The following is a 57,671-nucleotide window of genomic DNA, read 5'->3' on the forward strand; positions in this document are numbered from 1 at the left end:
ATGATCGCCCCGATGGAAACAATGCTCCATACCGAACCACTCACGCCACGAATTTCTTTAAAATTTAAGGTCAAACTGCCTTCAAATAAAATCACTGCCACCGCTAAAGAAACCAACGGAAAGAGCAAATTACCTAATATCTCATCAGGATTTAACCACTGCATAAATGGCCCGACGATCAGCCCTGCCAACAACAAAAATAAAATCGCTGGCAAACGCAATCGCCAAGCTAACCATTGGCAACCTAAACCAATAACCCCAACCGCTGACAGCACCAGCGCTTCATTACCCACTTGCATCAATAATTACCTGTTTTTGTCTTTTTTCGCGTGAATGCGCTATACCCGAATACATTCAGCCTTACGGTCAAATAGAAACAACCGAACGTGCAAATCAAACGACTGACCTTCGATGACATCGCTACGAAACGCACATGTTTGAAGTCATTTGGCGATCGCATCAGAACTATGAATATAGTTGACCCCCAATGACTTAACGACTCATTTTTGTTCATCAGGTCTTAAAGTGGCACACAAGTGTGCGACTTTGTCGAATTCATCATTACGCATTGAGTTTCATTATGTAGAATGATTTCTAAAGAAAGCGCGGAACCTAGCACTATATGAGGCTAAGGCATAGAGCATGAACTAAGCTTTAGCGTAAGTGCTCAAAGTTAAGAATCGTGTGTCACGCGACGTACGCAAGGAGAAATGGATTGTACGTAATACTAGCACTGTTCATGGCGTGTCTCGCCATCCTCATCGGAGTGAAAGCCGCCAACCGAGCTGCACTTTTAGAAAAAGAACTAGCCAAACTTCGTGAGGAAGTCACATCACTACGAGCCAGTGTCCATGGGGGCTCAAACCAACAAGCGCACCAACAATTCAGCATCGAAAAAGACACACCATCTGTAGCGACGTCACCTCACATAGAATCACCACAGAAAGATGTCTCATCCTCTGGGGAACATGATCCAGCTACCAACCTAGACTTGGACCAGAGCGCTGCGAATCAAGGGTACGCCCAGATAAGAGAAGTGCAACTGGATGTTTTTAGTCAAGAAAATGAGTCATTCCTTCAGAGTAAAGTTCAGAGCCTGCTTAGCAACATTCAAGAAAATTGGTTGGTTTGGGTAGGCGCATTGGCCATGCTGATCGGTGGAGGTTATCTCGTACAGGTAATTGGTAGTCACATCCAGTTTTCGCCATTTATGCGAGTGTCCTTTGCCTTTGTGCTCTCATTACTTATGGTGCTTGTTGGCGAGTGGTTTCACCGTAAAGAACAACAGAATCCGCAACGGGCAGCACGAGCCCAAGGTTTTACGTATGTTCCTGCTGCTGTTACCGGTACGGGATTAACGGGCATTTACTGCACCGTCATTTTTGCCTTTGTGGTTTATCAAATGCTAACGCCGAGTATCTCGTTGATCATCTTGGCTTCAGCGGCATTTTTCAGTTTAGCATTATCATTGCGACAAGGGCCGTTAATGGCCGTGCTTGGCTTAATTGGTGGCTACACAGCACCACTGTGGATTGGGGGTAATGAACCCAACTACTTCTTGTTAGCCGGATACATCTGCGCAATTTCGTTCGCGGCGACCTTATTGATGCAAAAAGTGCGTAGGGCATGGATTACGCCAAGTATCGCGATTCCACATGTCATTTGGATGTTGCTGTTGATTGAGAGTGTACCAACAGAACTGTTGTTCTCGTGGCTCGCGATTTATCTCTCCATCACTTTGTATCTCATTTTCGCGGTTCCGAGAATGGGTTGGATGCTCAATCCTCGCTTTCGTCACTATCAAAGCAAGTGGACAAACTCGCCGACCGCTACCGCTCTCGCAACTGCTTTATTGACCTTTTCTGCCGTCACCAGAATGCCGGAGCTGAACACTCTACAAATGGCGTACTGTTATACGCTGCTTGTTGCGAGCATCTGGCTACCAGCACTTCGTACAGGCTGGTCATTACGTGTATTTTTGCCATCCATACTCGTCTCGGCAACCGCGCTGATAGTTCTTACCATCGCTTTTGATGCGCTGTATATGGTAGAGCGAGAAGCTAGCATCCTATTCGCATTGGCGGTGAGTATTGCGCTGATCTGCTATCGAACATATTGCCAATCACTTAGTGACCGTTCGCAACTCAGTGGGCTGCTTCTGCTGGTACTGGCTCCCGCGATGAGCTTAATTACGTTGTTTTATATTGACGAATTTATGCAGGGCTACCTGTGGTATTGGACTGCATTCTGCGCATTGATGGCCACTTACTACGTTGTGCTTGGTCAGCGTGCACGTTCGTTGGCATTAGAATGCTCTGCCGTTATGCATGCTTTAATCATAGGTATTGCTTTTGTTTGGTTGAGCGATACTTGGTTAACAACAGCAATCTCAATACAAGTTGCGATAATGGCCTTACAGGCTCAAGTCGGGTTATTTCGACCTGCGAGTTGGGCGATTAAAGTGGCAATGGGAATACTGGTTATCCGACTCACGCTGCTACCTTTCATCCCCGAATGGCAACCGGTAGAAGCTGGGCATTGGGCTTGGGTTCTTGTGAGTTATATGCCTTCTCTCTTCATCTTGTCTTATGCTCGTTCAACACTAAAACAAGTGGACCGAGAACTGACCAACTGGTTTGAAGGGGCGTTTTTACATGTATTCTTAATGGCATTGTTCACCCAAACTAACTACTGGTTAACGGGGCAATATGGTTACTTGGGGCACATCGACTTCACAAGTGCGGCAGTCTTTGCCAATCAAGCATTAGTTATGGGTTTGGTATACAGCTACCGCAGCCAATTTGCGCAACGCTTAAGCCGTATCTACGAAATCTATAGTTACTTGCTTTGGTGCGCGTTCGCTATATTGATTATTTTGCTTAATACGGCAGAATCGCCGTTGGTGACTGATAACGTCTCGGCACAAGCACTTCCCATCTTTAACATGCTGAGTATCGGCTGGCTGTTACCAGCTTGCATCCTGCTTATCGCAACGTTTAAGCGCTGGAATACGTTGCAAGTTCATCGATTTGCGATTGCTAGTCTAGGCTTTTTACTTGCAGCCATTTGGTTGGGGATGTCTATCCGTCAATTCTGGCAAACCACATCGATGATGCTGTATCAGCCAACCAGCATGGCAGAGTTGTTCAGTTATTCAGTGGCTGGCTTGCTCGTAGGTGGATTGCTGACTTGGCGCGGCGTGACCCAACAGGGGCTGATGATGCAGCGTGTCGGTCTAGTGGTCCTTGCCTGTGTCGCACTGAAAGTATTCTTATGGGATGTGAGCTCTCTGGATGGGTTCTGGCGAGCAATAAGCTTCTTAGGCTTAGGTGCGTCTTTGATAGCACTTGGATGGCTATTCCAGAAATTGAATCGTTCGGTGGCAAAAGCACTCGAGCCCTAGACGAGTCAAAGAGAGATTCCCGACAGTGCGCTGTTTTCGTTATTGGGGGACGATAACAGTGTAAAGCCGGGAATCATTGGAGTGTTCGTTACTTCAGTAAAGCGACCACAGTATGACGACGCACGTTTGCTTGCGCATTCAATGCCTGAAAAGTCGAAGTAAACTCGCCAGACTTTTGCATGAATCCATCCAGTTTTGCATTCACCTCATTGACTGAAAGCTGTGCGGTTTTGGTTTGGATAGAACGCATTTGAGTATTCAGTTCACCATGAAAAGCTTTCGCTTCCTGCAAGCTCGTTTGAACTTGTTTCAGATGCTGATTTACTTTGGCAATCGTCTGCTTGATGCCGTCGCGTGAGCCTAGATCAAACCCGAGCTCCGCAATACCATCTGGCTCAGACTTTAAGTTCAAAACGTTAGGCTGTCCCGCAGGGAAGCGGTGCCCTTCCCCCGTTACCATCACCTTTTGCTGCATTTGTTGATAAGCGTTGTCTCTGGCTTCAAATAAAATGCTGCCATCATCGGCTAATGAGGCTCGCATTCCTAACGCAATCAAGCTGCGATCCAGCATTTTGACCGTTCGCTCACCGTCTGATTGTCCATCAAACTGAATCATCACCGCTTGACCTTGAGGAAAATCCAAACGGATTTGCTCGGCCTTGTCGCTTAAGCGATGAACATTCAAACCTGGAATAGAAAAGCGACGAATATCCGCTTTATCCAGTTTTAAGTGCAGTTCGTTATTTAGGACTTTCTGGCCATCGAAACGTGCTTGCTCAACGACTTTTTGGATGGTGGCTTTAGAACGAACCAATGTATCCTGCAAACCAGGAACATTTTGTACGCCTTGATTAATAGCTTGCGTCAAACCACGTTTAATTTGCGTGAGCTCTTTGCCAATCACCTGCAGTGATTTGGACGCGATCTGAACCGCCGTGGCTTGCTGCTGACCCTGCGTAAGCTGAATACCAGATACAGAGTAGGCTGACGCAGTGTCAGCCTGAATTTGCGCCGGGCGCGGTTTAATTGCCGTACTTGAGTCTGCAGAACGGGTCGGCATGATAGAGGCTTGTTCTTGTCCACCTAAGCGTATGCTATGGGGTCTAACCTCTACTGTACTCATTACCATAAAAAGAACTTCCTAACCTTATAAACGGTCAAACAGCGACAAACCATCGATCTTCACATAGCTTGCTTGCGTTGCTTGCAAAGCGGCCATGTAATTACTCAATCGTACCGACGCTTCACCATAGTCCAGAGCAGAGAGGTCTCCAGATACTTTGTCAACGAACAGCTTGTTTTCACTGTGCGCGCCACCAACAAGATCTAAGTTGTTGTGTCGACCACCAATCTCAGTCATGGTCCCTAGTACGTTTGAAAAAGTATCGTCGATAGCGCTGATACTCGCCTCAACTTCAGCTCTGAAGTTGGCGGTAGGGCTCTCAAACTCTTTGATCAGCGCATCAATTTGGTTAAGCACGTTATGGCCTCCCCCAAGGTCCAATATTTCTTTTGCAGTCATATTGGAATCCATCGTGACACCTTTAGCAATTGTTACTACGCGCTTGTCACTATTACCTTCAATTACGTAGCTGCCGCTCGCTTTACTTACAGCCGCAGTATCCGTTTTAGTACCAGAGAAAAGGTAGTGCCCTTCTTCATCCTGCGCGTTAAAAGACGACTCAATAGAGTCACGGTAACTCTTAAGCTCTGTAATCATACCGCCACGACTTTCGTCAGTAAGAGAGCCGTTCGCCCCCCAAAGCGCGATGTCTCGCATGCTTTTTAAGCTTTCTTTGATCGAATCTAAATGGGTTTCTTGACTCGATAGCGTCGTTTTTACGTTTTCAATGTTGTTTTTGTACTGAGCAATCGCACTGGTTTCTCGGTCTAAGTTAAGCAACTTGATCGAAGCCATTGGATCATCAGACAGCTTGGTCAAGCGCTTGCCAGTAGACATCTGTTGCAGAGCTTCGCCTAATCCCGCGCTATTGCTCTGCAAGCTGTGCAACATCATTTGACTAAATTGATTGTCACTAATTCGCATCTAAACTTTCCTCTTAGAATAACTGCAGAATAGAATCGAGCAGTTGATTTGCTGTGCTGATCACTTTCATGTTGGCATTGTGCGCATTAGCAAACATCATTAGGTTAGCCGCTTCTTCATCGCTGTTTACGGAACTAACATTATCGCGAGCTGCGTGCGCTTGCTTGTTCATGGCTAACTTCGCTTGATAATCAGCGTTAGCTTGGCGTGCTTTAATTGCGGTTTGACCCACCATTGAACTAAAGGCATCGTTCAAGCTTACTGAGCCGTAACCTGATACCGCCACTGGCTTGTTGCTTAACTCGATCAATGATTGCAACGCATCTGCGTTACCAGGTGTTCCATCACTTGAGAACGCAAGCTCATCTGGAGTTAGCTTGGTAATATCCAAACTAGCTGCAGGGTTTGCTGGGTCATAGCTGAACAAAGGTTTACCTGGGTTGCCATTTAAGTCTTTGCCAGTCGCAAGCACGGCGTTGTATTCATCCGCGAGAGCTTTCGCCATGTCATTCAGAGCCAATTGGTTTGGTTTCAACACTTCGGTTTGATAGTCATTAATCGCACCTAATTTGCCACCAAGCGAGTCACCAATCGCAAAACTTTGATTCGAGAACGTGACGTGTAAGTCCGCCAAGTAAGGATCACTCGGGTCAGGAATGGCTTCCAGTTTGCCATGGTCCGTACCCATCACAAGCGGTTGACCAGAGGTTAGTGTGACCTGAACACTGCCGTCATGCTGCTGTGTTGTTTTGATTTCAATGGTTTGAGATAACTCACCGATTAACCTATCTCGTTCATCCATTAACTGTGATGGGTTACCACCTGTACCTTGCATCTCTACCAGTTGCTTGTTCACCTTCGCGATATTTTCCATAAGGCTATTCGCGTGGTTAAGCGCTGCATTACGTTGGTCGCTCATGTCTTTATGTTGATTGTATAAAGATTCGGTAAGCGTATTAAAACGGCGGGCCAAAGCTTCAGATTCGTTAATGATCTGCTGGCGGTAAGGTATGGATTCCGGCTTAACGGTCGCATCGTTAAGCGCAGCGTTTAGCGAGTCCAAGCCAGCCGATATACTGAAACCATCGGCACCAAGCGTATTCTCCAGCTGACTCATGTTACTGGTGTATCCAGATGCGTATGCCGCCATACTGTTAGTCGACCACGTTTGCTTAATCAGAAATTGATCAGTAACGCGGCGAATGCTAGTGACTTCTACCCCTAAACCTGGACTTAAGCGATTGGCTTTACCATCATCGACAGACGCCATCAACGCTTGTTGACGACTGTAACCCACGGTATTCACGTTTGCCACGTTTTGCGCGGTTACGTCTAGGGCCACACGGTTCGCGCCTAAACCTGAAAGGGCAATATTAACTAGATTCATTTACAGCTCCATTTTTCTGATCAACGGCTGAGAAAACGCGGTAGTCATACCGGCCTCACCGAATACCTGTTTAACAGAGGCGACGGCTTGAGAAGCGGTATTAAATAGGCTTGAATTCTTCTCCACCTCTTTAGAATCTACTTGTGAGATAGATTCAGAATTCGAACCTTTACCATCGTTAGCGGATGAGATGTTGCGCGCAGCATCGAAAGCAACCTCACGCATAGACGGGCTCAGCTGCTGGATGAGCATATTGGCAATGCCTGAGCTCTGTTTCTTTGCTAGTTCCATCGCCAGCTGACCGTCATACATATCACGGAACACCCCTTGTTGCTGACTGGCAAACGGGCTGTCTTTATCAGCAAGAGCGTCACTACTGCTACGCATTTGGCGTAACACCATTTGTAGGAACATTGCCTCAAATTGACCTGCGACGACTTCAAGTGCGCCTTCTTGATCACGACTATGCTTGATGTTAGCCAATGCACTGTTGTCGTGATAAAGCATCGAATTTAACTGAGTTTGTTCATTGGTACTGTCTAGCTTCATCCTTAACTCCTTATATCACGACCAATTCAGCGTTCAATGCACCCGCTTCACTCAAAGCTTGCAGGATAGACATCAAGTCTGTAGGCGTGGCACCTAAACTATTTACCGCATTAACTATGGTGTTAAGTTCCGTGCCTGGAGGCCAAATCACCATCTGAGCGAGATCTTCATTCACATCAAGATCCGTTTGGTTAACGACTTTCGTATCGCCATTTGCAAACGCATTAGGCTGACTAACTTGTTGTGATTCAGAAATTCGCACGGTTAAGTTACCGTGACTTACTGCTGCTTCACTCACTTTGACACTCTTACCGATCACCACGGTGCCAGTGCGAGAGTTAAAGACAATACGAGCAGGTTTACGGCCTTCAACAACGCTCATTTCTTCAAGCATCGACATCATGACGACACGCTGCTGTGTATCTTTTGGTGCACGCATATCAATGCGCGCTTTATTGATCGCAACTGCAACGTTAGGTCCAAAAGTGTTGTTAATTTCACGCGCAATATTTTTTGCTGTAGTGAAGCTAGGCTTGCGCAGGTTTAGGGTGATTTCATCACGTTGGTTGAAATCGGTTTTGATTTCTCTCTCTAAAGTCGCACCATTCGGAACGCGACCCGCCGTTGGTGTGTTCACTTCTACTTTGGAGCCACTTCGCCCCTCTGCAGATAAGCCCCCCACAACCACGTTGCCTTGCGCAATCGCGTACACTTCGCCATCAATACCACGTAAAGGCGTTAGCAATAACGTACCACCGCGAAGGCTCTTTGCATCACCGATTGAAGACACAACCACATCCAACGTTTGTCCTGGGCCTGCCATTGGATCAACGGACGCTGTCACACTCACAGAAGCCACATTTCGTAACTTAGGGTTCATACTGTCATCAATTTGAACCCCAAACTGACGTAGCATGTTGGTAATAGATTGAGAGGTAAATTTCACTTGGTTTCGGTCACCTTGGCCGGCTAAGCCAACCACCAAACCATAACCAACCAGTTGGTTTTCTCGAATGCCGCGAACATCGACCAAGTCCATGATCGGAATTTCCGCTTCAGCACGTGAAGTGCCTGGTAGTCCCAAGGTCAACACCAATAGGAGAGACATAAAGAAAGATTGCATTGTCTTCATTAGAAAGGTACCCATGGGCTGTTGAAGAACTGAGTTAGCCACCCGGCTGCGTTGCTGTCAGCTAGGGCTCCGCGACCTGCGTAGGTAATTCTTGCATCAGCAATTCGTTGAGAAGAAACTTGGTTACTGCGGTTAATATCATCCACACGGACGATACCGGTTAGGCGAATAAACTCATCGCCTTGATTAAGACGAAGCCATTTTTCACCGCTGATACGCAATACGCCATTAGGTAATACTTCGTGTACCGTTACCGTAATGGCACCTTGAAGCTTGTTGCCTTGTGAACTTGATGCACTGCCATCGAAGTTACGTTTGCCATCCACGCTAACCCCTAACTCATCGATAGTTTTCGTGCCTATGGTCGGCGCCACAAAGTTAATTGCTGAACTTTTACCGAACTTAGTACCCGCATTTTTACTCGATGAGGTTTCTTCTGATAGTTGAACCGTTAATACATCGCCAACTCGGTAAGCACGACGATCCTGAAACAGGGTCATCGTGTATTGGTGACGATAAAGGCTACCAGATTGGGTTTCCGGCAGCGTGTAATCGAGCGTTGGTGGTGCATATTCCTCAGCATTCGGCTCAGGCGGAATAAATTCCTGACGGCCAGCACATCCCACCAGCAACACGGCGGCTACTGCCCAACTCTTAGAAAGCCATTTCATTGCTTTTTCCTTCATCATCACCAATTTCATACTTACATTGATTGCGAAACAAACTTCAGCATGTCATCTGCAGCAGAGACCACTTTCGCATTCATCTCATACGCACGTTGAGTGGTGATCATGTCGACCATCTCTTCTACTACTTGTACGTTTGACCCTTCCAGTGCACCTTGCTTGATAATGCCGGCACCATCAGCTCCTGCAATCAGCTCATCAGCTGGACCGCTGGCTTCCGTTTCACGGAATAAGTTGCCACCCATGGCCTCTAAGCCTGCTGGATTGATGAATTTTGCAAGTGTAATTTGACCAAGCTGCTGAGGTGTTGGATCGTCTGCTGTTGTTGTAGTCACGGTGCCATCAACACCTACAGAGAAAGAGACCGCATTGTCTGGGATCTGGATTTGAGGCTCTAAAGGCAGGCCCTGACTGTTCACCATTAAGCCTTCTGAGTTTCTATGAAACTGACCATTACGTGTATACATGATCTGTCCGTCCGAGTTTTCTATTTGAAAGAAACCCTGACCCATTACAGCAAGATCCAACTCTTGCGTTGTGTTTTGGGTATTACCTTGAGTGAATACTTTTTGTGTGCCAACAACGCGAACACCGCTACCTAGCTGAATACCACTTGGTAGTTCGTTAACTTGGTCTACTTGAGCGCCTGGTTGACGCTGAATGCTGTAGAAAAGATCTTCAAATACAACTCGGTCACGCTTAAAGCCAACCGTGTTTACGTTTGCTAGGTTGTTAGAAATGGCAGTCATCTTCGTGTCTTGCGCTGCCATGCCTGTTTTACTTACCCATAATGCTGAATGCATTTTTTACTCCTTGCGGGGCGAGACTTAGCTCGCCGCCATTAATTTGTTACCAGCTTTTGCTAAAGTTTCCGCCGTTTTCATCATGCGAACTTGCATTTCAAAGTTGCGCGTCAGCGACATCACACTAACCAATTCATCAATAGCAGATACGTTACTGCCCTCAATGTGCTCAGGAGAGAGTTGCACGGTTTCATCTGCCGCGAATGGCACGCCATCTACGCTGTGCAGCAAGCTATCGCTCTCTTTTTGCAGTTGATTAATTTCCGGTTTAACCAACTTCAAAGTGCCTGCCACAATTTCTGCACCGCCACCTGGTGGGATCACTGAGACTTGACCACGCTCGCTGATTTCAATCTTTTGATAATCCGGCACAACCAAAGGACCATTGTCACCGAGGACAGGGAACCCATTGATTGTTAGAGCGCCAAAAGTATCGACCTGAATATTGCCTGCACGGGTGTAAGCTTCGTTACCCGCTGGGGTTTCTACAGAGAGATACCCCTCCCCCATAACCGCAACGTCCAACGGACGTCCTGTTTTCACAATATCGCCAGCGTCGAAACGTGTTGAGGCAGAGTTGGTCACAACCATAGTGCGACCATCAAAACCTGGGCCTTGCATCTCTACACTACGCACACGCTCCATATCCGCTCGAAAACCTGCAGTATCAGCATTTGATAAGTTGTTTGAACGAACGTGCTGCGCTTTAAGAACTCGGCTGGCACCCGACGTTGCCGTAAATAACAAACTATCCATGCAAAACTCCCATTACACCGCGTTAAACAAAGCTTGAGTAAGCTTGTCGCTGGTAGAAATTGTCTTTGCGTTTGCTTGGTAGTTGCGTTGTGCAGTCATTAGAGCAACAAGCTCGCTGGTTAAGTCAACGTTAGAACCTTCTAATGCACCCGGAGTTAGGTCACCCATCGTACCTGAACCCGGAACACCCATAATTGGAGCACCTGAGCTAAAGCTTTGAGTCCATGATGTTCCACTCACTTTCGCTAAGCCTTGTGTGTTTGCAAAATCAGCAAGAACAACCTGACCTTGTAGCTGTGATTGGCCGTTAGTGTAAGTCGCGTAAACCATGCCGTTACCTTCAACGCGTACACCTGCAAGTTCACCTGATGTGTAACCGTTAGGGCTATTAGTACTTACGCCAAAAGCTGCACCAAATTGCGTGCTGCCTTTCAGGTTAATGTCTACACTCATCGCGTTCGCGCCTGCTGCAGGGAATGAAACATTAAACGGCGCAGTTGGTGCTGAAAGCGAGCCGTCTTTACCAAACGTTACAGGCACAGTTGCTACTGGCGTCGTACCGCCATCTACTTGAACGTTTACTTCCCACGAGTTAGAAGCAGTCTTAGTAAAGTACTGAGTTACCGTGTGCGAGTTACCCAATGAGTCGTAGACTTTTGTTGTGTAAGACGAGTTAAATGAGCTTGGATCTTTTGGATTGAATGGCGTTACGGCTTTATCAATAACAGACGCGCTTGCGTCGAAGTTCGCAACAAAATCTAAGCTGTCTGTTGCTTTAGCATTCAGTGAGGAAGTCGATACCTGAATATTACCCACAGAACCTGTCATCAGGTTGTTGTTGCTATCGACACTGTAACCTTGAAGCTTTGCACCGCTGTTAGCCGTAACAAAGTTGTTCTTATCCGTTGAGAACACACCTGAACGTGTGTACAACATTTGGCCCATATTATCTTTAGTAACAAAAAAGCCACCGCCATTAATAGCTAGGTCCATCGCACGGCCAGTTCCTGTGATACTGCCGTCTTTGTCGAAGTTCTGTGAAATTGACGCGACTTCCACACCACCAGGTTGCATGCCGTTATATACAGCGGAGAATTCTGTACGGCCACCTTTAAAACCATACGTTGATGCGTTGGCAATGTTGTGACTGATTGTGTTTAGCTCTGTGTTGGTCGCGTCCAGACCACTTAGTGCGATGTTAAAACTCATAAATAGACCTCTGATTTCCGTATTTGGTTAAGCACCAAACTGAGTGATTTGATAGAAAGGAACGTTGCCAACGCCATGGACATTGACTAATGCTGCGCCACCGGTATTAGGAATGCGCACTTGCTCAACAGTGCCTGCCATCAGCACATTTGGACTTGCTTGCCCTTCTTGCACTTCTACGGCCACTGAGTATTTGCCTGGTTTAAGACCAAGTTCTTCAGGATTAATTGAAAAGTCGACGTCACCTTTGCCGTGAGCACCTAGTGGCACTTTAGTTGATTGACCAAATTCATCTTTAACAACTAACGTGACTTGGTTTGAGCTATGAGCGAGTTCGATTTTTCCGTTTTGTACGTCTTCACCAAGCTGAAATTCATCCGCGTTGACGTAAACCGTTTGCCCAACAAGGCCCGCTGTTGACAGCACTTGCATGTTGTCCAGTAACACCATGCTCTGTTGCATTGTCTTAGACATATTCTCGGTACTTTGTACCTGCGAGAACTGAGCCAATTGACCAACGTATTCCGTACCATCAAGGGGATTAAGTGGGTCTTGGTTTTGAATTTGAGCCACCATCAAAGAAATAAACTCATTCTCCAATGAAGAAGCACTGTTCATGTCTTTAGGGTTTGGTGAGATACCGTTGCTGTCTTTTGCTTTTGTATTTACTGGAGCGTCAGACGATAAAGGGGTGTATTGTGCAATACTCATTAGCTACCCTGCCCTAATCTAAGCAGACCTTGCTGCATACTTTTTACATTGGCTAATACTTCAACATTCGTTTCGAAGCTGCGTGTTGCGGACATCATGTCTGCCATTTCAGCAACTACATCAATATCTGGGTAAAACACATAGCCTTCATCATTAGCCAGTGGGTTGTTCGGCTCAAAACGCTTCTCTGCATCTCCAGCATTTTTAACAACGTCAACAATGCGAACTTCTGCATTGGGATAAGCTCCATTTTCTGTTGTCATTTGCGTTTTTTGGTACACAGTCGCAAATACTGGCTTAAGCGCTTTATAAGCATCTTCTGGATTTGCAGATACTGCATCTGCGTTTGCTAAGTTACTGGCTACCGTATTAAGACGCACAGTTTGTGCTGTCATCGCGGAACCAGTGATCGAGTAAATATCAGTGAATGACATAATTAACGTCCCTCAATCGCTTTCGCTAAGCCATTAAATTTCATGTTGAGAAACGTCAGGCTAGTTTGAAAGTCCATGTTGTTTTGCGTGAATTTTGCTTGTTCAACACCAAGCTCTACGGTGTTGCCATTTTTGCTATTCTGGTAAGGCACCGAGTATTGGGCCTGAACCTGGAACTTTGGCACCGGTTTGTTCACACCACCTGCCGTTACTTGGTTCATTACGGTGGTGAAACTTAGGTCTTTCGCCAAATACCCAGGGGTGTCAACATTTGCTAGGTTACTGGCGAGGACTTTGGTACGCTGAACGCGAAAATTAAGTGCCTCTGGATGTACTCCTAAAGCATTTTCAAATGTGATCGCCATGCATCTTCCTTACAGTTGGCTCGAATACGCCAACATACAAACAAGATACGTGCCATAAAAAATAGCTATATATATCAATGATTTACAAACAAGGATGGAAGCCAAACTTCCGGTTCTCGGAAAGCATTAAAAACAAGAGGAAAGTGTCCACTTCCTCAACAATAATGCTGACGTTACTCGCTTTGACATCAGAACAAGCATTCGCCAACACCAATGACAAAACCCTCAGCGTTGAAGAGATAAGGTCCGTTGTAGCAACTGATTTCGAACAAGAGGTGGATCGCGTAGCGCTCTCCAATCAGTGGGGGGAGTACAAACTAGACTTCGACATGTGGGTGCCCGGTTCAGCCAATCACTTGCCAGAATGTGAATCTCCTTTAGTTATCACAGGTCGTGACAACAACACGTTGCCAGTCGGTAACCTCAAGCGCTCAGTCAGCTGCGACAATATCGCATCACCATGGCGAATTAACGTTACGATAAAGTCTTCGCTGACTCTGCCTGTTTTGGTCGCGACAACCACGGTTGGCCGAAATGAAGTCGTAACGGCTAAACACATAAAGCTTGAAACCCGAACCATCTCTCGCCAAGACGATTTTTATACTCGCCCCGAGCAAGCAGTAGGCTTAGAAACCTCTCGTCGTTTGCGGGCTGGACAAGTGGTTAATCCATCCAATTTGTCGGCCCCACCTCTAATCGAGAAAGGCAATGAAGTCATAGTCATTGCGAGCAAAAATGGATTTAGTGCCAGCACAAAAGGAGTCGCCTTAGAAGATGGAGCGAAAGGGCAACAAATTGACGTGGAAAACCCAAGTTCGGGCAAGGTCATAAGAGCAGTCGTAACTGGATTAAACCAGGTTCATACTCAATTTTGATTTTTTGACTCGGGGTAACATTTTTTAATTTTGGCTCTCGTCAGTAACACTGAACTTCGAGTACAAAAAAAATATTTAATGTTTATCACATTCTAACCGCCTACTTAATTTAGAACATGATGATGAGGACCACAGCATGAAAATCGACAAAGTCGCGGGCGGTCATGTCCCACAAACAAAATTACAGCAAGCAAGCAAACAGCCTGTCGACGTCGTCGAACAGAGCAAAGTACACGAGCCTGCATTTCAAGCGAATACCGTAGCGATAGATCGCGCTCAAGCTGAAATGGCATCACTACCTGATGTTGATATGGAAAAAGTAGAACAAGTACGCAACGCATTAGCGCGTGGTGAACTTAGCCTAGATACAAAAGTGTTATCCAAGGCAATCATGCAGTTCCATACAGGTCACGAGTAATAAAACGCTAGGAAGACATCATGGCAAGCGCAGTATCGCAGCGAATTCAACAATTTGTTCGCTCTATATCTGAGGATATTAAGCTTTATCAACAACTGCTTCCTTTGCTTCAGCAGCAAAAGGTATTGTACTTAAAGTTTGATGGAGAGGCACTGAACGACAATGTTCAGAAACAAATGCCGATACTCAATAAACTCAGCCGCTCCGCCAATGACAGAAGCCAGTGTATGCGAGCGCTGGGGTTAGCGTGTAATGACGCCAGCGTAAAACGAATTTTCAATGCTTTGCCTGCCCAAATAGGTATGCAAGCTAGAAAACAATGGGCGCTATTGGAAACGTTGGTAAGTCAGTGCCAACAATACAATCAGAGCAATGGCCACAGCTCTGCGGCGTTCCATGAGTTGGTCAGTCAACTCAAACAACCTGTGCAACACACTTATGAAGATAAATCGTTCTAAACGATGTTCGTCTTGCCTACAGATTCAGTCGCCATCTCGGCTGAGTACTGTAGGCCTTTTTATTTTTATTGCCTTTCTGTCCTACCTTCCAATCACATGCCAGGCAAAACCAAATGCTGCCGATATTCAAACGCAGTATCAAGTATTAGCCCCATACAAGCCACAAATTGCCAAGCGTCTCGATTCATCCAAACCGGTAATTAACCACATTTTCAAACAGCTTCAAAACCACTCATTACCAAATAGCCTAGCCTTAGTGCCAATGTTAGAATCTTCTTACAACCCCAAAGCCGTTTCTCACGCTAACGCCGCCGGACTTTGGCAATTGATACCAACCACAGCGAAACGATTCGGATTAACGATAAATACAAAACAAGACGATCGCTTTGACACAGAAGCCAGCACAACGGCCGCGCTCAAGTACCTGGCGTTTTTATACAACAAATTCGATCAAAATATGGCTCTCACTTTAGCTGCATACAATGCCGGAGAAGGACGTGTTGCACGTGCTATTCAGCGAGCAGGAAGTCGAGATTTCCAACAACTCACGCTGCCTAACGAGACTCGTCAATACGTCAGCCGCTTCTATGCATTGGAAAAGTTGATAGATATCGGTCAGTTACAATCCTCATCATTTCAACCTTTACTCTTGTTTGCTCCAGACACTCCTATGATTTCACAACCGCTGGTCGACTTTAGCCGACTGCCTCCGCTAGTTAATTTGTGATAAAAGCTACGACAGAGCTCAATGTCAGAGAAACGTAAAATTACAAGATCCTGTTCGGCGAATTTGAAAACTCGTGATCTCTATGCAAACGTGTGCAAAAAAGTTGAGGTAAGGTATCTCAAAGATAAGAAAGAGTAGTGGTTTACTAAAAAGCGCCCCAATTGCGCTTGGCAATTGGGTAGATATGCGTCACGTTGCGTTTGCAAAAAACATGAAAACCAATGGTCAGACCTAATAATTATTTACACACTAAATGTAAAACAGCTATTGTTTTCATAGTTCGAAACAAATCTAACATATCAAGATGACGCTTCGCTTGCGCGTCTGGAATAAGTCCGGGTTCCGGGGGGGAGTCCGGACTTTTTTATTGCGCTAAAATCTTTACCAACAATAGCGCCAACAGAAGCTAAGTCGTAATGATGCAAGCTAGCTGTTTATAGTAATTCTTTAGAAATCAACTGAAGCAAAAACGTTTCGCGCTCAATGCTCATGCCTTTTTTCGGGCTTTCTGCCATCGTTTTTTCATTGTGTGCAATTGCTTCGTGAATGTTCATCCATACCGGGCGCATTCCATTTTTAACTTCGTAATCTTCATACGCCGTTTCGCCTAGCTCACGTTCGATTTTACATGTATAACAATACGACACCATGTGCATCACGTCAGCGTCATCCTTGTACCACGGACGAAACTCCTCAAAGATTCCGAAAGGCTTAATACCATGTATATTTTGGGCGCCCGTTTCTTCCTCTAATTCACGGACTAATCCAGCAATGACATCTTCACCATCATCAATACCACCGCCTGGTAGCGTGTAGTCATGGTAACGTTCTGTATAGAGCAACAGCACATCTTCACCATCAAGTACAATGGCTCGCGCTGCATTGCGCTGAAAAACAATTTTGTCATCCAAATGCTCTATGTCTGGATGAACGGTCGATTTTAAATGTCTCATCGAAAATACCACGGTCAATGTTTTGTGCGCATATTACCGAATTTCACACTTTAAATCATTGTTGTAGGCCAGGTACGTTCGAGCGCTTGTCAGGAAGTGATTGATATGACCTTCACAACAATACGCCAAGAACAGAAGTGTGACGTGCTAATCAGCAATAAATGAGAATATCTAAATTCTTATACGTCCCTCTTACTTTTAACATCGATAAGACAATAATCTCTTAAAGTTGCCTATAATCAATACAATACTCGCCCACCCCATGCGGAGATAAAGAATGAAAAAGACAAATTTAATGATGGCTATGGCTGCAACATTGGTACTGGCTGGTTGTTCAACTTACGAGGGAGCGACCCGATCAACTGAGTATACCTCCGTTGCAAATCCCGCAGCCGTATACTGTGTTCAGCAAGGTGGTGAGCTGGATACCGTGTCGGAAAACGGCGAACGTGTCACTTACTGTGTGCTGTCGGACAATGAACGCGTCGAGCAATGGGAATACTATCGCGAGAATCACAAAGAAAATGAGGGTGACAACTACTAATTATTTTTATCGATACGTCACCTTCCCTCTATCACTTAGGAGCCTTTGGGCTCCTTTTTTATTTGATTTATCAAAGTGTTCTTACGTTGTTTTTACATATCTCTGACTTTACCGCACATCGACCCTATATCGAACAGTGTTCTATTCTTGACATTCCCCTGACATAACTTTCCACTTGGACAATAAAATTCCAAACACAGATCACACTAATTCACATTTCTTCCACATTTTCTGGGACAGGTGAGCAAGATGAAAACACAAATAGTAAAAGAAGCCGAGTCAGCCCCAAGCAACGTTGTTACTGAAAAATCAAAGCGCATTATTTATAAATCGAGTTTAAACGCCTTGATGATTGTCGCTATAAGTATTCTCGTTAACCTTAGTCTTCGTCTTGATTATGTCGTGTTGGGATCAAGCCTTGGCGAGCTTTCCGTTACAGAAACGCTCCAGCTTGTGATGCTTGCTATTGCATCATGGTCGTTTTTCAGCTTATCGAAACAACAGCCTCAGCTAAAGCATGCGGCTATTTTGATTGCAGGATTTTTTGCAGTACTGATTATTCGCGAAACGGACTATTGGACAGACATGATTCATCATGGCTCTTGGGTTTTCCCAGCACTTGCTGTCACCGCACTGGCTTGCGCCAAAGCTTACCAAGGTGGTAAAGGTACCATGAACGAAATGGCGACCATTTTAACGGTGCCACATATGAAGCTATTAGTTGGTGCTGTAATGCTATTATTAGTCTTCTCTCGTTTGTATGGTATGGGTAGTTTTTGGCAACAAGTGATGGACGAAAATTACATCCGTGATGTTAAAAATATCTCAGAAGAAGGTATAGAACTGCTTTGCTACTGTTTGATCGCATTAAGCGCCGTCCGCACAAAACGCGAGCTTAATGAATAGACTCTGGGTCAAAGCGACGGTTCAATGCCGTCAGTATCGGATGGAAGATACTTAATGCCTTTTCCGCAGCACCTACAGATTCATCCAAGGCCGTCATTTCGACGGCCTTTTTCATTTCTTCAATATGTTGCAAAGCCTCTTTATCGAGCGGTAAAGAGAGCAATTTGTGAATAGTATCTCTTGCGATCATAAGTGGCTTTTTTCGGACAATTGATAAATCTCGGAAAAATACGCCATGCTTGACCCCTTCTAAATAAACTCGGTAGGTTGTGAGTTCATCGAGTAGCAAGAATGTGTCCGCCATAAGCCCTTTATGTGGGTATGGCACGCTAATATGTTTGCTGATATCCAGTGGAATATTGAGGGTCACCCCCATGGATTCGCAATCGGATTTAAGTACTCGTAATAAGCCTTGCTCATCCATCAAATTCTGGATATCAATGATTCGTTCGAGGTGGTAGTCATTAGACAGCAAGATAACCTCAACCGGATGCCCCAACCATAACTCGAACAACCCACTTTTGCACAAAACTTGGGAAACATAACGCATGTTTTGAAACGTGTTCAACGACTCCGTTTCTAAGAGTATATGACGTTCAGGGAACGGATTCACAGAGTCTGCGTTTAGGGTTCTAAAATACGCGTACATCGCCTCTGCTTCAGAAACACTTTGTCCTTGCGTTACTCCGCCACAAAAAACAATCACCGTTCGCTCTATCGGTAGTGATGCAGTCCTACAAGACAAAGCTTCGACTCTGGTTATGCCCTCAGAGGTCAACCTGTTATTGACGAGGCGTTTACCTAAAACGATGACGATGTTGTCTAACTTCATTTTAAAATCTCGCGCTTAGTTGGCAGTGTTACAAAAATCTTCTTTCACTCCCGACCCACAAGCTTTAACATCTAGTTAACAACACTGTTCTAGAGACCTTTATAAAGGTTCACTGCTAAAGGAAGTCAATTATGCTGTCGATTTTCGATATATTTAAAATTGGTGTCGGGCCATCCAGCTCCCACACTAATGGTCCTATGCTTGCCGGATTCCATTTCACTCAGCTAGTTAGCGACTCTATGGCGAAAGTGCATCGGGTGCAAGTGGACCTTTATGGCTCATTGTCACTGACAGGTCGAGGGCACCATACAGACCGAGCCACGGTCCTTGGTTTGATGGGAAATAAACCTGATACCATCAAAATGAGCAGTGCCAAAAGTGCGCTACAAAATACCATAGACAATAATACGCTCATGCTCGCCGGTACACACCAGATTGAGTTTAGCTACGACCATGACATCGTCTTTCATAGCGACAACCTTCCCCTGCATGAAAATGGTATGACGATTACGGCATTAGACGCAGCTGGAGATCAAGTAGCGTTTGAAATTTATTACTCCATTGGGGGCGGATTCATCGCCACCGCCGACGAACTAGAGAACGGCACGCAGCAAAATGAGGTCGCAGTACCATTTCCGTTTACATCCGCAGATGAGATGCTGGAAAAAGCCGAGACGAACGGTTTCAGCTTGGGAGGCATGATCCTCCAAAACGAACTCGCATTTCGCTCAGACGAAGAAATTAACCAAAGAGCAGAGCAAATTTGGAAAGTGATGTCGCTCTGCATGCAACGTGGCTTCGATACGGAAGGGATTTTGGAAGGTGGTCTAAATGTCACTCGTCGAGCACCAAACCTTTTGAAAAAGCTCGAAGCCAACGCTGCAGTTGAAAACGATCCGATGGAGATCATGGATTGGATCAATCTCTTTGCCTTTGCGGTTAGTGAAGAAAATGCAGCAGGAGGGCAAGTCGTCACTTCTCCAACGAATGGTGCAGCAGGGGTGATTCCGGCGGTATTGATGTACTACCATCGCTTCATCAAAGAGCTCGATGTTAAACAGCTAAAAGACTTTCTCGCAGTCGCCGGCGCTATCGGCATCTTATATAAAACTAACGCGTCAATTTCTGGTGCAGAAGTGGGGTGTCAGGGAGAAGTTGGGGTTTCTTCATCCATGGCTGCCGCTGGCTTAACAGCGCTAAGAGGGGGCAGTAACGAGCAGATTTGTATTGCTGCGGAAATTGCGATGGAGCATTCATTGGGTATGACTTGTGACCCGATTGGCGGCTTGGTTCAAGTACCTTGTATTGAAAGAAATGCCATGGGAGCAATGAAAGCGATTAATGCATCGCGTATGGCATTAAAGCGCACAAGTAAATGCTTAATTTCGTTAGATAAAGTTATCGAAACCATGTATCAGACTGGTAAAGATATGAATAAAAAATACCGTGAAACCTCTTTGGGGGGCTTAGCTGTCATTCATATGGCACCGCCATGCGAATAATGGCAAGTGGTCATTGCGCTTAGCTTCTCACCATACGCTTATCTGGTAATTATGATCTGATGATATTACATATAGAAATGCCGCGTTCTTCGCGGCATTTTCTTAACAAGAAACTATTCGATTAATCACGTCGACCACGAAGTTCAATTTTTTGAGTTGCAGCATCCGAATGGATTGTTACACCGCCATAGGCCATTTCATTGCGACCCTTCAGCGTCAATTGAGAATCTGCACGCTCTACGTCAACCTGATTTTTCGTTGCCATCGTCATATCAATCGTGCCCGTGTATGACCCATCGCCAGCAAATGCTACGTTTGTTGAGCAAATCATCAAAACAAGTGCGATTAGTTTTTTCATACATCACCTCTATTATCGTTCTAACTTTCTTTCGGTGGAAAAACTGTAACAACAGAAACGCGCTCATACGAGGAAAGCCATTATTTACCAAATGGAAATCCATGCTAATAAACTGGTGTAACCAAGAATAACTTATCGTTACCTTCAATAAATCAGGGATAAGGCAGCAACTTAAATTGACCGAGCGTTGTCTTTTCTTAAGAAATTCAGCGATATGATTTGTCGACAAAAGCCAAGCGAGACAATGTATGAGCGTTAATCTGGATATTCAAAATATTTTGGTATTAAAACGGATGTATGAGTTACGTAACGTCCGGTTAGTCGCAGAATCACTCGGTAAAACGTCAGGAGCAATCAGCAAAAATCTGACTAAGATGAAAACTCAGCTCAATGATCCGCTATTCGTTCAGACCAAAAATGGCTTTGAACCAACAGCTTTTGTGGAAGCGAACATTGCGCATTTTGAGCAAATAATCAACAGTATTGATTCCATCAAACCACAGCATTTTTCACCAGCTCATTTTGACGGTTCAATCACTATTTATGCCAACACATTGTTTTGGGAGTACTTCGGTGACAAGTTTTACTTGGAGTTACTAAAGCACGCCCCAAACGCAAAATTCTCATGTTTGCGCTGGGGTAGCGAAGCAAAAAAACGATTAATTAACGGTGAAAACGCCATTGCGATTCATTACTTTGATGAAGATCTGCCACAGTCAATTGTTCAGACCGAACTAGGGCGAGGAAAAGCGGTATTTTTTGTTCGAGAAGATCATCCCGCTCAAAACTCCCAAGAGCTAGAAGAGTGCCCTTTCATACTTTTTAAAACGCCGGGATGGAACGACTACCGATACCCTGTGTTGGAAAGGCTCAAACATATGGGTTTTAGAGCCACACCTAAAGTGGAAATTGAGCATCCAGCGATGATTCAAAAAGTGCTTCTGCAAACGAATCATTTTGGCATAACGATGAGTGGACATGTTCCTAAGGGTTGCCGAAGTATCGCGCTTCCTGCTGGGCTAGAGCTTGATGTTCGCTACGTGATGAGCTGCCGTCGCTCTCAACAGCAAGATCCGGTAAATCAGTGGTTATTAGATGTCATTAAGCATGTCGCTCAGTCCTAGACTGATGACTTGCTACTGCTAATAATAGCCAAACCACACATGCGCTCTACTCACTAGCTGAACGAACATTAAAGACTCTGTATTAACCATTGAGCAAAGGTGTTTACGTGTGATTTTTCGGATGCTCGAACCACCATATAATGTGCACCAGAACTTGGCATATGCCAAGTTCCAACCTGGACTAATACGCCCTGTTGCAGCTCATCCTCAACAAGAAAGTCTCTTACCAGCAACACGCCAAGTTGATTAATCGCAGCATGAATAGCAAGCAATGAGTGTTCAAACTCGGCGACGACTTTGCTCACCTTCCCTTGATAACCTTGGTGCGTAAGCCACTCTTGCCAAGATTCATGATAACCGCTAGTACAGATTTTAGGCGCTTTAGCTAACTGCAAGAGGTCATTTATCGGGTTTAAATGCATAAAGCCCGGGCTTGCGACAACGATCCAGTTTTCTTGGGTTAATCGTATGGCTTCTTGCTCTTGCCAATCTCCATCTCCGTTAATAATTTCGATATCCGCAATCGCACTGGCGTTTGGAACTGTATTAGCAGTGGTCGAGATTTTAAAGGAAATGTCTGGGAATTGTCGCTGAAAATCAGCCAATCTTGGCATTAACCATTGAGAGCAAAAGCTGTGAGCGACATGTAAGTTAACTTGCGTATTCTTGGGACGAGTAAATAAATGCTGCGTCGTGGTCGATAATGTTTGAAGCACATGATTAACCACTGGCCAGTATTCTTGCGCGGAGCAGGTCAGCGTAAGGTGAGTGCCCTTACGCTCGAATAATGTTGCATTTAACTGCAGTTCTAGCGATTTCACCTGTTGGCTTACGGCCGCACGAGTCACATTTAGCTCCTCTGCGGCTTTTGTAAAACTCTGTAGTCGCGCCGTGGCTTCAAAAGCTCGGAGCAAATTGAGCGGTGGTAAACTTTGCATATCATTCTCCCAAACACTTGGCTGTCATGCTATGAACTGGTGATGACAAATTGATGAAGGTGCTGAGTTTACGTATGTTGAGCACATGTCAAAGCGTCCCGATATAACTATGTTTCTACACAACTACTTAGTTAGTTAAGCGGGATCAAAAAAGCCAGCGTGATACACGCTGGCTTTTGGAACTTTATCTTAAGCAGGAATTATTCTGCTTTTTCAGTTGTTTGGTATTCAAACGCAGGAACAACCACTTCAACACGACGGTTCATTTGACGACCTTGACGTGTCTCGTTGCTTGCCACTGGGTTAGCTTCACCCATGCCTTTCACTGTCATACGCTCAGCCGCAATACCTTTTGCTTGGAACTCGTCAGCAACGGCTTTCGCACGTTTTTCTGTGAGTTGCTTGTTGTAAGCAGCAGAACCTGTCGTATCGCTGTAACCCGTGATCTCAACTTGAGCTTGTGGGTAAGTATTCATCAAATCAACGGTACCAGAAAGGTTCGACGTGTCTTTCACTTCTGCACTTTCTAAGTCGAACTGTACTGTCGCTGTTGTTTGAGCAGGGTAAACGTGATCTACAATGCGTGTTGCAGGACGTGCTTCTACCACCTCTTCAACGGCTTTTTCTTGAACGACTGGCTCAGAACCAAACTTGTAGTTGAAACCGATACCGAAGAAATCTGAATCCATGTCTTCAATTACATCATCAGACATATCTTGGTAGCGTTGGTATTCAGCACGTAGGCTCCAGTTGTAGTTGATTTGGTATTCAGCACCCAGAGAGCCAGTTGGTACGAAATCTTTCTCGTCACCAGCCATCATGTATGCAGCACCAACTTTCGCGAATAGATTCCAAGAATCCGTTAGTGGTAGGTTAAATTTAGGAGCAAGCGTCAATGCCCAAAGATCACCATCAACGGTGTTTAGGCCAGGCTTTTTGAAGTTTGCAGTGAAGTCACCAAGGTAATCAACACCATACTCTGCCGCAACGTACTTGTTGAAGCTGTAGCCTAAGTGCATAGATGCTGCAAAACTGTCGTCGTCACAAGGTTCGTTTAGGTAACACGCATCGTTTAGAGAGTTGTAACCTACTTTACCGCCCATGTAAGTGTCAGCAAGTGCAACGTTTGAGATCACACCACCAGCAAGTATAGTAGCCACTGCTATAGCGATTTTTTTCATTATTCTTTTCCTTTTTCTTGTACACAAAGCAACACATCGCGGCAGCATACTGCCGTAAAATATGAAGCCGTAACTTTCTCTTTTCTTCGAATAGAAATAGCTAAATAGCGTAGGAAAGAATCAAAAATGATATTCAAACGCCAATGACGTAAAACGGAAAAAGGTAACCTCAAGACCATCTATTCATGAGCTTCATCCGCATACCCAACCGAAAAATAAAGTTCGTTGCGTTGGTTTAGCCATAGTCAATTCGTTGCGGAGAATATCACAAAGAAGCCAACTTTCTGTGACGCAAATCACCATAAAAAGCCACTTTCTCAAATTTAAGAATCATCATTTAAGCTTGTGAATGGCAACAAATTTTTACAGGGGAGCGTGGATGTGGAGAGCACAAAAAAACAGCTCATTTAAATGAGCTGTTTTCGAAATAATGAAAAAGCGTTAACTCGTCGCGCTAAATTTTATCTGCTACGGTTAACGTTGCAGCTAATACATCTTGCCCAAACAAGACACTACGCTCAGGAGACCAACCGTAAAGTGGATCAGGGTGATTGTTGTTATCTTTAAATGGCATTTCGATTGTGTAAGACAAGCATTTGAACTGCTCTGCAACCCAATTTGAACCCACAGTCAAATTCGCTTTACCAGGCTCATCTTTATCGTAACCAATCTCATCTTGGAACTCTGGCGTAATAGTCAGTAACGCTTGCTTAAATGATGTCTCTAAAGCGGCAAGATTTTCATCGTAAGAAGGAATACCTTCTGAGCCAGCGACGAAGTTATAAGGAATCGCTTCATCGCCATGGATATCTAAAAACATGTCAACACCCGTTTCCAGCATGCGCTGACGCACAAGGTAGACTTCTGGGCTCTTTTCCATTGATGGCGTTTGCCATTCACGATTTAGGTTTACACCTACTGCGTTGGTACGCAAGTGACCGCGAATACCACCGTCTGGGTTCATGTTTGGTACGACGTAAAGCACTGCTTTTTCAAGCAATGCACGCGCAACCGTGTCGTTTTCATCTAACAGACGTTGGATCATACCTTCCATGAACCATTCCGCCATTGTCTCACCTGGGTGCTGACGTGCAATCATCCAGATTTTCTTTTTACCTTCTTCTGGCTCACCGAAAGTAAGCAAGCTCATGTCGTTGCCGTCTAATGTGTGGCCTAGTGTTTCAAGTTGGCAGTGGTGCGCGCTTTGTGCCATGTGTAACAAGTCTAAATGACGATCGTACGTGTATGGCGCAAAGTACGCGAAGTAAATTGAGCTGCGCTCAGGGATTACAGTGAAAGTCAGCGTGTCGCCATCGAACTCTGCCGGTACTCGGAACCATTCTTCACGATCGTAAGACGCAACCACATCGTAACCTTGCCATCCTTCTGGATAAGCCGATTTAGCCAAATCAAGCAATTTGATGGTGTGTGATTGCTCGGCTTCTGTCTCAAGACGGAAGTGGAACCACTGGTAGAATTCCGACATATTGTCGTTAGGAATTTTGAGTTGGATGTCGTTTTTGTCGTCCGCTTTCACTACGTGAATGCTGCCGCTATCGAAGTTGCTGAATACTTTCATTTTATGACTCACCTTTTAAATCTGAGCTTGAAAGACAGAGGCTAACACAAGGCTTCATCGCGCCCCAATGACTTTCACTGCAAACTGTCTCGTTTGTGGCTAAAGTCTTCAGTTTAGTCAAGCTTATCCGCTTTGCCTGCTGGTCCCGCGAGTTTTGCTAGCCACTTATCCCAGATGAATGGCGTCTGCTCGTTATCTTCTGCTTCCTCTTTGCGACGTACCGCGTTGCGTACCATCATTGCTCCCGTCCAACGGAATGGCTCTGGCGGGAAATACCCCAACGGTCCTTTGGCTAAACCACTGTTCGTCCACTCGTTATCGATTCCCAATATCAATGAAGATAAGATCTTTCCGCCCATTCGAGTCTGCGCTACACCATTGCCTGAATAACCAAATCCGTAAAAGATATTGCTCTGTTTATCTAGCTCGCCGAAAAAAGGGAAACCAGTAGCAGAACGATCAGAGCCCCCCGTCCATGAATAAGCAAACTCCTCTCCTCTCAAATGAGGAAACAACTTATCGAACGACTTGCGCAGTAGACCTTGGTAGCGTGTTGGCTTGTTAAACATTGCGTCAACTTGGTTATTGAAAGAAAACTGATTGCCGCCTTTCCCCAACATCAAACGGCCATCTGGCGTATCTCGGTAATAGTGGACGAAGATACGTGAATCCAACACGCTAAAACCTGCCTGCCAACCAGATAGAGGTAGTGAATCACCAAGCGGCTTGGTGATCACCATGTCGGAAGAAACCACCACGATACTGTTTTTGAACTGTTTAAACTGCTCCACCATCCATGCATTTAATGCCAATACCACCTGCTGCGCTTGAATGTTTCCTTTAGGTGTACAGACAATGGCAGGTTTTCCATAATCTAGACGCGTCATCGGCGTGTTCTCATAGATTTCAACACCCAACTCCATTGCGACGCGTCTTAATCCTCTCGCCAATAAAGCAGGTTGAACGCTGGCTGCAACTGGAGAGTGAAAGCCTTCTATATTGCGCGGCGATCCCGCATTGGCACGCAGTTCCTCCACCGAGCAACGACGCCAACTGTTCACTTCTAATCGCTTTAACTCGTCCACAACTGGCTGCATTCCCCCAGTTTGAGCCGGATTGGTTGCAGTGTAATAAACCCCATTTAACGATAATTGCGCATCGATGTTGTGCTGCTGACAAAAGTCGTCAATCTCTAGCACTGCTTGTTCCGACTCTTTTACTAACCAAGCAGCATGTTCTTCACCGAATAACCGTTTCAATGTCGGGAACTTGGTAGACCAAGTCAGCATACAACCGCCGTTTGCGCCCGATGCACCACTGCCACATAAGCCCTTTTCGATAACAACCACCTGTTTTGCCGGAGATTGCTGCTTAATCATAATCGCGGTCCAAAGTCCGGTGTATCCGCCACCAACAATCGCAACGTCAGTATTAATGTTCTGCTGTAACGGTTGTGGCGTTTCTGGTTGCTCAGCTTCAATTGCCTGCTTGAACCAATATGAATGATGTGTCATCGGGTATCCTCGTTAGTGCGTTACATCCATTTCCGCAAACACTTTACAAACGATGATGACAATCAACGAGCAAGAAAATCTAACGCTGAGCGATAGAAAATGTTGCACTGAGAGTGTGAAAATTTTCGCTTTCGACAAAAACAAAATGGGGAGCTCGTGGCTCCCCAAAACAAACAGCAAAAAATATTAGTGGTAAACAATTCAAGTCCGTCTTACTGGTTAGTATTTACCGGTATCACGCATGCGGTACTCGTATTGAACATTGAGAATAGGCTGGTAAACAACTTGCCCGTCACTTTGCAAGAACTCATTTACCATGACTTTTGAGTCAGTGATAGAAAACGATTGGCGATCAACATACGTTGTAAGGCTCGTAAACTCATCACGGAGTTGTCCAGATGATTTATTTTGGTAGCTTTGGATCATGTCTCGGCCCGTTTCATAAGCCGCTTGTTTGCTATCCATTACGTCGCCATGGATAGTTTCGGTATCGTTTGTCCACTGATAACCACCAGCAAGAGCCATAGAAGGTGCAGCAATCAGAGCAATCGTACTTGCTAAAGTTGTTAAGCGTTTCATAAACCTCTCCTTACTTACCTTTACATCGGGCCAAAATTGGCTCGATACTTATAAGGTACGTATAAAGACCTAAAACACGTCAAAACAATTTCAAATAATGTTCAATTTTCGTTCAACTTATTTCACAATAACTTAGCAACTCAACGTCATATTCAGCCGACATTCGCATTTTCTTCCTTTTGAACAATGGGTTTCAACCTGACACTTCCTTACCAAACCATACAATACCTAAGGTCAATTTTCTCTTAGAATTCCAGCAAAAGAACAGTGTTCAAAACCTCACACAAATGTCGGACACAGCAAAAACCACCTCTTTTCAGTCGTGCTTTGCATTCCTCCTTTTTCGGGTTCTTCGCTGCTCGTCCGTCGGTTCTTAATTGTCGCTATTGAGCACAAGTTAATCTGGAGTGAAAATGACCGCGAACAAATCCATTTTTTACCATAGCAAAACCATTTACTCAGATGATTATGCTGATGTCTACAAGCCAATTTGGACCTACAGAGCTAAGTTCATCTTTCGTGCGCTTTATTACAAACGTGCGTTTAAGCACCTTTCAGACAATATTGAATCGTCATTGTTAGAGTTGCTTTGTACACGTACGCATCGATTTTTAGAGAAGCCGTTTCGTCCGTATATCATCAAAAACAACTCAGCGTTCGATCGTTCTAACTTGGTGGTTGATCACTATAAAACGATTTCAGAACTGTTTTCTAAACAAACAATCGAAGAAATCTACACAGACTCGAAAGGCCTAACATTAGCCTCTTTTGAAATTGACGAAATCCTGTACTCGGTGAGATTAGTATACGAAGCACGTTATCAAAAAGAAGGCGATATGAGCCTAGTGCTGCACAGCGCTGAAGATGGCAACTTCTACACGCTCTCTTTTACGCTCGGTCACATCGAATCTGGACGCAGCATTATGATTGGCGGCTTACAAGGACCGCGAAGCAGTGAAGAAAACAACGCGAAAATTAAAAAGCTAACTCGTAAGCTTTACGGACAGAGACCAAAAAGCTTGATGGTGAGCTTGCTCACTTTGCTCGCACAAATTTGGGAAGTGAACACGATTCTAGCAGTGAAAACGCAGTCCCATACTTACGCAGCTAAGCGCTACAGCAAAGGGCGAATCAAAACAGATTACGATGCACTCTGGCAAGAATTGGGCGGCACCGAATACAATCGTCATTTTTACTCAATTGATGTAAATGCACCCCGTCGAGATATCGAAGGCATGTCGCGCTCTAAGCGTTCGATGTATCGTCGCCGTTATGAATGGCTAGACAACACCAAGATCACTTTCGAACAAATATTAAAAGGCGAGCAAGCTAAAAGCTAAGGAGAAGCGTTCATGCGTTATTCATTCATTACTGCTTTAGTGTTGTCGGCTTTTTCTTTGTCAGCCAATGCAGAAACCAGTGAGCACATCATAGGTACAAACATTGGCTATGGCGATGTGAACTACGATGCTCCGACAAGCAAAGAGTCAGGCGACATGTTCTTAGGTGAAATATATTACCGCTACATGCCAACACATAACTTTGGTATCGAAGCAGGTTATAAAGGCGCGTTTGACGGTATCGGCTCGATACTCGTGAGTCCGATTTCAGAAGTCACCGATACGAGCTTCTCCGGACCTCGCTTGAGTGGCTATGCTAGCTATCCTCTGGGTTCAGGTTTCGAACTGTACGGCAAGGCAGGTGTCACTCTCTACACTCTCGAATACACTTATAAAGTGAACGGTCAGAGCAAGAACATCGAACACTCAAGTGTCGGAGGTGAAGCGGCTGGCGGTATCGGCTGGAGCTATAAACACTTTGGTTTGAATGCAGAATATGTGTACTCAAAAAACAGCGATTTTGACTCTAGCGGCGTGATGTTTGGTGCGCAACTGCGTTTTTAAACAAGGCTTACAAGTTAATACAAAAGGCAGCGAGAGGCTCATTCGCTGCCTTTTTTCGTGAATATAGGTCAATACGTAAGCGCGAGAATGATCCCCGCCACGATAGAAGTAACGCCAAGCCCTCGGGTGAGATACCATTTCTCAGACAGAAACCAAATCCCCATAAACAATCCAAACACGATGCTGATTTGCCTTAGTGCCACCACCAAACTTACGTTGTCGGTCATGGTCATAGCAAACAACACCAAGCCGTAGGTGGATGCCATCATTACCCCTGCCATGCTGGCTGTTTTGCGGATCTGCCACGCTGTCTTAATCTCATCTGGCTTGTCCGTAACTAAGCACCACACAAGGGCAGGAATACCAATTGCCCAAAACTGCACGCCCAAGTAGAAGATTGCACTGTACTGATCATTCAAGATCTCTGATGCTTGTCCTGTGAGTAAACTCAGCGCTTCTTTATCGACTACCGAGTAACCCGTTGTGCCTATTGCGGCAATCAATGCCCAGAACACACCAACGTTCAAATAAGAACCCAATGTCATCTGACGAAAATTCGTCAGTGGTACAAGCATACAACCAAGAGTAATTAGTAAGAATCCAAGCCACTGCTGACTAGATAATTCATGTCCCAATGCAACACTGATTGCGCCGACCATCATCACAGGCAGTGCCCGAGCAATCGGATAAACCACCCCCACATCAGCGTGCTTATAAGCGACAATCAAACCAACCAGATAAACCATTTGTGAAATGCCGCTAATGAACAGCAATCCCCAAAACTCACTCGGTAATGATGTCCAGCCAATGGTTGCCAAATACCAAATCAAATAAGGGGTAAGAATGAAACATGCAGAAAAGCTGGCGGCCATGGTAAACGCGAGCCCTGACCCAGAGTTGCTTTTGCCAAGGATATTCCAGCCTGCATGAAGAACAGCAGAGAAAACGACGAGACCAATCGCCAACAAATCCATTTCAATGTTCCTGTCTGAATAAAAGAAAGGCCCCGAGATGGAGCCTTAGATAATGAGAAAATCCACTTAACGATTGAGTTCCGCCAGAGATTCAATGCTAATGGCATCGTGTCGCCAATATTCGATATCGCAATCAATCAACTCACCGTGCTGGTTGTAGTTGATGCGCTCCACTACCATCGCTGGCGTACCGGCTGTCGCGCGCAGTGCCTGAGCCATTTCACCCAACAAAGTGCTGGTTGAAATGCGGTAGCGAATCTTTTGATACGTCACGCCATAATGCTCGCGGTAAATGTCCGTCAGTGAGTTTGACAAATCATAGTCCAGCAGATTCGGAAACAGCTCTGGGCGAATATAGTTTGTTACGAATACTACAGGTCTATCTTCAAGGTATCGCACACGGTCGACTCGATACACGTCCGAGAAAGGCTGCAAGTCCAGCAAGCGCGCAGCTTGTTTGTTTGCCAACGTTCCTTTTGCTGCGACCAACTCCGTTTTTGGCACGCGATTTTGCGCTTTCGCCATGTTCGGGAAGTTCAGAGTTTGGGTTGGGTCGTAACGCAATGGCTCGGGTGAGATAAACCAACCTCGGCGATCTTCGCGATAGATTCGACCTTCTGCTTCCAGCAGTGATAAAGCTTCACGCAGAGTGACGCGTGTAGTATCGAACGACTCCGCCAACTTACGCTCTGCTGGCAGTTTTTGACGCGGCGATAGCATGCCCGCTTCAATCTGTTCAACAATCGAATCTTTAATTTTTACGTATTGCACGAAGTGTCCTTATCTTTTGCGCCAAGCTTGTGTGCGATTCTCTAACAATTTACCCAAAGTCATCTGAACAATCTTCGCAATTGCGGCAGCCATCATGATCATCACAGCCATTGCCGCTGCAGCGCCAGTTTGACCTGCATCGTCCATATTCAGAATCGAGACCGAAGCCGGAATCGTATCGGTTGAGTAAAGGAATACTACCGCAGAAGTGGTGGTCAATGCATTAACAAACAAGTAAGTCGCAATGTCCAAAATCGCAGGTAAACACACAGGTAATGTCACTTTAAAGAACAACTTGTATTGAGGAAGCTTCACCGATGCTGCCGTAGCTTCAATCTCCGATGGTAACTGCTTTAGCGCTGTCAGGGCTGTCATGTGACCCACCGTGTAGTAATGCACTACCGTGTTAATCACCAAGAATGCCATGGTGCCATAAAGCACATTCAGAGGATTGTTCGCGTCATTGAAGTAAAAGATGTAACCCAAGCCAAGCACCATACCCGGAACCGCCATTGGCACCACGCTGAGCATTTGCATCACTTGACGAATTGGACCGAACGCACGCCCTTTCTCAATGCAGTAAGCGCCGACAAAGATGATGGCTGTACCAATAACTGCCGTCCAACCTGCCAACGTTAGCGAGTTGAAAAATGGACTCCAACCGTAAGTGCTCATTTCAGCAAAGTTGTAGTTGTTTAGCGTCAGCGCTTTGTTCCAAGGCCAGAACGTCACTAACGAGCCATACACCGCCATGCCAAGCACTGCCAGCACTGCGATAGAAATGATGCTGCAGTAAACCAAACAAATGCTGTCGCGCGCTTTGTTAGGTTCTGGCTGATAAGGCACCGAGCGAGTGTCAAATAAGCTCTTTTGCTTTTTCTGAACCCAGCGGTCTGCGCCGAACGCCATTACCGCAGGGAATAGAAGCATAATGCTGGTCACCGCACCCATGGCAAAGTTTTGCTGTCCCACAACTTGTTTGAAGATGTCAGTCGCCAAAACGTTGTAGCTGCCCCCAATCACTTTCGGCACACCAAAGTCCGTGATAACCAGCGTAAAGACGACGATAAGCGTACTGATCAAACCGTATTTCGCCGCAGGTAACGTCACCATAAAGAAAGTTTTGATGGGTGAAGTTTTAAGTGCGCGGGCTGCTTCATACAAACGGGCATCTGAAGTGCGCAGTGAAGTGGTCAAAATCATCAATGCATGAGGGAAGGTCCAGAAAATCAAACCCATCGAGATACCAATCACGCCATAAATCGAGTTTCCTAACAGCATCTCTTTAGCAATGCCTTGATTGCCGAAAAGGAAGATCAAACTGATCGCCGGCAACAACGAAGGCGCAAGGATCGGCGCAGTACCTAGAATTTGAAACAAACCTTTAAACGGCATGCATGAACGAGTCAGCGCGTAAGCATAGCCAAACGCAAGCGCACCCACTACCGAGGTCACAATCACGCCCAGAGTGAAGGTGTTGCCCACCGATACCCATAAGCTTGAAGAGGAAAAGTACGTCGCAAAGTTTGCCAAACCAACGAATTCGCCATTGGCATTTTGCACACTCTTGGTCAACATTGCCCAAAGCGGCATTAAGATGAACAGCACCATCATGGTCGACAAACCAGCGAGCAAACCAAACAACACAAGGTTGTCGCGGCTAACACGTCCGAGTAAGGATTTTGCTTTGTCTTGTGTGGTCAGGCTATTCATCGTCATTGTCTTCGCATCCATGTTTACACCTACGCTGCTAGCGCTTTATCAACCGAGGGCACGGCGTAACCATGCAGCCCTTCTTCAGCAAACTGGATGTAACGTACATCGCCCGCCTTGATATTGAGTTTTTGAACCGTTTCCACAGGCACATCCACGACGATGGTTTTCGTTGAGCTGTCGTTTTGCAATACGCAATCAATGCGGAAAAACGCCCCTAGAAACTCGGTTGCCGTAACTCGCACAGGTAAAGAATTGGTGTAGTTTTCAACGAACTTGATGCTTTCAGGGCGCACCGCAAGGTCGAAGCGGTCACCACGTTCGATCTTACGATTGGTCAAGCTTGGCGCTGGCATTAAGGTTTCTGCAATGCGTACTTGGGAATCCGTTGCGACTGAGGTTTCAATAAAGTTCATGCTGCCGACAAACTCAGCGACAAAGCGCGTGGCTGGTTGTTGGTAGATCTCTTGAGGTGTGCCGACTTGCTCAATCACGCCATGGTTCATTACCACGATACGATCCGCCATCGACAGCGCTTCGTCCTGATCGTGCGTAACCATGATGGTGGTGATGCCAAGCTTACGTTGCAGCTTACAAATCTCGTCACGTAAGTGAACACGTACTTTTGCATCCAGCGCTGACAGCGGCTCATCAAGTAGCAGTAGACCCGGAGACAACGCTAATGCGCGAGCGAGTGCTACACGCTGCTGTTGACCACCAGAAAGTTGGTTAGGGAATTTCTCGCCAGAGGTTGGAAGACCAATGGTTTCTAACCAGTAATCTACTTTCTCTAGCGCTTCTTTGGTCGGCATACCTTGGTTCTTCAAACCCACTGCAATATTCTCTTGCACAGTTAGGTTCGGAAACAAAGCATAAGATTGGAATACGATGCCGAAATCGCGCTTCTCTGGTGGTAGGAATGTGGTCTCTTGACCGTTTTGAAAAATCGCACCAGACGTTGGCAAGTCTAAACCTGCAATGGCACGTAGCAGAGTGGTTTTACCGCAGCCAGAAGGACCAAGAAAACAAACGAACTCGCCCTTTTCAATCGCTAGCGAGATTTTCTTTAATGCAGTGAACTGTCCGAATTGCTTCACTACATTTTCAATATTTAGGTAATGTTGGTTAGTTGACATAACACACGCTCCAAATGGTATATACCAACTTTAGTTTTGGAGTGTTACGTTCCAATGACAAATTTATAGCCAGAAGATGACAAATAGATGAAGGGCGATGAGGTTTGTTTAGGTGACAATTAGAGATTCCCGACTCACTCCTTCGTCACTCTCGAGAATGACGTGGTGAGTGTGGATAGAAGATCCCAACTTTCTTGAGTCCGTCATTCCAGCGAACCTAGGTGAGACTAGGAATCTACTTTCAGCAAACTCTGAAATAAAAGAGAAAACAAAATAAAAATCCACCTCAACCGAGGTGGATTTCAGCATTCAACTCAAAGCAAATTCAATTAAGATTTTGGCTCTGATTTCGCATCGAACTTCTCAGACCATGCTGCTAGAATCTCTGCACGCTTACTGCCCATTTGCGCGAAGTCCATCTTCGCCATGTTCTCTTGAACATTAGGGAAGTTAGACACAGTCGCTTTCACTTCTTTATGTGCAACCACCGGATACATTTCTACGTAAAGCTCGTTTGCTGCTTTAGAGATTGACCAGTCGACAACGCGCTTCGCTGCATCCGACTCTTTTACAAGACCAACGGCTTCTGATTCCCAGCCGATGCCTTTTGGTGTGATAACCGCTAGTGGCGCACCTTGTGTTTTCAGCTTCGCGCCGCGGCTCGCCATAGAAATACCGATAGCCACTTCACCCATACCCGCTTGAACACATGGCTTAGAGCCAGAGTGCGTGTAGTGTGCAATGTTCTTGTCTAAGTCACGCATGTAGTTCCATGCCTGATCTTCACCCATGTTTTGTAGCCAAGCAGAAACCTGCATGTAGCCAGTGCCTGAAGACGCTGGGTTCGGCATTGCAATGTGACCTTTGTAAACCGGCTTCGTTAGGTCTTCCCAAGACGTTGGTTTCGGTAGGTTAAGTTGTTTCGCTACCGCTTCGTTGAAACAAACTGCGTTAAAGAACGCATCGTTACCGAACCAAGCTTGGTTTGATTGAGGGTCGTTTAGGTTCGCGTGCAGCTCTTCCAAACCTTTTGGTGTGTAAGGCTTAAGAAGACCTTCATCTTTAAGCAGTGCCATTGACGAGCCAGCAAGACCCCAAACCACTTCCGCTTGAGGGTTGTTCTTTTCTGCCAGCAATTTCGCCGTCATGATACCGGTGGAATCGCGAACCCACTTAATCTTGATATCTGGGTTATCTTTCTCAAATGCAGACTTGTATTTCGCAAGAATGTCAGTTTCGAAAGCGGTGTAAACCGTGACTTCCTGTGCTGCCATTGCATTCGTAGCTAGCAGAGAGACAAGTGCAGCCAGCGATCCTTTCATCAAACGGTTTTTCATCATTTTCTCCAGTTAATTTGGCTAAGTTTTCATTTGGTCTGTACCAGTTGACGATATACACCCTACTGAGCCTTTGTGACGAAATCATGACCATTAAATGGCAGTTTTACGAAAATTTTCGATGAATAATCGTTCAATTGATCCGCCATTTTCTGGATATTAAAGTTTTATGAAATTGGATATTCGCCTATTTACTGCCCTTTTCTTCCTCGCTAGAGTGAACTTGAAATTTGGTGTAGACCAATTAGCCTATTCTGATGGAAATCGAGATGAAAAACGAATACCTACTACTGACTCCAGGTCCTCTATCTACTTCTGAAACAGTACGTGAAGCCATGCTAAAAGACTGGTGTACTTGGGATGATGAATACAACAAAGACATTGTAGAAGTGATCCGCACTAAGCTTGTAACACTAGCGACGGAGCAAGACGGCTACACCAGCGTACTAATGCAAGGTAGCGGCACCGCATCAGTAGAAGCGACGATTGGCAGCGCCATTGGCAAAGATGGAAAATTGTTGGTTGTCGACAACGGCGCTTACGGTGCGCGTATCGCTCAGATCGCTGATTACCTAAATATTCCATGCCATGTAGTTTCCCCAGGCGAAACATCACAGCCACACTTGAACGAGGTGGAAACTGCATTGGCATCGGATCCTACAATCACACACGTGGCGATTGTTCATTGCGAGACAACCACTGGCATGCTCAACCCAATTGAGGCATTTGCTTCTGCGGCAAAAGCACACGGTAAAGTCGTGATTCTCGATGCCATGTCGAGCTTTGGTGGCATTCCTATCGATATCGCAGAGCTAGGCATCGATTTTATGATCAGCTCTGCAAACAAATGTATTCAAGGCGTACCGGGTTTTGGCTTTGTGATTGCGAAACAAACTGAGCTAGAAAAGTGCCAAGGTCAGGCGCGTTCTTTGAGCCTTGATCTTTACGACCAGTGGCACTGTATGGAAGTGAACCACGGCAAATGGCGTTTCACGTCTCCAACGCACACAGTTCGCGCTTTCTACCAAGCCTTGTTAGAACTGGAACAAGAGGGCGGCATTGAAGCGCGTCATCACCGTTACCAAACTAACCAGAAAACACTGGTTGCAGGAATGCGTTCTCTGGGTTTCGAACCACTACTGAGTGATGACCTTCATTCGCCAATCATCACTTCTTTCTACTCTCCGACGCACAGTGATTACCAGTTCAAAGCGTTCTACACACGTTTGAAAGAGCAGGGCTTCGTGATCTATCCGGGTAAGGTATCGAACGCAGATTGCTTCCGCATCGGCAACATTGGTGAAGTTTACCCAGCAGATATCGAGCGCTTAATCGGTGCGATTGAAAAAGCAATGTATTGGCAAGTTGCGTAAAGCAGCCTTCTGATTGAGAGAGCGTTATGACTCAGAATATCAAACCGACCCATTTCCGCAGCGAAGGCGATGTCAACACAACACCAGCGCGCCAAGCTTGGAATGCATCGATGGACGACAAACGCACGCAAGCATTATTGAAGCGTGATTCAGAGGTCTTTCTTCATCAAGCTATGTCGACACCTTGCTTGGATACATTGGAAGCAGCAGAAGGCATCTATATCCAAGATGCTACCGGCAAAAAGTACATGGACTTCCATGGCAATAACGTCCATCAGCTGGGCTATGCTCACCCGCATGTGATTAAACGCGTGCAAGAGCAAATTGCCAAACTGCCGTTTTCACCACGTCGTTTTACCAACGAGACCGCAATTGAATGTGCCGAAAAGCTCACCCAAATCTGTGGCGGCGAATTGAACCGCGTGCTGTTTGCTCCGGGTGGCACATCTGCGGTTGGCATGGCACTTAAACTAGCGCGCCACATCACGGGCAACTACAAGGTGGTGTCTCTGTGGGATTCCTTCCACGGCGCATCGTTGGATGCCATCTCAGTGGGCGGCGAAGCGTGTTTCCGCCAAGGTATGGGACCATTAATGGCAGGTGTTGAGCGCATCCCACCAGCCGTATCTTACCGTGGTGCTTTCCCAGTCGCGGACGGCAGCGATGTGCATTACGCCGATTACCTCGAATACGTGATTGAGAAAGAAGGCGGCGTGGGCGCGTTTATCGCAGAAGCAGTTCGTAATACCGACGTACAAGTGCCGAGCAAAGCCTACTGGAAACGCATTCGAGAAATCTGTGACAAACACAATGTCATGTTGATCATCGACGACATTCCTAACGGCATGGGTCGCAGCGGTGAATGGTTTACCTACCAAGCCTACGACATCGAGCCAGATATGCTCTGCATCGGTAAAGGTTTGGGTGGTGGCTTAGTGCCTATTGCAGCCATGGTAACCAAAGACAAATACAACACCGCCGAGCAAATCTCAATGGGTCATTACACTCATGAGAAAAGCCCTATCGGTTGTGCTGCGGCACTGGCAACCATGGAAGCTATTGAGCAAGACGGCTTGCTAGATAAAGCCAAAGCTGACAGCCAGTTCATGCGTGAAAAGCTGCTAGAGATGAAAGCCAAATACCCAGTGATTGGTGATGTGCGTGGCATTGGCATGTTGTGGGGTATTGAACTGGTCACCGACCACGAAAGCAAAGCACGCGCGTATGACGAAGCGGAAGCTGTGTTGTACCAATGCCTCAACAATGGTGTGAGCTTCAAGGTGTCGCAAGGTAACGTGATTCAACTCAGCCCACCGCTGATTATCACTCGCGAACAGCTGACAGAAGCGTTGGCGATCTTCGAAGAAGCCATCGCCAAAGTGTGTAAAGACTTTAACTACTTCTAACCTCAACAAAAACCAATTTATCCAGAGCGCGGTTCCAACGTGTAGGCAGCGCTCTGGCAAGCAAGAAAAAGGATTGAACATGAGCAACTCACCAATTCAAGCAGTGATCTTTGACTGGGCTGGCACTATCGTCGATTTCGGCTCTTTTGCGCCAACCAGCATCTTTGTGGAAGCATTCAAACAAGGCTTTGATTTTGAAATCGACCTTGAAGAAGCGCGCGAACCAATGGGTCTTGGTAAGTGGGATCACATCCAAGCTGTGGGTCGTATTCCTGCAGTTGATAAGCGCTGGAATGAGAAGTTTGGTCGCTCAATGACCAGCGAAGACATCGATGCTATCTACGCAGCATTCATGCCGCTGCAAAAAGCAAAAGTGGCTGACCACGCAGAGCCAATCCTTAATGCGATTGAAGTTGTGAACAGCCTGAAAGACAAAGGCATCAAGATCGGTTCTTGTTCTGGTTACCCTCGCGAAGTGATGGACGTACTGATTCCAGTGGCAGCGGATTACGGCTACAAACCAGATTACGTGGTAGCAACGGATGACCTGCCGCAAGGTGGTCGCCCTGCACCATTTATGGCACTGAAAAACGTGATTGAGCTGAATGTTACCGACGTTAATGCGTGTATCAAAGTGGATGACGCCGCACCGGGCATCGATGAAGGTCACAACGCCGGTATGTGGACCGTTGGTTTGCTGCTTTCTGGTAACGAAGCAGGTCTAACGTTTGAAGAATACCAAGCCGCGGACGAAGCAACACTTAATGCCGCTCGTGAAAAAGCGCGTGCAAAATTGCTCAAGAGCTCGCCGCACTACCTCATCGACACCATTGCTGACTTCCCTGAAGTGGTTGCAGATATCGAACGTCGCCTAGCGGCAGGTGAGCGTCCTTAGTCGACAGTCACTATTCTCACGCATAAAAAACCTCTCAGCATCGAGAGGTTTTTTGTATCGCGTTTTGTCGCTAACCAAATTACATTAGTTGATCGCAGTACTCGCTCGGCGTTTTAGCTTAAAGCCCATATCCGTTGCATGCTCTACAGGCTCACCTTTAATGGCTTGCAGTAACTTGTCTGCGGCTTTCGTCCCCATGCGTTCGTAGTCGAATTCCGCACAGGTCAAACTTGGATAGGCGTGCTCACCCATAGAAGAGCCTTCCAAACAGATAATCGCAATGTCAGTCGGGACTTTCAGCACTCGGCGATGACACTCAAACAACGCGCCAATCGCAATCTCTTCATGGCTACATACCAGAGCATTCAAACTTGAATCGCGCAGCAATAACTTTGCCAACCCTTCCGCACCTAATTGTGAAGATGGCGCTTCGTGGGTGGTTAAGAAATGATCCGGTGCAAGGTAGTTCTCAATCATCGCGCTTTGCCAGCCGTGTAGCTTACGTTGCAAAGTGGAGTGATCCCCACGCGCACCAATGAAGCCCACGTTCTTGAAGCCTTGCTCAATCACATGCTTGGTACAGGCTTTACCCACCTCAAAATGGTCAACACCGATATTGAGGTAACTGGCTTTCGAACTTAACTCAGCAATTTCCAATACTGGCGTGTTCGAGGCTTCCAAAAGCTGATTAGTACGTTGGCTGTGTTCATTACCAAACAGCACGACTCCGGCTGGGCGGCTCTCAAGAAATGTCGAAAGCAGTTTCTCTTCTTGCTCTACCGAGTAGTCGCTGTAGCCAAGCAGTAACTGATAACCCGCTTTGTTCAACGCTTGTTGAAAGCTCGGTAAGAAAAGCGCGCACGCTTTTTCAAACAGGGAAGGAATGATAAGAGCGATGGAGTAACTTTCAGCAGACGCCAAAGCCCCTGCCGCTTTATTCGGGATATAGCCGAGCTCATCAACCACTTGTTGAATCTTTTCTCTCAGCTTGTCAGATACTAGCTCGGGTGTTCGTAATGCTCTCGACACCGTCATGGTGCCTACGCCGGCTTTTTTAGCGACGTCCGCCAAGGTGACATTGCCAGTACTTCTTCGTTTGCGAGGTTCGCTCATTGTTCTTATTTAGTGTTCTCTATTTTCTGCCGCGACATCTTACCACAGCGTTTTAGTGGTTTTGATATTAGCGCATTAGAAGTCGATCACAAGCATATGAAACTCGGATGACTGATAAAAATGGTAGCGCTATCACAGTTTATGATAGCGCTATCAGATAGCGCTACCATTTGTGATCATTCTCAGGTTTTTCTGACAAATTGATCGATAAAGTACCCATCAACAAAACAACAAACCGGAAAGATCCAATGCTACGTGAACTGATTACCTCTGATGTGATTCGCATCCATTCTGATGCTACTGACTGGAAAGATGCGGTGAGCAAATCCTGTGAAGCACTGATTGAAAATGGCGCGATTGATCCAAGCTACGTGGACGCTATTTACCGCTCACACGAAGAGCTCGGTCCTTACTACGTGGTAGGTCCTGGTATGGCAATGCCACACGCTCGCCCTGAAGATGGCGTTAACCGTTTGTCTCTTGCTATCACGGTGATTCAAAACGGCGTGAACTTCGATTCTGAAGGTAACGACCCAGTGAAAATGCTGGTTACGCTAGCCGCGACAGACAGTAACTCGCACGTGGATGCGATTTCTAAACTGGCTGAGTTGTTTATGAATGAAGAGCATGTAGAAGCCATCTGCTCCGCTCAAAACACACAAGATGTTCTTGCGATCATCGAAAAATACTAACTCCTGATGTGTCCTTCAAAATGGGCATACACCCCTATAAAAAGAAAAGGTCTGAATTATGAAAATTATGGTTGTTTGCGGTCACGGTCTTGGTACTAGCCTAATGATGGAAATGAGCATCAAAGGCATCGTGAAAGAATTGAATGTAAACGCAGAAGTGGATCATATCGATCTAGGTTCTGCAAAAGGTACGGATTGTGACATCTTCATCGGTACTAACGACATCGTTGAGCAGTTGAACGCACTGGGCGTTGAACCACGCATCGTTGCGCTTGATAACATGGTCGACAAAGTGGCAATGAAAGAGCGTCTATCTGTGGCACTTCAAGAGCTTGGCGCTCTATAAGGTGGCGTTATGGAATTTTTCAGTTTCTTAATGAACGATGTCCTATCAGAGCCGGCGGTTCTGGTAGGTCTTATCGCCCTAATCGGCTTAATTGCCCAGAAAAAACCGGTCACCGAGTGCATTAAAGGCACGGTAAAAACCATTCTTGGTTTCATCGTGCTTGGTGCAGGTGCAGGTCTGGTTGTAACTTCTCTGGGTGACTTTGCGACGATTTTCCAACACGCGTTCGGCATCACTGGCGTGGTTCCAAACAACGAAGCTATCGTCTCTATCGCGCAAGAAGCGTTTGGTAAAGAGATGGCGATGATCATGTTCTTCGGTATGTTAGTGAACATCTTGATCGCTCGCTTCACGCCATGGAAATTCATCTTCCTAACAGGTCACCACACGCTATTTATGTCGATGATGGTAGCGGCGATCCTTGCTTCTAGCGGCATGAAAGGTGTTCCACTGATCGCACTTGGCTCTCTGGTTGTGGGCTCTGTGATGGTGTTCTTCCCTGCGATTGTTCACAAGTACATGAAGCAAGTAACAGGTTCTGACGACGTTGCGATTGGTCACTTCTCTACCCTTTCTTACGTGCTAGCGGGCTTTATTGGCAGCAAGTTCGGTAACAAAGAACACTCTACTGAAGAGATGAACGTACCTAAGAGCTTGTTGTTCCTACGTGATACGCCAGTAGCAATCTCGTTCACCATGGGCATCATCTTTATGGTGACGTGTATCTTCGCTGGCGGTGACTTTGTACGCGAAGTTAGCGGTGGTAAGCACTGGTTCATGTTCGCGCTGATGCAATCCATCACATTCGCCGGTGGTGTGTACGTTATCCTTCAAGGTGTACGTATGGTTATCGCAGAAATCGTTCCGGCGTTTAAAGGCATCTCAGACAAACTAGTACCAAACGCGAAACCTGCGCTTGATTGTCCGGTTGTATTCCCATACGCACCAAACGCAGTATTGGTTGGCTTCCTATCGAGCTTTGCGGCGGGTCTTTTGGGTATGTTCCTACTTTACGTGATGGGGCTTACTGTGATTATCCCTGGTGTCGTTCCACACTTCTTTGTAGGTGCAGCGGCAGGTGTATTTGGTAACGCTACAGGTGGTCGTCGCGGTGCAATCTTGGGTGCTTTTGCACAAGGTCTACTGATTACCTTCCTACCAGTATTCCTAATGCCAGTACTGGGTGACCTAGGCTTTGCTAACACGACCTTTAGTGACGCAGACTTCGGCGCTGTTGGTATCCTACTGGGTCTGATTGTTCGCTAAGTAGTTAGTCTGAATATAACTAGCTGATAACTGACTTGATTGATGCGCGAATAGGCTCATCGGCATCAATCTTCAAGAATATCTCGTCATAGCAAACGACTGGCTTTAGAAGAAACCAGTCATAAAAAATAATCATAGAAAACAATCGTAGAAAGAAAACAAACGCCCCTCACGTGAGGGGCGTTTTTCTTTTTGGCACTATCTTAAGGAGGTTTGGCTTATTGAAGCGTATTTCCGTTAGATAGCAGCTTTCTTGTCGGCTCTTGCTCAGTGTATTCGACCGCATCGTGATCCGCGAGCTTATCGACTTCCGCCTGTTCACCCACCACAATCAACACATGTTGTTTCACCAGAGCATCGACCACTTCAATGTTGTGCTGACGAAGAAGCGCTCTCACTTCGCTCTCTTTTCCTTCATGATACTTAACAAAGTAACGTGCAGGTTGCTGCTCGGCTTGATCTTGGCGTTCATCCACGAGAGGAAATCCTTGATTGTTTGCCAAGCTGCTTGAGCTCAGTCCGATTGCCAATAGTGCGGTAGCGCCTACCGCAGACAAAGAAAGTAAGGTCAACTTCTTCATAGCCACTCCTTATTGAAAGGTCAGAGTCCAACTGTTGATGGTGCCTGTGTCTCTTCTGGCACTGTCCACCGCTTTTAGTTCCCATGTACCTTGCGATTCAAAGCCAGAAAAATCCGCTTGGAACGTGTTTTTTATATCGTTAGCGCTGCCGCCAGTATTATTGTGAAGTACAACTTCTCCACCAGTCGGTGACGTTAAAGTCACTCGTAGATCACCGATGTAAGTGTGGCTAATATCAACGTCAATACTTACTGTGCCTGAATCACCAGAGCGATCGACTTCTACTGCACTGATTGCGCCAGAAGATTTATTATCTGGAATCGCAACAGGGCTGGTATTTGAGAAGCTAGAGTCCGAAGAGCTACCACCATCAGGTCCATTACAGCCAGCGTCCAAGAACAGCTTCGCCGCTTCAGCATTAACTAGGCCGTGGCCAGTACGGTTGTCTCGACCAGCAACATCAATATCTGTTGCAGTTTTCACTAGGGCATTACGTACTTGCGCTGCGGTACAGGTTGGGTGGTAACTCCACACCAAGCCAGCTACGCCCGTTACGTGCGGTGTCGCCATTGATGTACCATTGTAGTACTCGTAATCTTCACCAGAGGTTGTTGCAACAGTAATTTCCTGACCAACATACCCCAACAGCTCTTGACCAAATGCACGATCAACCGTTACCGAAACCATACGATAAGCGTTGTTTGTGTCTACCAAGAAAGGGTTTTGTAAACCAGGTAGTTCAGAGTTGCTGTACACGATTGCAGCTCGCGCACCCGCATTGTAACAAGCCTGAACCGCATCTACTTCAGGGTAGTTTCCTGAAGACTGGTTGCCGATACGCTCAGTCAAACAAATTTTGCCCGACATATCACCACAGTTAACGTTACCGCCAGAGACATCACAGCTATCTAGCGTTGCCGTTACTGAACCCGCGATTGGATCCGGAACATACGAAGAACCGTTATTGATCAAACGATTGTGAGGAACAATCCCACGATCAAACTGACTGACACCATTCAAGGTAATATCAGAAAGTTTACCTTCACCTACCGTAACCGTTGATAAGATCGCCACACCCGGGCCTGAGATCTCAACTTGATTAGTAGATTGTGAGAACGCTGCATGATCATTTTGATTATCAACAGCCGCAACAGACATCACTGAGTCATAAGAAGCTGGATAGCTGTGCGCTGTATTGCCATCATTACCCGCAGCGGCGATCAATAGAACGCCTTGATCGTAAATATTTTGCAGTGCATTTTGCTCAGTTCGGCTTGATTGACTACCACCAAGGCTCATGTTCACAACGTTAGCACCATTATCGGCACAGGTCTGGATAGCTTTAACAAGCCCAGATGAGTAACCCCAACCCGATTCGTTAAATACTTTCACGATGTGCAAATTAACATTCTGGTTTGGCATCACACCCTTTACACCTTCGGTGTTGGCAATCGCAGCAATCGTACCCGCGACGTGAGTACCGTGGGCATTGTTGTTACCCGGATCACTCCATGATCCCGTACCACTATCGTTAGTACCAGCAACGCGGTTACCGCTTAGGTCGTTGTGCGAAATGTCGTACCCTGAATCGATAATACATACAGTGCGATTACCCGCATTGAAGTCAGCTAGCAGTTGAGCATTAACCGCTTCATATCCCCATGGGGTCGTTTCGCTGAGCAAATAGCGAGGTGGATCGACTTCCACGTATTCCACATCACTACGATTGCGAAGCGGCTCTAAGTCATCGCCATCCAATTCAACGCTGTAAATGGCGCGATTGCCTAGTTTTTCCACCTTACGTGCCTTCACCTGTTCTAGAACAGACTCCTGCGCGATTCGTGGCCCCCAGAATGAGTTACCACCCATTGAAGAACGGCTGACTGCATCTTCTTTGAATTTGACGATGTACTTCGTCGGTAACTTAGATTCATCAAATCCCATTGGTGGAGCCGCAAACGCTGACATCGAAGTGGTCAGTGCTATTGCTACGGCAGACAACGAAAATAAGCCTTGTTTTTTACTTGTTGTGTAGTGCATTTGCCCTATTCCTTATTTGAGCTAATTTTTATTCACTATATTCTCATGAAAAGTCATCACCATGATGTTTGCATGAGAGCTTCAGCTATAGTTTACAGAGCAAAAATGCCAAACAATTTGTTTCATGAATATACAAATTTGTACAAAAGATCATTCAATAAACACTTTAAGTTAACATTAAAAATCACCGACAAAACCTTATAAAGCAATTACTTAATTAACAAAAAGTGAATGTTAAATTAATGTTAGTGAGTAATTATTCTAAATATCACCCATTTAATCGATTGCTATGCTGAATGGATTTTTTGACCGTGGTGCCAAAACTGAAATATTGAATATTTAGTTGTTGACTGTCTTGAGCATTTACTCAGAATTAGAAGGTTTAGTGAGAAAAATTCTCATCTAAATACTGTTATAGCCGAGCGTATTCACGCATTCGGAACAATAACCATTACAAGAAGAGTGAATGATGAAAAAAACAATCACACTATTAACTGCATTACTTCCGCTTGCCTCCGCCATTGCAGAGGAGCCAACTTTATCACCAGCAATGGTTTCTGCGGCTGAAGTGGTTAGCGCGCAAGAAAATCAAACTTATACGTACGTTCGATGCTGGTATCGTACGAGCCACTCTAAGGACGATGCGGCTACCGATTGGAAATGGGCAAAAAACAAAGATGGTAGTGACTTCACTATCGATGGTTATTGGTGGAGCTCTGTTTCACTTAAAAACATGTTCTACACCAATACCTCACAAAACGTAATTCGCCAGCGTTGTGAAGAAACACTAGATCTAGCGAACGAGAACGCAGACATTACATTTTTTGCTGCCGACAATCGTTATTCTTATAACCACACGATCTGGAGCAATGATGCTGCAATGCAACCAGATCAGATAAACAAAGTAGTGGCTTTGGGCGATAGCTTGTCTGATACAGGCAACATCTTTAACGCGTCCCAATGGCGCTTCCCTAACCCGAATAGCTGGTTCTTGGGTCACTTCTCAAACGGTTTTGTTTGGACGGAATACGTTGCTAAAGCCAAAAACTTACCGCTATACAACTGGGCAGTTGGTGGCGCAGCAGGTGAAAACCAATACATCGCGCTAACTGGTGTCGGCGAACAAGTTTCTTCTTACTTAACCTACACAAAGCTGGCGAAGAACTACAACCCTGCTAACACATTGTTTACGTTAGAGTTTGGTTTAAATGATTTCATGAACTACAACCGTAGCGTGCCGGAAGTAAAAGCGGATTACGCTGAAGCTCTGATTCGTTTAACAGACGCTGGCGCGAAGAACTTCATGTTGATGACACTGCCAGATGCAACCAAAGCACCACAGTTCAAATACTCAACACAGGAAGAAATTGAAACGATTCGTGCGAAAGTATTGAAAATGAACGAGTTCATCAAAGCACAAGCGATGTACTACAAAGCCCAAGGCTACAACATCGCATTGTTTGATACACACGCACTGTTTGAGAAGTTAACCTCGGCACCAGAAGAACACGGTTTCGTAAATGCAAGCGACCCTTGCTTAGACATCAACCGTTCATCCTCTGTTGACTACATGTACACTCACTCATTACGTTCTGAATGTGCAGCATCTGGCGCAGATAAGTTCGTGTTCTGGGATGTGACTCACCCAACCACAGCAACGCATCGTTATGTGGCTGAAAAAATGTTAGAAAGCAGCAATAACTTAGAAGAGTTTCGCTTTTAATAAGCCGTTGTTGTTCATTGCAAGTTAATTTGCATAAAAATGACCACGAAGCATCGTGGTCATTTTTTATCGATATCGAACCCCGATAACGGTTTTATTTGAGCTCGCTTAGTTCAAGCCGTTGATTTAGGGACGTTGACTTTGAGCAGCCTCATTCAGCTTTCTGTTTTTGATACGTTACCGCGGAAGCTGTCCACCATAATAGAGATCAACGTCTTTAAGGTTACATCATCACTACGGTATGAGTAGGCTCGTATACCCGTAAACTGAACCTGGAACAACTGAGCAAGAAGCAATGTATCCTGAGCTTCAATTTCGCCATTCTCGATTGCTCGCTCAAACAGCTTTGCAAGAAAAGATTCAAATTGGTTTGCTAAGCTGTTTGTTTGATTGCGCAGCGCATTAAAATCCTCAGCAAATTCACTTGCTGATTTGACTAACATGCACACTTCACTGGGATTGGAGTCTCGCTGATTGATAACCACATCAATCGCGAAAGCTTCTATTGCATCTAGAACCGTTGTGTTCTGAGCTAAATGCAACTCAAACAGGGCTTGTAAGTTCGCAACGTACATTTTTAGCGCTTCACAATATAGCCCCTCTTTTGACCCAAACGTCGCATAAATACTTCCAGGACGCAGATTCACGCTATCTTGTAAATCACGTGTAGATGTTGCATGAAAACCTTTCTTCCAGAATAGATCCGAGGCGGCTTTCACCACTTCATCACGTTGGAATTTCTTTGTATTCGCCATGAGTAATTATCAATTTTGAACATATGCTCAATTTTATATTGAGCGACCGCTCAAAATCAACTATCCTGTTCTTGCCTAATCCGCTCATATCCAATTACAGGAGATTTAAACATGGCAGAATTTAAACTGTATACCGCAGAAAACGCACCCGAAGGATCAAAGCACCTGATTGAAAATTCAGTCAAAGCGTTTGGCATGCTACCAAATCTTCATGCTGTTATGGCTGAAGCGCCAACCTTGCTTGAGGGTTATCAAGTTGTGCATGAGCTCTTTCAACAAACATCATTTAACGCAGAAGAATTGACCGTCGTATGGCAAACCATCAACGTTGAACATGGTTGTCACTACTGCGTTCCTGCTCATAGTGCGATCGCGGCGTCAATGAAAGTGGATCAGGAGATTGTCGATGCTCTCGTCAACCAAACACCATTGGCAGACGAAAAACTTGAAACACTACGAGAGACAACGCTTCAAATGGTGCGCCAACGTGGTGTAGTTGAAGAGTCTCAGATAGAGAAATTCTTTGCGGCGGGTTACGGACAGCAGCAACTGCTTGAAATTGTTCTTGGTCTAGCGCAAAAAGTGATGAGTAACTACACCAATCACCTAGCTGACACCCCGGTTGATGCACCTTTCAAGAAGTTCGCCAAGTAACTTAAGCTTTTATTACTGGTCCCATTCATGGGACCAGTAATACCTTCAAAAAAGGCTTTGTTGCATGACGCTTCGCTAGTGTGCGCTGATCCCTAATTACAACGGCGCGACGTCGGTTCCTCCTAAAGACTGGTAAAGCGTAACCTGAGTGAGAAACTGGTTGTAGCGGTTTTCCAACAAAGAAGCTTGCGCGTTTCTGGTCTCTTCTTGGGCATTCAAATAGTCCATGATCGACGTCGAGCCATACTGATACCGCGCAGCATAAATGGACTCAGCGGCACTTGCGGCATCATATTGTTCTTGTAAACGCGCCGCCTGATACTTCAATTTTTCTCGTGCCGACAAGGCATTTTCGACATCTTGGAATGCGGCGTACAACACTTGGCGATAACTCACAATGGCCGATTGATAGTCTAAATCGGCAATGGCTTGGCTATTTTTCATCTCATTCCACTGCAAAAACGGTAGCGTCATATCCGCACCTAAGCTGCCAATCGGGTTGGAAAGCAGGTCTTTAAGCGCTTGTGATGATCCACCCAGAGCCCCAGTGAGCATCAGCTTGGGCAAGTAGTCCAAATCTGCTGCGTCTTTATTTGCTAGCGCGGCTTTGACTTCATAAATCGCTGCTTTAATGTCGGGTCTGCGGATCAATAAATCAGACGGAGCACCAACACTCAACGATGGCATATCGCCTTCAGGCAGCATTTGGATGGTTGCACTGATGCTCTTCGGCGGTTGATTGAACAAAATCGCAAAGGCGTTGTTTGCCTCAAGTAAACTCTGTTCAAATTCACTTTGCTGCGCTTGTAAGCTTGCCAACGTACGTTTGGCTTCAAGCACATCTAACTGATCCACAGCGCCAAGTTGGTACTGTTTTTCAATCAATTGTAGCGTTTGAGCTGCGTCTTCCACATTACGCTGACTGAGGTTTAAACGCTGTTTCAGATAGCCGATTTGCCAATATAACGATGCTGTCGTTGCCACCAAACTTTGTGCGGTCGCCTCGCGATCTTGTTGACTTGCCTTCGCCGTCCACTTGGCTTGGTCAACGTCCGCCGAGATTTTTCCCCACAAATCCAACTCGTAATTGACGGACAAGTTAGTGCTGTAGCTATCTGCCGATTCCCCGCTATCAAGAGATTTTTGAACTTGTCCTGATGTGGAAGAACTCAACGTAGGGAAAAGGTCATCTTGCGCTAAACCCAGCTGTAAACGCGCTTTCTTTAGCGTTAGCGTTGCCAGCGTCAAATCGTTGTTTTGAGCCAACACCTGAGTAATGTATTGATTAAGTGTTGGGTCGTTAAACGCCAACCACCAAGGATCCATACTGACATCACCCGCAACATGCATCTGTTGCCAATTTGCAGGCACTTGCACCGCAGGTGCTTGATAGTCACTACGCATAAGCGAACCACAACCTGACAACCACACTGCGCTTAAGGCAGCCGCGACCAATCGAGTTTTGAATTTCATTGTGTTACTCATTTTTAGTCTCTCGCTAGCGCTTCTATCGGATCGAGTTTGGCGGCATTGCGAGCGGGTAAAAAGCCGAAGGCGATGCCAATCAACGTTGAGCAAATAAATGCCCAGATGATCGAGTTCATCGAGTAAATCATTTGGAAGCTGCTACCAGATGTACTGAATGCAAAACCAATCAAAAACGCCAAGCCAATACCAGCAATGCCACCACACAAACACACTAGTACCGCTTCAATCAAAAACTGACGCAAAATATCCGCTTGCCGCGCACCCACAGCCATTCGCACACCGATCTCTTTCGTGCGCTCTGTCACCGACACCAACATGATGTTCATTACGCCAATTCCCCCGACAATTAGGGAGATCACCGCAATCGCTGAGATCAGTAACGTCATGGTTGCGGTGGTTTTCTCGATGCTCTGACGAATGGTGTCAGTGTTAATCGTGAAGAAATCTTCTGTACCGTGGCGCATTTTTAACAAGTTGATGATGCTCTGTTCTACCGCTACGCTTGGGGCGTTCTCATCAATCCGTACAGTAATGCCGTTGAGGTAGCGTTGTCCCATCATTCGTCCCGACATGGTGGTGTATGGCACCCAAATTTTCAGCGCGTCGCTGTTGCCAAACGCGTCTTCTTTTTTCTGCGTGACACCCACAATACGCACTGGCAATGAACCAAGAAAAATCACTTCACCAATCGGATTTCTATCCGCAAACATTTCCTTTCTGGTGTTGTCATCAATCACTGCTTCTTGGGCGAGTGAGTTCACGCTCTCTTCATCCCAAAACTGACCTTTGGCGATCTCATAACCGCGCACACGGAAATAATCTTCCCCAACCCCTTCCACAGACGCGGTTGCATCCTGATTGGCGTAACGCACGGTTAAGCTGTTGGATAAAGACGGCGTGACACTGTCGACAAAAGGTAGACTCTCCAACGATTTAGCATCGTCGGCGGTTAGCGTTTTCACTCGTCCGGAGCGGCGGTCACCAAACCCTTTGCCCGGCCTGACATCAATGGTGTTTGTTCCCATGGATGAAATATTCGACAAAATTTGCTGTTGTGAACCATTACCTAGTGCCACCACGGAAACCACCGAGGCTATACCAATAATGATGCCGAGCATGGTCAAAAACGTACGCATTCTGTGGCTAGACATCGCCAGCAGCGCCATTTTTAGCGCGTCAATAAAACTGTCCCACTTCCACCACTTACTGGCGGATTGCGCTGGGCGATGAAAAGATGCGCTCGGTGTCTTTGCTGCTTGCTCATTGATTACAACTTGTGCATTTAGCGTATCTGCAATGATTTCACCATCTTTGATTTCAATGATGCGATCCGCAAAGTTCGCCACGTTCATATCATGAGTCACTAAGATGATCGTATGCCCAAGTTGATGCAACTCTTTAAGCAGTGCCATCATCTCTTGCCCACTGTGACTGTCTAATGCGCCAGTGGGCTCATCGGCGAGAATCACCTCACCACCGTTCATCAGTGCACGAGCAACACTCACGCGCTGTTGCTGGCCACCACTCAGTTGGCTGGGCTTGTGGGTCAAACGATCTTCCAGCCCCAAGCGAGCCAACAGTGACTGCGCTCGCTCCGCTCTTTGACGATGAGGAACTCCCGCATAAACCGCAGGTACTTCCACATTTGCCACCGCGGTTAAATCCCCCAGCAGATGGTAACGCTGGAATATAAAGCCAAAATACTCGCGGCGCAGTTCCGCCAGTTGGTCGGATTCCAACGTCGAGACATCTTGCCCATTAATGAAGTATCGACCGCTGGACGGTTTATCCAAGCAGCCGAGCACATTCATCAGCGTCGATTTACCTGAGCCCGATGCACCCACGATCGCGACCATTTCACCGCGTTTTATCTCTAAATTAATGTGGTTCAACACGGTAAGCGACTCGTCGCCAGAGACAAAACGTCGAGTTAAATCCTCAACTTTTAAAAGCACGTCACTCATCTTAGAACCTCATTGGAGATCGACGACGATCACCTCGGCTTGATGATTCTCCGTCCATAGCATTGCCAAGAACAACTTGGTCGCCCTCCTTCAAACCTGAGAGAATTTCTGCGTTCACTTTGTTGTTAATACCCACTGTCACGGGCTTTTCCACCACTTGGCCCTGTTCAAGCACTGGCACGGTATAGTTGCCTTTGCCGCCAGATTTTTGCAGCACTTGTGAAGGGACAATCAAGGTATTTTCCGATTGCTCAAGGACAATCGAAACTTGCGCAGTCATGCCGATGCGCAAAATACCTTGCGGGTTCTTCACATCAAATACAGCGTTGTAGTAAATGGCGTCGCTATCTGAAATGCTCAAATCGCTGTCATCGCCATCCATGATGGTTGGCCCCGGCTCAATGGCGCGCAGTGTGCCTTTAAACTGCTGATTCGGTTTGCCTAAAATGGTGAACAGCGCCATTTGGCCTGGGTGAACAAAAATCACATCGGCTTCCGAAATTTCGGCTTTCACCGTCATCGTATCTAGCTTGGCTAACTCGATAATAGTTGGCGTGGTTTGATTGGCGTTTACGGTTTGTCCTTCTTCCACCGCGGTGTAGACCACCGTGCCATCCATCGGTGCGTTGATGGTGGTGTAACCGAGATCTAACTGCGCATTGTCGACGTTGATTTTGGCTTTCTCGATTTCGGCATCCAGTTGCGCTAACTCGGCTTTGTAGATGGCGAGCGTCGCTTCGGCATTCTCGTAATCAGCTCGTGAGCTCGCTTTCGCTGCCAACATGCCTTTTTGGCGCACGTATTCATAGTTTGCTTGTTTAATCTGCGCTTGCTTAGCCTGGTACTGAGCGTTGAGACTATTAAGAGACGCTTGGGCTTCTTTGAGGCTGTTTTGCTGAGTCAGGCTGTCAATCTGTGCAATCAAGTCCCCCTGTTTTATCTCATCCCCTAAGTTCACAGCGAGGCGTTGAATTTGCCCAGATACTTGCGCACCTACATTCACCAATTTGGACGCTTGCAACATGCCGTTAGCTAATACCGCCTTTTCGATATTGCCTTTGCGAACGACTTCTGTCGCGTAAGGAGAAATGGGTTCTGGACGTTGCAGATAATGATAACCACCAGCACCAATAGCAAGTAGGCCACACAAAACGAGCCATTTTTTATTGAGTTTCATAGCAGGAGTGAAGTAAATAATCGTTTTGATTTTATACTGCTATTTGTCTTAGCCGTACAGGGTACGAGACGTAAAGATAGGTAAATTAACGTCAAGAAACTGAATGAATAACTTCACTAACGTGAAAAATCAGAGATATTATAGTCACTTCAAAACTTTATTATTCAATACGTATAGCAAAGACCATTTTTAATATAGAAATTCAAGTTATAAGTATTATAAACAAAACTTTTAAATACCAACAAACCAGTAAAATCTAAACTTATTCAATATGCCATCCATTTAGATTTCATTATGGCCATTTTTAAATTGTTGAATTTCAAGAGGAGTTAAGTGACAAGTTAAATAAAAAATACCCACATAACACAGGTAAGACCGAGAGGAGTGTGTCATGTGGGTTTAAACGATAGTTCTCTTGCTGATTCGAACTACCAACGTTGGGATGCAATGGAAATACAAATGACTCAGAGTTTCCATCACGGACACTTTATCGCTGGATTTCCCTCTATTTGTTAGGGAACAGTCAGTACAATAAAAATAGAGAAGTAATACCGCAAAAATAAAAATAGAGGTTCAGGATTTAATTTACACGTAAAATAATTACTATATTCACGCCATGAAGCATTAATAAATTCAACAATAAATATTTATTAAGTTAAATTTACTTATTGTCAGCACACTGTTAGTTTTACTCTTAAATGCACTGGTCAGATTTGTTTGTTTTACTAATTTTCGTTGCAATACAACTTCTAATTAATTCATGAGAAAAACATGCAGCGACAATTCACTCTTTCACCGATTTATTTATTAATCGGGTTAGCCTCCTCGACGGCGTATGCCGGTGGTTTTCAAATTAACGAACATTCTGCGACGGGTCTTGGTCGTGCTTTTGCTGGTGATGCCGTCATTGGTGATAATGCATCTGTAGTCAGCCGCAACGCCGCAGCGATGACGCTGTTTAAACAAAATGCCTTATCGTTCGGTGTCACTTACGTCAAACCTGACGTTACCGTTAAAAATGCGCAATATCATCGAGCTAACATTAATGCAGATGTCAATGTTGGTATGGGCGGTTTTCCTCCGTCCCCTCAAGTTGACATTACCCCGTCATTCTCTCAAACCGTGACCGACATTGATGACGTCGATGGCGTTGGTCAACCAGCCGTTGTACCCAATTTTTACTTTATTCACCCTATCAACGACGACTGGTATCTAGGCTTATCGGCATATTCCAACTTCGGAACCGACATGGAGTTTAAACCAAACTATGGCGCACCTGTTTTTGGCGGTGTCACCAGCGTAGCGAGTGTCAACCTTGGCGCAAGCTTGGCATACAAGGTGAACGATCGTTTTAGTATCGGTGGTGGTATTGATGTGATTTACGGCTCTGGTGAGCTGTACCGCGATATGGACGTGGGTGTTTGCGTTGGTGGGAACATACTTGGAAACGAACTAGAACAACGCTGTGGATCCGTAAAAGGCAACGCACTTGATGTGGAAGCTGGCGGCATTGGGCTTGGCGCGAACATTGGCATGATGTACGAGTTTAACGAACGTCATCGCTTAGGTTTAAGCTACAAGCACAGCCCTAACATTGATGCCAAGGGTGACATCCACTTTGCTGGCGAATCGTACGACTCGCTTGCTATGCCGCTACCGGATATTGCGGAGTTTTCCGGTTATCACCGCGTCTTACCTAAATTTGCCCTGCACTATTCTGTGCAGTGGATTGGTTGGTCAGCATTTGACAGCTTGAAAGCTGATGATCAGTTGCTAAAAGATTTTCAGTGGCAAGACTCCGCGCACTACTCCATCGGTGCGACTTGGTACGCCAATGAACGTTGGACACTACGCACGGGTTACATGTTCGACAAAACACCTGTCGATGAGCTGACTTCGCTTTCTATCCCAGATTCGAACCGTCACTGGTTATCTGCGGGGGCCTCTTACCAATGGTCATCAGATACCACGGTTGACATCGGCATGACGTACTTGATTGGTGAAGATGTCAACGTAGAAGAGTACGCGTATGAAGGTGTTCCTGCACCGATGGTGACGGGCGTTACCCATTCAAATGCGTTTCTAATTGGTACCCAGCTCAGCCACCGTTTCTAATTTGTCAGGCAGTGATCAGACCTCTAGGTCATTGCCTTGTAACAACGCTTATCAAGGCGACCGAACAGAGACATTATTATGAACAAAACACTACTTGCTTTTTCACTCTCACTTCTCACTCTAAGCGCGGCTCAGGCTTCTGAATGGGGCTATGGCAATGACAAACACGGGCCAGAGCACTGGGGAGAAATCGCCAAAGACTGCGCAACCACGAAAAACCAAAGCCCAATCAACATCGACAACCCAGCCGATGCAAAACTGGAAGCACTGAACCTTTCGTACACTGGTCAGGTCATTGGTTTAACCAACAATGGTCATACGCTGCAAGCGCAAGTGAACAGACGTAACAGCTTCACCATCGATGGCGAGACGTTCGAGCTGCAACAGTTCCATTTCCACACACCTTCAGAAAACCAAATCAAAGGCCGCCAATATCCACTTGAAGCGCACTTTGTGCACGCCAACGCAGATGGCGAGTTGGCGGTAATTTCGGTGATGTTTGATGCTGGCGATCAAAACGCAGCACTGTCTAAACTGATCAACGCAATCCCACAAGAGAATCAAACCACTTTCTTTAAAGATACGTTTGAGATTAAAGACTTACTGCCAAAAACTGCAAACTACTATCGATTTAACGGCTCTTTAACCACACCGCCATGTTCAGAAGGTGTGCGCTGGTTTGTGCTTAAAGACACTCAAACCTTATCCAAAGATCAAGCCGCGAAACTGATGGAAGTCATGGGACAAAACAATCGTCCGCTGCAACCGCTAAATGCGCGCGTTGTACTTTCTAACTAATCGCCACATTCGATAAGGGGCATCGTATTTGCCCCTTATTTTGATTCGCTCTAACCTCACTTCGTTACAGGAACCCCCAATGAAAACTCCATCTGTTCTGTCACTCTTACTCGCACTCGCCCCGACATTCGCCTTCTCTCATAACCTTTCTGTCGGTCAAACCACCCCTTCCGTCAGCATTGATACCTATGGCGAAATGACGCAGCAAGGAGACGATGTGGCTTATCAACCTTGGGCAACTCAGCAGATGTTAGGCAAAGTCCGTGTGATACAAGCCATTGCAGGTCGTAGTAAAGCCAAAGAGATGAACGCGCCGCTGATGTCAGCAATCACTGCCGCTCACTTTCCTGAAGATCAGTATCAGACCACAACCGTGATCAACCAAGAAGACGCCATTTGGGGAACCGGTACACTTGTTAAATCGTCGGCAGAGGACAGCAAAAAGACATTCTCTTGGTCTTCCATGGTGTTAGACAAAAATGGCGTATTAGCAACAACTTGGGATCTACAGCAAGAAAGTTCTGCGATTATCGTACAAAATAAACAAGGCGAAGTTTTATTCGTGAAAGAAGGGGCTTTAACTCAAGACGAAGTCACACACGTCATCGAACTGATTAAACAGAATATCTAAACCTAAGGTAAGGAAAAGCTATGAAACTGTTCAACACCATCGCACTCTGTCTTTTAGCGGCTGTGGCCTCTTTCCAATCGGTTGCTGGAGACAACGATTGGGACAAGATTGCAGATAAAACCGTCAGTTTTAAATCAGAAACCGACACAGTCAATCCACTGTCACCATTTGCTAACGCTCGTTTCAGCCACATCAAAATCAAATGTACGCAAGGTACGGTCGATCTGAAAAGCGTTAAAGTAATCATGAAAGATGGTCAGGAAAAGACGTTCGACAGTTTAGGTGTTCTGACTAAAGGCATGTCATCAAGAAGCTTAAGCCTACCAACAAAAGATAACGCGAAGTTAGACAAAATCGAGTTGAACTATGAATCGGTTGGCAGCACTGCGCTGCAAGTCGCGGGGGTGACCAAAAAAGCGCAAGTGGAAATCTTAGGTAAGAAAATCGACGAGTAAGCAATGGCTCAACGAGCTCACCCAAACTAAAAACAGCGGCACTAGGCCGCTGTTTTCATTAAAAAATCGTCATGAATAACTAAATGAATTTCTTCAGCTTCGCCAAACCATAAGCGGCGATGGTGACACAATCTTTGATCGTGCCGTCGATCATCATCTGTTCGAACTCCTCAACAGAAAAAGCGCGAGTGATCAAATCCTCTTCTTCACTGTCGAGTTGATTGCCCACGTCCGTTAAATCACTGGCGAAGTAGACGTGACATGTCTGATTCAAAAAGCCGTATGCGATAAACTGCGCGCCGACATACGCCATAGCGCTCGCCTGCATGCCCGTTTCTTCACGCAGCTCGCCTTTGGCAAGCTCAAGATGATCCGCATCTGGGTTTGATTCCCA

General features: G+C 45.8%; 57 protein-coding genes (1 of these 57 running past the window's edge). 23 read left to right on the plus strand and 34 right to left on the minus strand.

The genetic code is table 11. The features are described from left to right. Positions 1–299, minus strand: a 299-nt coding sequence (locus R7E42_RS20240; protein WP_318072949.1) for a cation:proton antiporter, incomplete at its 3' end; no start/stop codon positions are given. Between the two features lie 440 nt (positions 300–739). Here R7E42_RS20240 and R7E42_RS20245 point away from each other — a divergent pair. Beyond that, complete coding sequence (locus tag R7E42_RS20245; protein ID WP_411978980.1) at positions 740–3,403, plus strand: DUF2339 domain-containing protein; 2,664 nt, start codon at positions 740–742, stop codon at positions 3,401–3,403. Positions 3,404–3,491: 88 nt separating this feature from the next. On the opposite strand, the gene R7E42_RS20250 is transcribed toward R7E42_RS20245, so the two are convergent. From R7E42_RS20250 to flgB, 12 genes are read right to left on the minus strand one after another with little or no spacing between them, the layout of a single operon-like run. Beyond that, positions 3,492–4,532, minus strand: a complete 1,041-nt coding sequence (locus R7E42_RS20250) for a flagellin (RefSeq protein WP_005373996.1) — start codon at positions 4,530–4,532, stop codon at positions 3,492–3,494. A gap of 18 nt (positions 4,533–4,550) precedes the next feature. Next, positions 4,551–5,450: a flagellar hook-associated protein FlgL gene (gene flgL, locus R7E42_RS20255; protein ID WP_005373998.1), complete on the minus strand. Its 900-nt coding sequence runs from the start codon at positions 5,448–5,450 to the stop codon at positions 4,551–4,553. A 13-nt stretch (positions 5,451–5,463) separates the two neighbouring features. After that, a complete protein-coding gene (gene flgK, locus R7E42_RS20260) occupies positions 5,464–6,837 on the minus strand; it encodes a flagellar hook-associated protein FlgK (RefSeq protein WP_005374000.1) in 1,374 nt (457 codons plus the stop codon). Beyond that, the gene (locus tag R7E42_RS20265; protein ID WP_005384422.1) at positions 6,838–7,386 is read right to left on the minus strand and encodes a rod-binding protein; all 549 of its coding nucleotides are present in this window, start codon (positions 7,384–7,386) and stop codon (positions 6,838–6,840) included. It lies immediately after the preceding gene. Between the two features lie 10 nt (positions 7,387–7,396). Further along, positions 7,397–8,533: a flagellar basal body P-ring protein FlgI gene (locus tag R7E42_RS20270; protein ID WP_086026720.1), complete on the minus strand. Its 1,137-nt coding sequence runs from the start codon at positions 8,531–8,533 to the stop codon at positions 7,397–7,399. Further along, positions 8,518–9,189: a flagellar basal body L-ring protein FlgH gene (gene flgH, locus R7E42_RS20275; protein WP_017635111.1), complete on the minus strand. Its 672-nt coding sequence runs from the start codon at positions 9,187–9,189 to the stop codon at positions 8,518–8,520. Before flgH ends, R7E42_RS20270 begins: the two co-directional genes overlap by 16 nt. A gap of 32 nt (positions 9,190–9,221) precedes the next feature. Further along, complete coding sequence (flgG, locus tag R7E42_RS20280) at positions 9,222–10,007, minus strand: flagellar basal-body rod protein FlgG (protein ID WP_005374008.1); 786 nt, start codon at positions 10,005–10,007, stop codon at positions 9,222–9,224. Positions 10,008–10,031: 24 nt separating this feature from the next. Further along, entirely contained in the window at positions 10,032–10,763 is a 732-nt protein-coding gene (gene flgF / locus R7E42_RS20285) for a flagellar basal-body rod protein FlgF (RefSeq protein WP_005374009.1), read from the minus strand. A gap of 12 nt (positions 10,764–10,775) precedes the next feature. Next, complete coding sequence (flgE, locus tag R7E42_RS20290; RefSeq protein ID WP_005374010.1) at positions 10,776–11,972, minus strand: flagellar hook protein FlgE; 1,197 nt, start codon at positions 11,970–11,972, stop codon at positions 10,776–10,778. A 27-nt stretch (positions 11,973–11,999) separates the two neighbouring features. Then, entirely contained in the window at positions 12,000–12,683 is a 684-nt protein-coding gene (gene flgD, locus R7E42_RS20295) for a flagellar hook assembly protein FlgD (protein ID WP_005384410.1), read from the minus strand. Further along, a complete protein-coding gene (flgC, locus tag R7E42_RS20300) occupies positions 12,683–13,117 on the minus strand; it encodes a flagellar basal body rod protein FlgC (RefSeq protein ID WP_005374012.1) in 435 nt (144 codons plus the stop codon). The genes flgD and flgC overlap by 1 nt, the downstream gene beginning before the upstream one ends. Positions 13,118–13,119: 2 nt before the next feature. Beyond that, positions 13,120–13,482 (minus strand): flagellar basal body rod protein FlgB, encoded by a 363-nt coding sequence (gene flgB, locus R7E42_RS20305; protein ID WP_005374013.1) that lies wholly within the window; start codon positions 13,480–13,482, stop codon positions 13,120–13,122. Between the two features lie 77 nt (positions 13,483–13,559). Between flgB and flgA the strand changes: the two genes are divergently transcribed. The 4 genes from flgA to R7E42_RS20325 all read left to right on the plus strand — a co-directional run bounded on the left by flgA (position 13,560) and on the right by R7E42_RS20325 (position 15,960). Continuing rightward, positions 13,560–14,357 (plus strand): flagellar basal body P-ring formation chaperone FlgA, encoded by a 798-nt coding sequence (gene flgA / locus R7E42_RS20310; RefSeq protein WP_047102793.1) that lies wholly within the window; start codon positions 13,560–13,562, stop codon positions 14,355–14,357. A 136-nt stretch (positions 14,358–14,493) separates the two neighbouring features. Continuing rightward, positions 14,494–14,775: a flagellar biosynthesis anti-sigma factor FlgM gene (gene flgM, locus R7E42_RS20315; protein WP_005374016.1), complete on the plus strand. Its 282-nt coding sequence runs from the start codon at positions 14,494–14,496 to the stop codon at positions 14,773–14,775. A 20-nt stretch (positions 14,776–14,795) separates the two neighbouring features. Further along, positions 14,796–15,233 carry a flagellar export chaperone FlgN gene (flgN, locus tag R7E42_RS20320; protein WP_005374018.1) on the plus strand — a complete coding sequence of 146 codons (438 nt, stop codon included), beginning with the start codon at positions 14,796–14,798 and terminating at the stop codon, positions 15,231–15,233. Then, on the plus strand, positions 15,214–15,960 hold the full coding sequence (locus R7E42_RS20325; RefSeq protein WP_151515811.1) for a lytic transglycosylase domain-containing protein: 747 nt from the start codon (positions 15,214–15,216) through the stop codon (positions 15,958–15,960). The genes flgN and R7E42_RS20325 overlap by 20 nt, the downstream gene beginning before the upstream one ends. A gap of 434 nt (positions 15,961–16,394) precedes the next feature. Here the strand turns inward: R7E42_RS20325 and R7E42_RS20330 are convergent, their stop codons facing one another. After that, entirely contained in the window at positions 16,395–16,913 is a 519-nt protein-coding gene (locus R7E42_RS20330) for an NUDIX hydrolase (RefSeq protein WP_005374021.1), read from the minus strand. Between the two features lie 277 nt (positions 16,914–17,190). On the opposite strand from R7E42_RS20330, the gene R7E42_RS20335 reads away from it, so the two are divergent. Both R7E42_RS20335 and R7E42_RS20340 read left to right on the plus strand, forming a co-directional pair. Beyond that, on the plus strand, positions 17,191–17,457 hold the full coding sequence (locus R7E42_RS20335) for a DUF333 domain-containing protein (protein WP_005374023.1): 267 nt from the start codon (positions 17,191–17,193) through the stop codon (positions 17,455–17,457). 249 nt (positions 17,458–17,706) lie between these two features. After that, positions 17,707–18,363 carry a hypothetical protein gene (locus R7E42_RS20340; RefSeq protein ID WP_005374025.1) on the plus strand — a complete coding sequence of 219 codons (657 nt, stop codon included), beginning with the start codon at positions 17,707–17,709 and terminating at the stop codon, positions 18,361–18,363. On the opposite strand, the gene R7E42_RS20345 is transcribed toward R7E42_RS20340, so the two are convergent. Beyond that, entirely contained in the window at positions 18,353–19,195 is an 843-nt protein-coding gene (locus R7E42_RS20345; protein ID WP_054579234.1) for a YdcF family protein, read from the minus strand. The two genes, R7E42_RS20340 and R7E42_RS20345, sit on opposite strands and share 11 nt — an antisense overlap. Positions 19,196–19,326: 131 nt before the next feature. Between R7E42_RS20345 and R7E42_RS20350 the strand changes: the two genes are divergently transcribed. After that, a complete protein-coding gene (locus tag R7E42_RS20350; protein WP_005374028.1) occupies positions 19,327–20,697 on the plus strand; it encodes an L-serine ammonia-lyase in 1,371 nt (456 codons plus the stop codon). A gap of 121 nt (positions 20,698–20,818) precedes the next feature. Here R7E42_RS20350 and R7E42_RS20355 read toward each other — a convergent pair whose 3' ends face one another. Next, positions 20,819–21,055, minus strand: a complete 237-nt coding sequence (locus R7E42_RS20355) for a hypothetical protein (RefSeq protein WP_017819763.1) — start codon at positions 21,053–21,055, stop codon at positions 20,819–20,821. Between the two features lie 248 nt (positions 21,056–21,303). On the opposite strand from R7E42_RS20355, the gene R7E42_RS20360 reads away from it, so the two are divergent. Then, positions 21,304–22,179: a LysR family transcriptional regulator gene (locus R7E42_RS20360; RefSeq protein ID WP_318072952.1), complete on the plus strand. Its 876-nt coding sequence runs from the start codon at positions 21,304–21,306 to the stop codon at positions 22,177–22,179. 68 nt (positions 22,180–22,247) lie between these two features. Here the strand turns inward: R7E42_RS20360 and R7E42_RS20365 are convergent, their stop codons facing one another. From R7E42_RS20365 to R7E42_RS20385, 5 genes are all read right to left on the minus strand, one after another. Beyond that, entirely contained in the window at positions 22,248–23,117 is an 870-nt protein-coding gene (locus tag R7E42_RS20365; protein WP_256903318.1) for a LysR substrate-binding domain-containing protein, read from the minus strand. Between the two features lie 200 nt (positions 23,118–23,317). Next, positions 23,318–24,298: an outer membrane beta-barrel protein gene (locus tag R7E42_RS20370; RefSeq protein WP_318072953.1), complete on the minus strand. Its 981-nt coding sequence runs from the start codon at positions 24,296–24,298 to the stop codon at positions 23,318–23,320. Between the two features lie 454 nt (positions 24,299–24,752). Then, on the minus strand, positions 24,753–25,877 hold the full coding sequence (locus tag R7E42_RS20375) for a M14-type cytosolic carboxypeptidase (protein ID WP_017819760.1): 1,125 nt from the start codon (positions 25,875–25,877) through the stop codon (positions 24,753–24,755). A gap of 113 nt (positions 25,878–25,990) precedes the next feature. Next, positions 25,991–27,391 carry an FAD-dependent oxidoreductase gene (locus R7E42_RS20380; protein WP_318072954.1) on the minus strand — a complete coding sequence of 467 codons (1,401 nt, stop codon included), beginning with the start codon at positions 27,389–27,391 and terminating at the stop codon, positions 25,991–25,993. A gap of 219 nt (positions 27,392–27,610) precedes the next feature. Beyond that, entirely contained in the window at positions 27,611–27,970 is a 360-nt protein-coding gene (locus R7E42_RS20385; protein ID WP_203345288.1) for a DUF3316 domain-containing protein, read from the minus strand. Positions 27,971–28,383: 413 nt separating this feature from the next. Between R7E42_RS20385 and R7E42_RS20390 the strand changes: the two genes are divergently transcribed. Next, complete coding sequence (locus tag R7E42_RS20390; RefSeq protein ID WP_213866867.1) at positions 28,384–29,310, plus strand: VirK/YbjX family protein; 927 nt, start codon at positions 28,384–28,386, stop codon at positions 29,308–29,310. Positions 29,311–29,322: 12 nt separating this feature from the next. Further along, positions 29,323–29,874: an outer membrane beta-barrel protein gene (locus tag R7E42_RS20395; protein ID WP_005374044.1), complete on the plus strand. Its 552-nt coding sequence runs from the start codon at positions 29,323–29,325 to the stop codon at positions 29,872–29,874. A gap of 68 nt (positions 29,875–29,942) precedes the next feature. On the opposite strand, the gene R7E42_RS20400 is transcribed toward R7E42_RS20395, so the two are convergent. The 5 genes from R7E42_RS20400 to R7E42_RS20420 all read right to left on the minus strand — a co-directional run bounded on the left by R7E42_RS20400 (position 29,943) and on the right by R7E42_RS20420 (position 35,808). Continuing rightward, on the minus strand, positions 29,943–30,848 hold the full coding sequence (locus R7E42_RS20400) for an EamA family transporter (RefSeq protein WP_005384368.1): 906 nt from the start codon (positions 30,846–30,848) through the stop codon (positions 29,943–29,945). Positions 30,849–30,914: 66 nt separating this feature from the next. Continuing rightward, positions 30,915–31,619, minus strand: a complete 705-nt coding sequence (gene phnR / locus R7E42_RS20405; protein ID WP_005374048.1) for a phosphonate utilization transcriptional regulator PhnR — start codon at positions 31,617–31,619, stop codon at positions 30,915–30,917. A 9-nt stretch (positions 31,620–31,628) separates the two neighbouring features. Beyond that, the gene (locus R7E42_RS20410; RefSeq protein ID WP_045479901.1) at positions 31,629–33,353 is read right to left on the minus strand and encodes a putative 2-aminoethylphosphonate ABC transporter permease subunit; all 1,725 of its coding nucleotides are present in this window, start codon (positions 33,351–33,353) and stop codon (positions 31,629–31,631) included. A gap of 8 nt (positions 33,354–33,361) precedes the next feature. Next, positions 33,362–34,468, minus strand: a complete 1,107-nt coding sequence (locus R7E42_RS20415) for a putative 2-aminoethylphosphonate ABC transporter ATP-binding protein (RefSeq protein WP_258457517.1) — start codon at positions 34,466–34,468, stop codon at positions 33,362–33,364. Between the two features lie 329 nt (positions 34,469–34,797). After that, positions 34,798–35,808, minus strand: coding sequence for a putative 2-aminoethylphosphonate ABC transporter substrate-binding protein (locus tag R7E42_RS20420; protein ID WP_005384363.1), 1,011 nt, complete (start codon positions 35,806–35,808; stop codon positions 34,798–34,800). Positions 35,809–36,074: 266 nt separating this feature from the next. Between R7E42_RS20420 and phnW the strand changes: the two genes are divergently transcribed. The 3 genes from phnW to phnX all read left to right on the plus strand — a co-directional run bounded on the left by phnW (position 36,075) and on the right by phnX (position 39,479). Then, positions 36,075–37,178 (plus strand): 2-aminoethylphosphonate--pyruvate transaminase, encoded by a 1,104-nt coding sequence (gene phnW, locus R7E42_RS20425; protein WP_213963619.1) that lies wholly within the window; start codon positions 36,075–36,077, stop codon positions 37,176–37,178. Positions 37,179–37,204: 26 nt separating this feature from the next. After that, entirely contained in the window at positions 37,205–38,584 is a 1,380-nt protein-coding gene (locus R7E42_RS20430; RefSeq protein ID WP_258457516.1) for an aspartate aminotransferase family protein, read from the plus strand. A 79-nt stretch (positions 38,585–38,663) separates the two neighbouring features. Next, positions 38,664–39,479: a phosphonoacetaldehyde hydrolase gene (gene phnX / locus R7E42_RS20435; RefSeq protein ID WP_077263423.1), complete on the plus strand. Its 816-nt coding sequence runs from the start codon at positions 38,664–38,666 to the stop codon at positions 39,477–39,479. Between the two features lie 84 nt (positions 39,480–39,563). Here phnX and R7E42_RS20440 read toward each other — a convergent pair whose 3' ends face one another. Beyond that, positions 39,564–40,592, minus strand: a complete 1,029-nt coding sequence (locus R7E42_RS20440; RefSeq protein WP_005442357.1) for a LacI family DNA-binding transcriptional regulator — start codon at positions 40,590–40,592, stop codon at positions 39,564–39,566. A 248-nt stretch (positions 40,593–40,840) separates the two neighbouring features. Between R7E42_RS20440 and R7E42_RS20445 the strand changes: the two genes are divergently transcribed. Genes R7E42_RS20445 through R7E42_RS20455 form a run of 3 tightly spaced genes read left to right on the plus strand, consistent with a single transcriptional unit; the run spans position 40,841 to position 42,896 of the window. Beyond that, positions 40,841–41,284 carry a PTS sugar transporter subunit IIA gene (locus R7E42_RS20445; protein ID WP_138939772.1) on the plus strand — a complete coding sequence of 148 codons (444 nt, stop codon included), beginning with the start codon at positions 40,841–40,843 and terminating at the stop codon, positions 41,282–41,284. A 58-nt stretch (positions 41,285–41,342) separates the two neighbouring features. Beyond that, positions 41,343–41,630: a PTS sugar transporter subunit IIB gene (locus R7E42_RS20450; RefSeq protein WP_005374080.1), complete on the plus strand. Its 288-nt coding sequence runs from the start codon at positions 41,343–41,345 to the stop codon at positions 41,628–41,630. Between the two features lie 9 nt (positions 41,631–41,639). Continuing rightward, positions 41,640–42,896, plus strand: a complete 1,257-nt coding sequence (locus tag R7E42_RS20455) for a PTS ascorbate transporter subunit IIC (RefSeq protein ID WP_138939774.1) — start codon at positions 41,640–41,642, stop codon at positions 42,894–42,896. A 218-nt stretch (positions 42,897–43,114) separates the two neighbouring features. On the opposite strand, the gene R7E42_RS20460 is transcribed toward R7E42_RS20455, so the two are convergent. Together R7E42_RS20460 and R7E42_RS20465 are read right to left on the minus strand one after the other, a co-directional pair. Next, positions 43,115–43,477, minus strand: a complete 363-nt coding sequence (locus R7E42_RS20460; protein WP_005384348.1) for a hypothetical protein — start codon at positions 43,475–43,477, stop codon at positions 43,115–43,117. A 9-nt stretch (positions 43,478–43,486) separates the two neighbouring features. After that, complete coding sequence (locus R7E42_RS20465) at positions 43,487–45,517, minus strand: S8 family serine peptidase (protein ID WP_053307150.1); 2,031 nt, start codon at positions 45,515–45,517, stop codon at positions 43,487–43,489. Positions 45,518–45,983: 466 nt separating this feature from the next. Here R7E42_RS20465 and R7E42_RS20470 point away from each other — a divergent pair, with 466 nt between their 5' ends. Continuing rightward, positions 45,984–47,240, plus strand: a complete 1,257-nt coding sequence (locus R7E42_RS20470) for an SGNH/GDSL hydrolase family protein (RefSeq protein WP_212734047.1) — start codon at positions 45,984–45,986, stop codon at positions 47,238–47,240. Between the two features lie 155 nt (positions 47,241–47,395). On the opposite strand, the gene R7E42_RS20475 is transcribed toward R7E42_RS20470, so the two are convergent. After that, positions 47,396–47,995: a TetR/AcrR family transcriptional regulator gene (locus R7E42_RS20475; protein WP_054728629.1), complete on the minus strand. Its 600-nt coding sequence runs from the start codon at positions 47,993–47,995 to the stop codon at positions 47,396–47,398. Between the two features lie 111 nt (positions 47,996–48,106). Between R7E42_RS20475 and R7E42_RS20480 the strand changes: the two genes are divergently transcribed. After that, positions 48,107–48,649 carry a carboxymuconolactone decarboxylase family protein gene (locus tag R7E42_RS20480; RefSeq protein WP_005374097.1) on the plus strand — a complete coding sequence of 181 codons (543 nt, stop codon included), beginning with the start codon at positions 48,107–48,109 and terminating at the stop codon, positions 48,647–48,649. A gap of 96 nt (positions 48,650–48,745) precedes the next feature. Here R7E42_RS20480 and R7E42_RS20485 read toward each other — a convergent pair whose 3' ends face one another. The 3 genes from R7E42_RS20485 to R7E42_RS20495 are packed head-to-tail and all read right to left on the minus strand — an operon-like array spanning position 48,746 to position 53,278. Further along, positions 48,746–50,122: an efflux transporter outer membrane subunit gene (locus R7E42_RS20485; RefSeq protein ID WP_318072955.1), complete on the minus strand. Its 1,377-nt coding sequence runs from the start codon at positions 50,120–50,122 to the stop codon at positions 48,746–48,748. A 14-nt stretch (positions 50,123–50,136) separates the two neighbouring features. Then, complete coding sequence (locus R7E42_RS20490) at positions 50,137–52,101, minus strand: MacB family efflux pump subunit (protein ID WP_318072957.1); 1,965 nt, start codon at positions 52,099–52,101, stop codon at positions 50,137–50,139. A 1-nt stretch (position 52,102) separates the two neighbouring features. After that, positions 52,103–53,278: an efflux RND transporter periplasmic adaptor subunit gene (locus R7E42_RS20495; RefSeq protein ID WP_053349367.1), complete on the minus strand. Its 1,176-nt coding sequence runs from the start codon at positions 53,276–53,278 to the stop codon at positions 52,103–52,105. Positions 53,279–54,049: 771 nt separating this feature from the next. On the opposite strand from R7E42_RS20495, the gene R7E42_RS20500 reads away from it, so the two are divergent. The 4 genes from R7E42_RS20500 to R7E42_RS20515 all read left to right on the plus strand — a co-directional run bounded on the left by R7E42_RS20500 (position 54,050) and on the right by R7E42_RS20515 (position 57,277). Beyond that, positions 54,050–55,393: an OmpP1/FadL family transporter gene (locus R7E42_RS20500; RefSeq protein WP_318072958.1), complete on the plus strand. Its 1,344-nt coding sequence runs from the start codon at positions 54,050–54,052 to the stop codon at positions 55,391–55,393. Between the two features lie 78 nt (positions 55,394–55,471). Further along, a complete protein-coding gene (locus R7E42_RS20505; RefSeq protein ID WP_318072959.1) occupies positions 55,472–56,191 on the plus strand; it encodes a carbonic anhydrase family protein in 720 nt (239 codons plus the stop codon). 79 nt (positions 56,192–56,270) lie between these two features. Next, positions 56,271–56,822: a YtfJ family protein gene (locus R7E42_RS20510; protein WP_262688903.1), complete on the plus strand. Its 552-nt coding sequence runs from the start codon at positions 56,271–56,273 to the stop codon at positions 56,820–56,822. 20 nt (positions 56,823–56,842) lie between these two features. Then, the gene (locus R7E42_RS20515) at positions 56,843–57,277 is read left to right on the plus strand and encodes a hypothetical protein (RefSeq protein WP_005480927.1); all 435 of its coding nucleotides are present in this window, start codon (positions 56,843–56,845) and stop codon (positions 57,275–57,277) included. A gap of 79 nt (positions 57,278–57,356) precedes the next feature. On the opposite strand, the gene R7E42_RS20520 is transcribed toward R7E42_RS20515, so the two are convergent. Beyond that, positions 57,357–57,671: the 3' portion of an NUDIX domain-containing protein gene (locus tag R7E42_RS20520; RefSeq protein WP_020834877.1), read on the minus strand. 225 nt of this gene lie beyond the right edge of the window; 315 of the gene's 540 nt are visible here — the last part of the coding sequence; the start codon falls outside the window, past its right edge; it ends in the stop codon at positions 57,357–57,359.

It is taken from the genome of Vibrio sp. Vb1337 (genome assembly GCF_033338715.1).
In the GTDB taxonomy this organism is placed as follows: domain Bacteria; phylum Pseudomonadota; class Gammaproteobacteria; order Enterobacterales; family Vibrionaceae; genus Vibrio; species Vibrio alginolyticus.

Coding starts and splice junctions, on each gene's coding strand:
- phnX (WP_077263423.1), top strand. CDS start 38,664: ATGAGCAACTCACCAATTCAAGCAGTGATCTTTGACTGGGCTGGCACT.
- R7E42_RS20475 (WP_054728629.1), bottom strand. CDS start 47,995: ATGGCGAATACAAAGAAATTCCAACGTGATGAAGTGGTGAAAGCCGCC.
- R7E42_RS20495 (WP_053349367.1), bottom strand. CDS start 53,278: ATGAAACTCAATAAAAAATGGCTCGTTTTGTGTGGCCTACTTGCTATT.
- R7E42_RS20395 (WP_005374044.1), top strand. CDS start 29,323: ATGCGTTATTCATTCATTACTGCTTTAGTGTTGTCGGCTTTTTCTTTG.
- R7E42_RS20505 (WP_318072959.1), top strand. CDS start 55,472: ATGAACAAAACACTACTTGCTTTTTCACTCTCACTTCTCACTCTAAGC.
- R7E42_RS20345 (WP_054579234.1), bottom strand. CDS start 19,195: ATGAAGTTAGACAACATCGTCATCGTTTTAGGTAAACGCCTCGTCAAT.
- R7E42_RS20335 (WP_005374023.1), top strand. CDS start 17,191: ATGAAAAAGACAAATTTAATGATGGCTATGGCTGCAACATTGGTACTG.
- R7E42_RS20450 (WP_005374080.1), top strand. CDS start 41,343: ATGAAAATTATGGTTGTTTGCGGTCACGGTCTTGGTACTAGCCTAATG.
- flgD (WP_005384410.1), bottom strand. CDS start 12,683: ATGAGTATTGCACAATACACCCCTTTATCGTCTGACGCTCCAGTAAAT.
- R7E42_RS20245 (WP_411978980.1), top strand. CDS start 740: ATGGCGTGTCTCGCCATCCTCATCGGAGTGAAAGCCGCCAACCGAGCT.
- R7E42_RS20480 (WP_005374097.1), top strand. CDS start 48,107: ATGGCAGAATTTAAACTGTATACCGCAGAAAACGCACCCGAAGGATCA.
- R7E42_RS20350 (WP_005374028.1), top strand. CDS start 19,327: ATGCTGTCGATTTTCGATATATTTAAAATTGGTGTCGGGCCATCCAGC.
- R7E42_RS20355 (WP_017819763.1), bottom strand. CDS start 21,055: ATGAAAAAACTAATCGCACTTGTTTTGATGATTTGCTCAACAAACGTA.
- flgB (WP_005374013.1), bottom strand. CDS start 13,482: ATGGCGATCACATTTGAAAATGCTTTAGGAGTACATCCAGAGGCACTT.
- R7E42_RS20490 (WP_318072957.1), bottom strand. CDS start 52,101: ATGAGTGACGTGCTTTTAAAAGTTGAGGATTTAACTCGACGTTTTGTC.
- R7E42_RS20420 (WP_005384363.1), bottom strand. CDS start 35,808: ATGATGAAAAACCGTTTGATGAAAGGATCGCTGGCTGCACTTGTCTCT.
- R7E42_RS20250 (WP_005373996.1), bottom strand. CDS start 4,532: ATGGTAATGAGTACAGTAGAGGTTAGACCCCATAGCATACGCTTAGGT.
- R7E42_RS20370 (WP_318072953.1), bottom strand. CDS start 24,298: ATGAAAAAAATCGCTATAGCAGTGGCTACTATACTTGCTGGTGGTGTG.
- R7E42_RS20410 (WP_045479901.1), bottom strand. CDS start 33,353: ATGGATGCGAAGACAATGACGATGAATAGCCTGACCACACAAGACAAA.
- R7E42_RS20400 (WP_005384368.1), bottom strand. CDS start 30,848: ATGGATTTGTTGGCGATTGGTCTCGTCGTTTTCTCTGCTGTTCTTCAT.
- R7E42_RS20515 (WP_005480927.1), top strand. CDS start 56,843: ATGAAACTGTTCAACACCATCGCACTCTGTCTTTTAGCGGCTGTGGCC.
- R7E42_RS20510 (WP_262688903.1), top strand. CDS start 56,271: ATGAAAACTCCATCTGTTCTGTCACTCTTACTCGCACTCGCCCCGACA.
- R7E42_RS20265 (WP_005384422.1), bottom strand. CDS start 7,386: ATGAAGCTAGACAGTACCAATGAACAAACTCAGTTAAATTCGATGCTT.
- R7E42_RS20380 (WP_318072954.1), bottom strand. CDS start 27,391: ATGACACATCATTCATATTGGTTCAAGCAGGCAATTGAAGCTGAGCAA.
- R7E42_RS20360 (WP_318072952.1), top strand. CDS start 21,304: ATGAGCGTTAATCTGGATATTCAAAATATTTTGGTATTAAAACGGATG.
- R7E42_RS20340 (WP_005374025.1), top strand. CDS start 17,707: ATGAAAACACAAATAGTAAAAGAAGCCGAGTCAGCCCCAAGCAACGTT.
- R7E42_RS20325 (WP_151515811.1), top strand. CDS start 15,214: ATGAAGATAAATCGTTCTAAACGATGTTCGTCTTGCCTACAGATTCAG.
- R7E42_RS20440 (WP_005442357.1), bottom strand. CDS start 40,592: ATGAGCGAACCTCGCAAACGAAGAAGTACTGGCAATGTCACCTTGGCG.
- R7E42_RS20470 (WP_212734047.1), top strand. CDS start 45,984: ATGATGAAAAAAACAATCACACTATTAACTGCATTACTTCCGCTTGCC.
- R7E42_RS20385 (WP_203345288.1), bottom strand. CDS start 27,970: ATGAAACGCTTAACAACTTTAGCAAGTACGATTGCTCTGATTGCTGCA.
- R7E42_RS20270 (WP_086026720.1), bottom strand. CDS start 8,533: ATGGGTACCTTTCTAATGAAGACAATGCAATCTTTCTTTATGTCTCTC.
- R7E42_RS20485 (WP_318072955.1), bottom strand. CDS start 50,122: ATGAAATTCAAAACTCGATTGGTCGCGGCTGCCTTAAGCGCAGTGTGG.
- phnW (WP_213963619.1), top strand. CDS start 36,075: ATGAAAAACGAATACCTACTACTGACTCCAGGTCCTCTATCTACTTCT.
- R7E42_RS20465 (WP_053307150.1), bottom strand. CDS start 45,517: ATGCACTACACAACAAGTAAAAAACAAGGCTTATTTTCGTTGTCTGCC.
- R7E42_RS20445 (WP_138939772.1), top strand. CDS start 40,841: ATGCTACGTGAACTGATTACCTCTGATGTGATTCGCATCCATTCTGAT.
- flgN (WP_005374018.1), top strand. CDS start 14,796: ATGGCAAGCGCAGTATCGCAGCGAATTCAACAATTTGTTCGCTCTATA.
- flgA (WP_047102793.1), top strand. CDS start 13,560: ATGATTTACAAACAAGGATGGAAGCCAAACTTCCGGTTCTCGGAAAGC.
- flgM (WP_005374016.1), top strand. CDS start 14,494: ATGAAAATCGACAAAGTCGCGGGCGGTCATGTCCCACAAACAAAATTA.
- flgG (WP_005374008.1), bottom strand. CDS start 10,007: ATGCATTCAGCATTATGGGTAAGTAAAACAGGCATGGCAGCGCAAGAC.
- R7E42_RS20430 (WP_258457516.1), top strand. CDS start 37,205: ATGACTCAGAATATCAAACCGACCCATTTCCGCAGCGAAGGCGATGTC.
- R7E42_RS20455 (WP_138939774.1), top strand. CDS start 41,640: ATGGAATTTTTCAGTTTCTTAATGAACGATGTCCTATCAGAGCCGGCG.
- R7E42_RS20375 (WP_017819760.1), bottom strand. CDS start 25,877: ATGAAAGTATTCAGCAACTTCGATAGCGGCAGCATTCACGTAGTGAAA.
- R7E42_RS20500 (WP_318072958.1), top strand. CDS start 54,050: ATGCAGCGACAATTCACTCTTTCACCGATTTATTTATTAATCGGGTTA.
- flgL (WP_005373998.1), bottom strand. CDS start 5,450: ATGCGAATTAGTGACAATCAATTTAGTCAAATGATGTTGCACAGCTTG.
- flgC (WP_005374012.1), bottom strand. CDS start 13,117: ATGTCATTCACTGATATTTACTCGATCACTGGTTCCGCGATGACAGCA.
- R7E42_RS20365 (WP_256903318.1), bottom strand. CDS start 23,117: ATGCAAAGTTTACCACCGCTCAATTTGCTCCGAGCTTTTGAAGCCACG.
- R7E42_RS20460 (WP_005384348.1), bottom strand. CDS start 43,477: ATGAAGAAGTTGACCTTACTTTCTTTGTCTGCGGTAGGCGCTACCGCA.
- R7E42_RS20415 (WP_258457517.1), bottom strand. CDS start 34,468: ATGTCAACTAACCAACATTACCTAAATATTGAAAATGTAGTGAAGCAA.
- flgK (WP_005374000.1), bottom strand. CDS start 6,837: ATGAATCTAGTTAATATTGCCCTTTCAGGTTTAGGCGCGAACCGTGTG.
- R7E42_RS20390 (WP_213866867.1), top strand. CDS start 28,384: ATGACCGCGAACAAATCCATTTTTTACCATAGCAAAACCATTTACTCA.
- flgE (WP_005374010.1), bottom strand. CDS start 11,972: ATGAGTTTTAACATCGCACTAAGTGGTCTGGACGCGACCAACACAGAG.
- flgF (WP_005374009.1), bottom strand. CDS start 10,763: ATGGATAGTTTGTTATTTACGGCAACGTCGGGTGCCAGCCGAGTTCTT.
- R7E42_RS20330 (WP_005374021.1), bottom strand. CDS start 16,913: ATGAGACATTTAAAATCGACCGTTCATCCAGACATAGAGCATTTGGAT.
- flgH (WP_017635111.1), bottom strand. CDS start 9,189: ATGAAATGGCTTTCTAAGAGTTGGGCAGTAGCCGCCGTGTTGCTGGTG.